The following is a 55332-nucleotide window of genomic DNA, read 5'->3' on the forward strand; positions in this document are numbered from 1 at the left end:
CGGTACGACGCCATGGAGGCCGCGCTCGACCGGACAGGACCCGCCGGCCGGGCGATGATGTGCGACTCGGCGTCGGTGCAGATCTGCCTGGACGCGGGCCTTGAGGAGCCGGGGCCGCTCGGCTACCACCGGCGCTGGCAGCTCGCCCATCTCCTCGGTGCGGTGCTCGTGGCGGCCTTCGCCAACTCCCCGGTGCACGAGGGCCGTCGCACCGGCTGGCGCTCGACGCGGCAGGCCCTGTGGACGGACCTCGACCCCCGCCGGACCCTCGCCCCCCTGCCGGACGGGGAGCCGCGCGCCGAGTACGCGGCCCACGTCCTGGACACCCCGGTGCTGTGCGTACGGGCCGACGAGGGGCCCTGGACCGTGCCGGAGGGGATGACCTTCCGCGACTGGCTGCGCTCGGGACAGCCCCGGCCGGCCGACGCCGACGACCTGCGGTACCACATGACGACGCTCTTCCCGCCGGTGAGGCCGCGCGGCCATCTGGAACTGCGGATGGTCGACGCGCAGCCGGGCCCGGACGGGTGGATGGTGCCGGTGGCCGTGACGACGGCGGTGTTCGAGGACCCGGAGGCGGCGGAGACCGTCTACCGCGCGGTGAAGCCCCTCGCGGAACGGGCCGGCTCCGCCCCCGCCCCGCGCAACCCGCTCTGGCTGGCGGCGGCCCGTGACGGCCTGGCCGACCCCGAGCTGCACGCCACCGCCCTCACCGTGTTCGCCGCCGCCCTTGAGGCGCTGCCCCGGATCGGGGCGAGCGAGGAGGTGCGGCGGGCCGTCGCCGCCTTCCACGAGCGGTACGTGATCCCCGGGAGCTGCCCGGCCGACGACCTGGAGGTGCTGACGTCATGACGGAGACCCGGACCGAGCTGGGCCCCGAGGCCCTGCGCCGGCACGCCCTGGACGCCCTGACCGCGGCGCGGGCCCGTACCGCGCTGCTCACCTCCTGCGTCGAGGACGGGGAACTCACCGCCCAGCACTCCCCCTTGATGTCTCCGCTGGTCTGGGACCTGGCGCACATCGGCAACCAGGAGGAGCTGTGGCTGTGGCGGGCCGTCGGCGGGCAGGAGGCGCTGCGGCCCGAGATCGACTCGCTCTACGACGCCTTCGAGCACCCGCGGTCCGCCCGCCCCTCGCTTCCGCTGCTCGCGCCGGGCGAGGCCCGGACCTACGCGGCGGACGTACGGCTGCGAGTACTGGACGTACTGGAGCGCGCCGAGTTCAACGAGCGGCCGCTGCTCCGCGCCGCGTTCGCCTTCGGTCTCGTCGCCCAGCACGAACAGCAGCACGACGAGACGATGCTGATCACCCATCAGCTGCGGAAGGGGCCCGCGGCGCTGACCGCTCCCCCGCCGCCACCCCTGCGGAGCGGCCCGCTTCCCGCCGAAGTCCTCGTCCCCGGTGGCCCGTTCACCATGGGCACCTCGGAGGAGCCGTGGGCGCTGGACAACGAGCGGCCGTCGCACGTGCGGGTCGTACCCGCCTTCCACATCGACACCGTGCCGGTCACCAACGGCGCCTATCTGGCCTTCATGGCCGACGGCGGCTACTCGGACCAGCGCTGGTGGCGGCCCGAGGGCTGGGCGCAGATCAGGGAGCACGGCATCGCGGCCCCGCTGTTCTGGCGCCGGGACGGAGCCCAGTGGCTGCGCCGCCGGTTCGGGGTGACCGAGCCGGTGCCGGAGGACGAGCCGGTCCTGCACGTGAGCTGGTACGAGGCGGACGCGTACGCGCGCTGGGCGGGCCGGCGGCTGCCGACCGAGGCCGAGTGGGAGAAGGCCGCCCGGTACGACCCGGAGACCGGGCGCTCGCGCCGCTATCCGTGGGGTGACGCCGACCCGGGCCCCGAGCACGCCAACCTCGGCCAGCGGCATCTGCGTCCGGCGGCCGCGGGCAGCTACCCGGAGGGCGCGTCGCCGCTCGGCGTACGGCAGTTGATCGGTGACGTGTGGGAGTGGACGGCGAGCGACTTCCTGCCGTACCCGGGCTTCACCGTGTTCCCGTACAAGGAGTACTCGGAGGTGTTCTTCGGCCCCGACCACAAGGTGCTGCGCGGCGGTTCCTTCGCCGTCGACCCGGTCGCCTGCCGGGGCACCTTCCGCAACTGGGACCTGCCGGTGCGCCGCCAGATCTTCTCCGGCTTCCGTACGGCCCGCAGCGCGGAGCTCGACTGATGTGCCGTCATATCGCCTTCGTGGGCGAACCGGTGGCGCTGGGCGAGCTGCTCGTCCGGCCCGGGCACGCCCTGCTGCGCCAGTCCTGGGAGCCCCGTGCGCAGACCAGCGGCGTGGTGAACGCCGACGGGTTCGGGGTGGGCTGGTACGCCGAGGGTGATCCGGTGCCGGCCCGGTACCGGCGCTCCGGCCCCATCTGGGGCGACCTCTCCTTCGCGGACCTGGCCCGGGTGGTGCGCTCCCGGGCGCTGCTCGCCGCGGTGCGTGGGGCGACCCTGCCGGGCGCCGACGGGGAGGCCGCCGCGGCGCCGTTCGCCGCCGGGCCCTGGTTGTTCAGCCACAACGGCGCCGTCAGGGGCTGGCCGGGCTCGCTCGCGCCGCTCGCCGCGACCCTCCCGGCCGGCGAACTGCTCGGGCTGGAGGCCCGGACCGACTCGGCGCTGCTCTGGGCACTCGTCCTGCACCGGCTGCGGTCCGGCGACGCGCCGGGCCCCGCCCTGGCCGACACGGTGCGGGAGGTCGCCGAGGCGGCCCCCGGCTCCGGTCTCACCCTGCTGCTCACCGACGGCTCGCTGATCGCCGCGACCGCCTGGGAGAACAGCCTCTGGTACCTGACAGGTCCCGACCGGGTGGTCGTGGCCTCCGAACCCTACGACGACGATCCGCGCTGGCGGGAGGTCCCCGGGCACACGCTCGTGACCGCCACCCGTGCCGACGTCACCCTCACCCCGCTCAAGGAGCCGTCCGCGTGAGCCCGTTCCAGCTGACCCGTACCCTCGCCCCGGACGCCGCCGGCGCCGATCTGCGCGCCGACGTCCTCCACGGGCTCAACCGCTCCCCGAAGGAGCTGCCGCCGAAGTGGTTCTACGACGCCCGGGGCAGCGAGCTCTTCGAGGAGATCACCCGGCTGCCCGAGTACTACCCGACCCGGGCCGAGCGGGAGATCCTGAAGGCGCGGGCGCCGGAGATCGCCGCCGCCACCGGGGCAAGGACCCTGGTGGAGCTGGGCTCCGGATCCTCGGAGAAGACCCGGTTCCTGATCGACGCGCTGCTGCCCGGCCTGGACAGCTATGTACCGGTGGACGTGAGCGAGTCCGCGCTGACCGGGGCCGCGGAATCCCTGCTCGCCGAGCGCCCGGGGCTGCACGTGCACGCGCTCGTCGCCGACTTCACCCGGGGGCTCGCGCTGCCCGGGACGCCGGGGCCGCGGCTGGTGGCCTTCCTCGGCGGCACCATCGGCAATCTGCTGCCCGGCGAGCGGCGGACCTTCCTCCGCTCCGTACGGGCGATGCTCACGCCGGGCGACGCGCTGCTGCTCGGTACGGACCTGGTGAAGGACGAGTCGACGCTGGTCGCCGCGTACGACGACTCGGCCGGCGTGACGGCCGCCTTCAACAAGAACGTGCTCGCGGTGATCGACCGGGAGCTGGGCGCGGACTTCGACCCCGACGCCTTCGACCACGTGGCGGTGTGGGACCGCGAGCGGGAGTGGATCGAGATGCGGCTGCGGGCCCGCCGCGCGCTGACCGTGAAGATCCCGGAGCTGGATCTCGTGGTGCCGTTCGCGGCGGGCGAGGAGATGCGGACGGAGGTGTCCGCGAAGTTCCGTCAGGCGGGCGTCCGGACCGAGCTCGCGGAGGCGGACCTCGACCTCGAACGCTGGTGGACCGACAGCGAGGGCAGGTTCGCGCTGTCACTGGCCACCGCGCGCTGAGCGGCGGCCGCCAGGGCGCGGCGGTCCGGGTACAGGGCTCCGGGGAGGGGCTCCCGGAGCCGGACGACGGCGGTGAGCCGGCGGGTGGTGACGACCCGCCACAGTGAGGAGCCGAGCGGGTCGGCCCCGACGTACGCGGCGGCGTCCGTGGGCCGGTAGTCGATCCGTACCGGCTGCACGGCGCAGCCGGCGTCGAGGGCGGCCTGGAACGCGGCCGGGCGGAACCGGCCGCGTTCCCGTCCGCACCAGGTCGAGCCCTCGGGGAAGACGACCACACGGCCGCCGCCCGCGAGCACCCCGGCCATGGTCCGTACGGTGCCGGGCAGGGCCATGATCCCTTCCCGGTCGATGAAGAGGGTGCCGCCGAGCGCGGCGAGCGTGCCGAGGACGGGCCAGCGGCGCACCTCCGACTTGGCGACCGTGCGGCCGGGCAGGACGGCGGCGATCAGCGGTACGTCGAGCCAGGAGACGTGGTTGGCGACGACGAGGAGCGGGCCGTCGGCCGGGGCGGCCGCTCCCTCGTACCGGACGTGGACGCCGAAGGCGCGGACCACCGCCCGCGTCCAGTACCGGACGAGGGTGAGCCGGGTGGCGGCCGGGAGGAGGCCGGCCGGCAGTGCGAGGAGGAGGCCGAGGAGGACGGTGCCGAGTCCGGCGATCAGCCGGACCACGGCCCGGACGGCCCCGGCCCGGTCCGCCTCGGCGCCGCGCCGGCGGTGGGCGGACCCGGGATGGGCGGCGCAGTGGCCCGGCGTGCAGGGCGCCGTGGGGAGCCACGGCGAGAGGGCCGTGGTCCCGTTCACCGTGCCGGGGCGAGCGAGAGGAAGTGGTTGAGGTAGCGCGGGTTGGTCCGGCGCAGCGAGAGCAGGACGTAGAGGTCGGCGACGCCGAAGTCGGGGTCGTGCGCGGGGGCGCCACAGACCCAGGCGCCGAGCCGGAGGTAGCCGCGGAGCAGCGGCGGCAGCTCGGTGCGGCCCTCGGGGCGGGTGATGCCTTCGGGGCTCCAGAGCTTGTGCGGGGTGACCCAGTACTCCTCGGGGGCGAGGTGCTTGGCCTTGACGGTGTCCCAGGTGGCCGCGGCGAGGGTGCCGCCGTCGGCGAGCGGGAGCGAGCAGCAGCCGGCGAGCCAGTTGTGGCCGGTGTTCGTCATGTAGCGGGCGAGTCCGGCCCAGATGAGGGCGATGACGGCGCCGTTGCGGTGGGCGGGGTGGACGCAGGAGCGCCCAACCTCGACCAGGTCGTGCCGGATCGGGGCGAGCCGGGTGAGGTCGAACTCGCTCTCGGAGTAGAGGCGCCCGGCGACGGCGGCCCGGTCGGGCGGCAGGATGCGGTAGGTGCCGACGATCTCGCCGGTGGTCTCCTCCCGTACGAGGAGGTGGTCGCAGTACGCGTCGAAGGCGTCGATGTCGAGGCCGGGCTCCGGGCCGTCGAGCTGGGCGCCGAGTTCGCCGGCGAAGACCTGGTGGCGCAGCCGCTGGGCGGCGCGGACGTCCTCCTGGTCGCGGGCGAGCCCGACGAGGTAGCGGGGGGTGGGCTCCTCGGCCGGGGTCTGCGGCCCCGCCTGCTCGGCGAGGGCCCTGGGCGCGGGCTGCTCGACGAGAAGCTGGGGCTGGGCGGGTACGGCGAGCGGCTGAGCGGGGACGGCGAGCGTGGGGGTCGGTGCGGCCATGTCGGGTTCCTCCGGCGTACGGAAGGGGAAGGGGCGGCGCCGGACCGTGTGAGCGGTGGCCCGGCTCCTTACTTCTTCCGTGACCGGCTGGATTCGACATGACCGTCCGGGGACCCGCGGGTGTGGAGGCGCTGAATGCTATTCGGCGAGGGTGTCCGTGATCTCGGCCGAGGCCAGCCTGGCGGCCTTCAGCGGGTCCTCGCCCTGGAGGACGGCCGTCATGTAGGGCTTGATGGGGTTGTCGGCCTCGACGTCGGCCCACTGCGGGGAGTTGGGGGTGGCGCGGCCGCGCGCGGCGCCCCTGGCCATGGCGGCGGTGGCCTCCTGGCCGGCGACGACGGAGGCGAGGCCCTTCTTGTTGGGCACGTATCCCATGGTGCGGGCGAGGTCGGTCTGCCACTTCTCGCCGGCGAGCGCCTTGACGACGTCGAGGGCGGCGCCGCGCTGGGGTGCGTTCTCCGGGATGATGAGGTCGGAGCCGCCGGTGAAGACGGCGCAGGGCTGGCCCGCCTTGGCGCCGGGTATCGGGAAGTAGCCGAGCTTGTCCTTGAGGGCCGGGTTGGCCTTGATGATCGCGGCGACGGCGCTGGGCGCGGCGATGAGCTGGGCCACGTCGCCCTTGGCGAAGACGTCGGCCTGCGGCGGGTTCTGCTCGTCGGCGTCCTTGGGGCCGGAGCCGAGGGACTGGAGTTCCTTGTAGTAGGCCATGCCGCGCCGGGCCGCCGGGCTCTCCAGCGCACCGGTCCATTCGCCGCCCTTGTCGGTGGCGAGTTCGCCGCCCTCGTCCCAGATGAAGCCGGCGAGGGTGTACCAGTCCTGGCCGGCGAGGTAGATGCCCTGAGAGCCCTTGCTGTTGAGCTTCTCGGTGTCGGCGAGCCACTGGGCGCGGGTGGCCGGTGGCTTGTCGATGCCGGCGTCGGCGAACAGGTCCTTGTTGTAGATGACGATGCGGTTCGCCGCGTACCAGGGGATGCCGTACTGGGATCCGCCGATGCTGCCGGGCTCGGCGAGGCCGGGCAGCCAGTCCTCGCTGCCGAGGTCGCGGACCGACTCCAGGGTGAGGTCGAAGAGCTTCTCGGTGTCGGCGTACTGGGCGACCTGGGTGTTGCCGACCTCGATGACGTCGGGTCCGCCGGTGCCCTGGATGGCCTCGGTGACCTTCTTTCCGATGCCGGTCCACTCCTGGATGGTGACCTGGAGTTCGACGCCGTCGTGCTCCTCCTCGTACGCCTCGGTGAAGCGGTTGAGGAAGTCCTCGCTGACGCTGTCCCGCATGAGCCAGATGTTGACGGTCTTCGTCCCACCGCCGCCCGGGAGCATCCCGCAGCCGGCGAGGGCGAGCGCTGTGGCGGCTGCCAGGGGGCAGGCCAGATGGCGGTTCTTCACGTAGGTCACCTTCTGCGGGTTCAGCACAGGGTCGTGCGTGCATGGGGGGGCTGACCCGACATGGGGGGACCGAACGGGGTGTTCGCGCGGGTATGTGGCCTGGATTCTGGTCTGGACCAACGGGATGGTCAAGTCCTTGACCATCCCGTTCCGCACCGCGAGCGCACCATGCGTTCCGTTACCTCAGGTAACTCCCCATCGGTGACCTTTGATCCGCTGTGTGCGTCCGAGAGGAAGCACGACAAAGCCCCCGAACGACGCCTGAGGCATCGTCGGGAGCTTCGGACGAAGGGCGGGCCCTAGGTGGGCTCCTCCAGGCGGAAGCCGACCTTCATGCCCACCTGGAAATGGGCGACCTGCCCGTCCTCGACGTGACCGCGGATCTCGGTGACCTCGAACCAGTCGACCGAGCGCAGCGTTTCGCAGGCGCGGGTGATCCCGTTCCGGATGGCGGTGTCGACGCCTTCCGAGGACGACCCGACGATCTCCGAGACGCGGTAGACGTGATCTCCCATGGCGGCCTCTCCTTCGCGTTCCGACTCCATCCACACTGCACGGAACCGGAGACCGCCGCGAGTCGAGCTGGACCGCGCTCCCGCGTCGCAACGGGGTCGCATGGCGTCACATCGGCCGGGAATGCAGTCGGACCGGCCCCTCGGGCCACCGGCTTCCCGTCCGGAGCGGGAACCACATCGTGCGCAGGGGCATCGTCGCCGGGCCGTCGGGCTGCTCCACCTCCACCTCGCCCTCCACACCGTTCCAGCCGAGCCGCGCGTAGAGGCCGGAAACCTCCGGGCGGCAGAACAGCAGCGCGAACTCGGGCCCCAGCGTTCGCGCATGCGCGAGGGCACCGCGCACCACCCGCGCGGCAAGCCCGCGGCCCCGCTGGTCCGAGGCGACGGCGACCCCTCCGAGACCCACCACGTCCATCCGGATCCCACCGACCGACAGGGGGAGCACGAGGAGCCCCGCGTGGGCGAGGAGCCGCCCGTCCGCCCTGATCCCGAAGTGGTGCTCCTTGGGCAGCCAGACCAGACCCCACGCGTCCACCCCGAACGGGTCGGCGGCATCCCCGAAGATCTCCGAACGGTCGTAGGCCGCCAGCCGCACCACCGCCGGTGCCCCGGCGGACCGCTCCGCGCCCATCAGGTCCGGCCCTCCTTCTCCTGGGCGTCCCTCAGCTCCTCGGAGGGGGCCGCCCACCGGGCGCGTACGACGGGGAAGCCGGCCTCCTCGGCCGCGTCGCAGACCAGCATGTCGTCGTCGACGAGCATCCTGATCGCGCGGTCGGCGCCCAGCCGCCGCAGGATCTCCACCTTGGTCACCCGGGCCGGGCGGAAGTCCCGGTCGCGTCGCATGTGGACCGGCCCCTCCGGGAGCCCCTGCGCGGCCAGCCAGGCCAGGGTGTCCTTGCGGCAGCGCTCCGGGCGTCCGGTCAGATAGACGACATCACACGCCTCGGCCGCCTCCCGGCACAGCGCGATCCCCTCGTCCAGCGGGGGATCGTCGGGCGCCGCCGCGAAGAAGGCGTCCCAGTCCTTGGGGCGCCGCTCCAGGAAGTGCTGGCGGTGGGCGGTCGCGGCGAGCGTGTTGTCGAGGTCGAAGACGGCCAGGGGCCGGTGCTTGTCGGCTGTCACCCGGCCCAGCCTAGGGGGGTGGACGCAGGCGGCACCCCGACGGTGTGGATCAAGAGCGTGCTACGGGAATCCCTCCCCGTCCCGAACGTTGAACCCCTTGTGAGCATCTTTCCCGGCGACATCCGTTTCTCCGTCCTCGATCGCTCCCGCACCCGGGAGGGCGAGGAGGCCCCCCAGGCGCTGCGCGACACCGTGCGCCTCGCCCAGGAGGTGGAGGCCCTCGGCTACCACCGCTTCTGGGTGTCGGAGCACCACAGCGTGCCCGGGGTCGCCGGTTCCGCGCCGACGGTCCTCGCGGCCGCCGTGGCCGCCGCCACGACGGACATCAGGGTCGGTACCGGCGGGGTGATGCTCCCCAACCACCAGCCCCTGGTCGTGGCCGAGCAGTTCGGCGTCCTGGAGTCCCTCTTCCCCGGCCGGATCGACATGGGCGTCGGCCGCTCGGTCGGCTTCACCGACGGCATCCGCCGAGCGCTCGGGCGGGACAAGGACGACGCCGACCGCTTCGGGGAACAGCTCGACGAGCTGCTCGGCTGGTTCACCGGCGAGCAGACCGCCCACCCGCAGGTGCACGCCCGGCCCGCCGAGGGGCTGCGGGTCCCGCCCTTCGTCCTGGCGACCGGCGAGGGCGCGTCGATCGCCGCGGCGGCCGGGCTGCCGCTGGTCATCGGCGACCTCCGCGGCCGGGACCGGCTGCTCACCGCCGTCGAGACGTACCGCTCCGCGTTCCGCCCCTCCTCGTGGTCCGCCGAGCCGTACGTGGTGATCGCCGGGACGGTCGCGGTGGCCGGGACCGAGGCGGAGGCCGGGCGGCTGCTGATGCCGGAGGCCTGGTCGCTCGCCCACTCCCGGACGCGGGGTGTCTTCCCTCCGCTCGTCGCGCCCGAGGCGATCGAGGGGCTCACCATGACGGAGAAGCAGCGCGGCTTCTACGAGTCGGGGCTGAGCGGCCATGTGTACGGCACGGAGGAGCAGGTGGCCGAGGCGCTGGAGCGGGCGGTGAAGGAGACCGGGGCGCAGGAGGTCCTGGTCACCACGAGCACGTACGACAGGGCGGCGCTGAGCGAGTCGTACCGGAGGCTCGCGAAGGCGGTCGGCCTCGCGCCGGGGACGCGGCGGTCGCTGCCCGCCTGACGCCACGGCCGCCCTGACCAGGCCGGAAGCGGCGTCAGGGATAAAATCACGTTATGCCCGAAAGCCACCATGATCCGTACGTCCGTGTCCGCGGCGCCCGTGAGCACAACCTCGCCGGGGTGGACGTCGACATCCCCCGCGACGCGCTCGTCGTCTTCACCGGGGTCTCCGGATCCGGCAAGTCCTCCCTGGCCTTCGGCACGATCTACGCGGAAGCCCAACGGCGCTACTTCGAGTCGGTGGCGCCGTACGCGCGGCGGCTGATCCATCAGGTGGGGGCGCCCGCGGTCGGTGAGATCACCGGGCTTCCGCCGGCGGTCTCCCTGGAGCAGCGCCGGTCCTCCCCGAACGCCCGCTCCTCGGTCGGTACGGTCACCACCCTCTCCAACTCCCTCCGCATGCTGTTCTCCCGGGCGGGTCGCTATCCGGAGGGCGCGGAGCGGCTCGACTCCGACGCCTTCTCCCCCAACACGGCGGCGGGCGCCTGCCCTTCGTGTCACGGTCTCGGCCGTGTCCACGACACGAGCGAGGAACTCCTCGTACCTGACCCTGATCTGTCGATCCGTCAGGGCGCCATCGCCGCCTGGCCCGGCGCCTGGCAGGGGAAGAACCTGCGGGACGTCCTCGACACGCTCGGGTACGACGTCGACCGGCCGTGGCGCGAGCTCGACCCGAAGGACCGGGAGTGGATCCTGTTCACGGACGAGCAGCCGGTCGTCACGGTCCATCCGGTACGGGACGCCGACCGCATCCAACGCCCCTACCAGGGCACGTACATGAGTGCCCGGCGCTATGTCCTGCGGACCTTCTCCGACTCGAAGAGCCCGACGCTGCGGGCGAAGGCCGAGCGCTTCCTCAGCAGCGCGCCCTGCCCGGTCTGCGGCGGCGGGCGGCTGCGGCCGGAGGCGCTCGCGGTGACGTTCGCCGGCCGGAGCATCGCCGACCTCGCGTCGCTGCCGCTGACGGCCCTGGCCGGACTCCTCTCCACCACGGCGGCGGAGGACGGGGAGACCGCGCGTGTCCTGACCGAGGACCTCGTCGGCCGGATCGCGACCGTGACCGAGCTCGGCCTCGGCTATCTCAGTCTGGACCGGGCCACCCCCACCCTCTCCAACGGCGAGCTGCAGCGGCTGCGGCTCGCCACCCAGCTGCGCTCGGGGCTCTTCGGCGTGGTGTACGTCCTGGACGAGCCCTCCGCCGGTCTGCACCCGGCCGACACGGAGGCGCTGCTCGTGGTGCTCGACCGGCTCAAGGCCGCCGGGAACTCCGTCTTCGTCGTCGAGCACCACCTCGACGTGATCCGGCACGCCGACTGGCTCGTGGACGTCGGGCCGCTCGCCGGGGTGCACGGCGGGCGGGTCCTGCACAGCGGGCCGCCGGGCGGACTCGCGGACGTCGAGGCGTCCGCGACCCGCCGCTTCCTCTTCGACCGGGAGCCCGGGCCCGCGCGGGAGGTGCGCGTACCGGCCGGGTGGCTGCGGACGGGGCCGGTGACCCGGCACAACCTGCGGTCGGTCGACGCGGCCTTCCCCGTCGGGGTGCTGACGGCGGTCACCGGCGTCTCGGGCTCGGGGAAGTCCACGCTCGTGGGCGCACTCACCGAGGAACTCTCCGGGGTGGGCCGTCTGGTGACGGTGGACCAGCGGCCGATCGGGCGCACCCCGCGCTCCAACCTGGCCACGTACACGGGCCTGTTCGACGTGGTGCGCAAGCTGTTCACGGAGACCGAGGAGGCGCGGGCACGCGGCTACAAGGCGGGCCGCTTCTCCTTCAACGTTCCCGGCGGCCGGTGCGAGACCTGCCAGGGCGAGGGGTTCGTCTCCGTCGAGCTGCTCTTCCTGCCCAGTACGTACGCGCCCTGCCCCGACTGCCACGGTGCCCGCTACAACCCCGAGACCCTTCAGGTGCGGCTGCGGGGCCTCACCATCGCCGAGGTCCTCGATCTCACCGTCGAGTCCGCCGCCGCGTTCTTCGAGGACACGCCCGCCGCCGCCCGGAGCCTGCGCGCCCTGCTCGACGTGGGCCTCGGCTATCTGCGGCTCGGGCAGCCCGCGACGGAGCTGTCCGGGGGCGAGGCGCAGCGCATCAAGCTCGCGTCCGAGCTCCAGCGGCCGCACCGCTCCCCCACGCTGTACGTCCTGGACGAGCCGACCACGGGCCTGCACCCGGCCGACGTCGAGGTCCTGATGCGGCAGCTCCACGGTCTCGTGGACGCCGGTCACTCGGTGATCGTCGTCGAGCACGACATGGACGTCGTCGCCACCGCGGACTGGGTGGTCGACCTCGGCCCGGGCGGTGGCGACGAGGGCGGCCGGATCGTGGCCGCGGGGCCCCCGGACCGGGTGGCGCGGACGGCGGAGAGCCGCACCGCGCCGTATCTCCTCCGTGCCCTGGGCCCCGCCGGCCGGAACTGAGGTCCGCCCGGCGGGATCAGGACGACGGAGCCGAGGGCCGGTCCTGCGGGGGCGGACCCACGGAGCCGAGGTCCGATCCGGCGGGATCAGGACGACGGAGCCGAGGTCCGCCCGGCCGGATCAGGCCGCCGTGTCGAAGGTGTAGTGGCGGGTGTGGTCCAGCATGTCCGCCGGAGTCACGTCGTTCCACGGGCGCATGGTGTCGCCGAGGTCGACGACGTTCGCGGTGCCCTTGGCCGGCAGGTACGGGGAGCGGGGGTGGCGGGCCTGCCAGTCGGCCCACAGCTTGTCGATGAAGGCGTGGTGCAGCCAGAACACGGGGTCGTTCGGGGAGACCCCGGTGCCCATCTGGCCGCCCACCCAGACGTGGACGCGGTTGTGGAGGTTCACACCGCGCCACCCTTCGAGGTGGTTGCGGAAGCCGTCCGACGAGCTGTTCCAGGGAGCCATGTCATAGGTCTCCATGGCGAGGACGGAGTCCACCTCGGCGCGGGTGGGGAGCTGGCGGCCGCCCGCGCCGAGATCGCGCCGCAGGTAGTCGCGGCCGTCGACGCGGACGGTGATCGTCCAGCGGTTGCCGCTGCGGGCGAACGGGCCGTCGAGCACCTGGCCGTCGCGGGCGCGCCCGGTGCCGCCGAGGAAGTCGGGCGCCCAGAGCGAGGAGCGGGAGGTGCGGTCGGCCGTCCAGTCCCAGTAGGGGAGGTTGACGGTCGGGTCGACGGACTGCAGCGCCCGCTCGAACTCGATGAGGAAGCGCCGGTGCCAGGGCAGGAACGACGGCGATCGGTGGCCGACGCGGTCGCCGTTGTCGGTGTCGCTCATGATGAAGGCGTTGTGCGTGGTGACGAAGGTGTCGTACCGCCCGGAGCGCTTGAGCTCCAGGAGGGCGTCGACGAAGCGCCGCTTCTCGTCGGCGGTGAGGGAGGCCTGGTTCTTGCGTACGGTCATGGTGGGTGCCGTTCCTGGATCGATCAGCCGAGGGTGAGGGGTACGAGCGGGGCGCCCTGGAGTTCGCGGACGGCCGCGCGGGCCAGCGACTTGGGCGTGGCGACGGGCTCGTAGTGGTTGATCACGCTGATCCAGGTGCCGTCGGCGTTCTGCATGACGTGCAGTTCCTCGCCGTCGATCGTCACGGAGTAGCCGCCTCCGTGGTGCCCCCCATGGTGACCTCCGCCGTGCGAGGGACCGCCCTGGATGCGGCGGCCCTGGTAGACCTCGTCGAAGGACGCCGGGGCCGGGCCTGCCGCGGGAGCGGCGGCTCGGGGAGCGTCGGCGAGGGCGGAACCGGCCAGGGCGAGGCCCGCGGCGGCCCCTGCGGCCCCTGCCGCGACGCCGAGAGCCCGGCGGCGGGTGATGCTGGACATGAAACCCCCAAATGGTCTGTGCGACCGGGGGTTTGGTCATATGCCCCCGGCAGTGCTCATCAGTACCCGGGGGTGCGGGCGGGGCGGAAATCGCCGGAGGCCGGTTGGCTGCGAAGTGGACAACATGCCACAAAATGTACAGAGTTGAACGGAGTTGATCTTGCTGTCCCAGCGGTCGACAGCGGCCCGACGCGAAGATCTTACGGAGAAAGTGATCGTTTCGTGAATGATCTTTCGATACGGGGTGCGCCGTGTGGCGGAGCCCACGCCCAGAGACTGTCCTGATCCGGACGCCGCCGCCCGGTACGCTCTCTCGCACACGAGGCTGGGGGACGGGGACGACGTGGCATTACGGGACAACGACCCGCGCCGGATCGGTGGGTACGACCTCCACGACCGGCTGGGAGCGGGCGGGATGGGAACCGTCTTCCTGGCGCGGGCCGACTCGGGGCGGCCCGTCGCGCTGAAGATCGTGCACGAACAGTTCGCCGCCGACCCGGAGTTCCGCACCCGGTTCCGCCAGGAGATTCGGGCGGCACGCCGCGTCAGTGGCGCGTTCACCGCGCCGGTCGTTGACGCGGACCCCGACGCCGCACGGCCGTGGATGGCGACGACATACGTCCCCGGGCGGACGCTCCGCTCCCTGATCGAGGCCGAAGGCCCACTGTCCGGGCCTGAGTTGCGCCTCCTCGCGGTGGGCCTGGTCGAGGCGCTCCGGGACATGCACCGGGTGAGGGTGATCCACCGAGACCTCAAGCCCGACAACGTCCTGCTCACGGAGGACGGCCCCCGCGTCATCGACTTCGGCATCTCTCGCGCAGCCGACCACCAGACGCTCACGGTCACCGGTCGCATTCTCGGTACGCCTCCCTTCATGTCCCCGGAACAACTGTCGACCCCGCACCGGGTGACCCCTGCGTCGGACGTCTTCTCGTTGGGCGCCGTCCTCGTCTACGCGACGACCGGCCGGGGCCCGTTCGACGCGGGTAGCCCGTACATGACGGCGTACAACGTGGTCCACGAGCCGCCGTCGGTGGCGGAACTCTCCGGGACCGTCCGGGAGATCGTCCAGTGGTGCCTGGCAAAGGAGCCGGGCGAACGCCCGGGGCCGGAGGACCTGCTGACGGCGTTCCGGGAGGCGCCGGACGAGGAGTGGGGCGCGCGGCCGGCCGCACCGGTGATCCCCTCGCCGCGTGGCGTCGCCGGCACCACGCCCGTCGCCCGGTCGCGGCGGCGCCGCCGGCCCGCCCTGGTGGCCTTGGCGACGGCGCTCGCCCTCCTGTCGGGGACGGGCGCGTACGTGTGGTGGCAGGACGGGTCCCCCTCGGGGACTCCGGACGCCGGCGGTCCGTCGGCCACGGCTTCGACGTCCCGCTCGCCCCAGGCGGGGAGGGTGCCGGACGCCTCCGTACTGGCGGCGGAGACGGCGTACACCCCGGTGTACGGGGGTGATCCCGGCACCACGCACGCCTACGCCGACTCCCCCGGGCGTCGGGCCGCGGGCTGGCGGGCATGGGCCGGGGGCGCCGGCACGGGGGCCTGCGTGTTCGTCGACGCGTCCCTGGTGTGCGTCGCACCGGACGACGCGGATGCCAAGGAGCGGCTCGTCCGGGTCGACGCGGCCACGGGGCGCACGATCTGGTCGGTCCCCACCGCCGTTGAGGACGGCGAGGCGCCGGTGGTCGTCGGCGAGACGGTGGTCATGTCGTCCACGGGCGGACTTCGCGCCTTCGCGCTCGCCGACGGCCGTGCGTCGTGGACCCGTTCGGAGGGGGACACGATCGGCCGCGTGACCGCGGCCGGGGGGAACGTCTACGGGACGACGTTCGACGGCACCGTGGTCTCGGTGGTCGCCTCCACGGGGAAGCCGCGGTGGGAAAGGCCGCACCTGGTCCAGGGGATCGCGTACCCCCGGGTCCGGGTCTCGGGGGGCCGCGTCCACGTGCTCACGGCCCTGGCGGGGGACACGGAGGCGCGGCGCGTCGTGAGCCTGCGGGCTGCGGACGGGTCGACCGCCGTGACGACGACCCTCGAACGGCCCTGCTCGCCGTGGGACCTGACGGTCCTTCCGGCACGCGGAACGAACAGCGACTTCTTCGTCTTCTGCCGGGGGTCCCGGGACGACGGCCGTCTTCTCCAGAGGTCCGGCGCGAAGCGCGCCGATCTTGACCTGGCGAACCGGGGGATCGCCACGGTCACCGTCGCCGACCGGGGCATGTACGGCGTGGTCACGGCGGGTCGCCCGGACCACTCGTTCGCCCAGCTGAGCGACACCGCCCCGGGCGGCCCGCTCTGGCAGCTGCCGCTGGGACTGGCCTGTGGACCCACGGACCCGCCGCCGGTCGTGACCGGCCAGCGGGCCTACGTCATCTGCGGTGCCGCAGGCGTCGTCGTCGACCTCACCCGGCACACCTTGGCCGCCCGTTTCGTACTGCCGGCGGGGGTCCGTACGGCGGGCACCGGAGACGCGGGGGTCCTCGTGGCCGGCGGGATCCTCTACGTCCAGACCGAGAACGGCTGGGCGTCCCTCGACCCCTACGCCACGCCCCTGTGATCCCGGCCCTACCCCTTCACCTTCCGCCGCGCCCGCAGCCATTCCTTGTTCATGGCGGAGATCGACGGCAGCGGGATCCCCTTCGGGCAGGCCGTCGCGCACTCGCCCGTCAGGGTGCAGCCGCCGAAGCCCTCCGCGTCCATCTGGGCCACCATGTCGAGGACCCGGGTCTCGCGTTCCGGGGAGCCCTGGGGCAGCACGTTCAGGTGGTTGACCTTGGCGGAGGTGAAGAGCATCGCCGAGCCGTTGGGGCAGGCCGCCACGCACGCGCCGCAGCCGATGCACTCGGCGTGCTCGAAGGCGGAGTCCGCGTCCGCCTTGGGGACGGGGGTCGCGTGGGCCTCGGGGGCCGAGCCCGTGGGGGCGGAGATGTAGCCGCCTGCCTGGATGACGCGGTCGAAGGCGGAGCGGTCGACGACCAGGTCCTTGACGACGGGGAAGGCGGAGGCCCGCCAGGGCTCGACGTCGATCGTGTCGCCGTCGCGGAACGACCGCATGTGGAGCTGGCAGGTCGTGGTCCGCTCCGGGCCGTGCGCGTCGCCGTTGATGACGAGGCTGCACGCGCCGCAGATCCCCTCGCGGCAGTCGTGGTCGAAGGCAACGGGGTCCTCGCCGCGCAGGATGAGGTCCTCGTTGAGGGTGTCGAGCATCTCCAGGAACGACATGTCGGCGGAGATTCCGTCCACGTCGTAGGTGGACATCGCGCCGGGGGTGTCGGCGTTCCGCTGGCGCCAGACGCGCAGGGTGAGCCTCATGCGTAGCTCCGCTGGGTGGGGTGGACGTACTCGAAGGTGAGGTCCTCCTTGTGGAGGACGGGGGCCGTGCCGGTGCCGCCGAACTCCCAGGCCGCCGCGTACGCGAACTCCTCGTCGCGGCGGGCGGCTTCGCCGTCCGGCGTCTGGAACTCCTCGCGGAAGTGGCCGCCGCAGGACTCGGCGCGGTGGAGCGCGTCGAGGCACATGAGCTCGGCGAGTTCGAGGTAGTCGACGATGCGGTTGGCCTTCTCCAGCGACTGGTTGAACTCCTGTCCCGTTCCGGGGACCTTGATCCGCCTCCAGAACTCCTCGCGGATCTCCGGGATGCGGGCCAGCGCGGTCCGCAGGCCGGCTTCCGTGCGGGCCATCCCGCAGTACTCCCACATGAGTTCGCCGAGTTCGCGGTGGAAGGAGTCGGGGGTTCGGTCGCCGTCGACGGCGAGGAGCAGGTTCAGCCGGTCCTCGGTCTCGGCGAGCACCTCCTTCACGGCAGGGTGGTCGTCGGTGACGGGTTCGGCGTGGGGGTGGCGGGCCAGGTAGTCGTTGATGGTGGCGGGGAGGACGAAGTAGCCGTCGGCGAGGCCCTGCATGAGGGCGGAGGCCCCGAGCCGGTTGGCTCCGTGGTCGGAGAAGTTGGCCTCGCCGATGGCGAAGAGCCCGGGGACGGTGGTCTGGAGGTCGTAGTCGACCCAGAGTCCGCCCATCGTGTAGTGGACAGCGGGGTAGATCCGCATGGGGACCTCGTACGGGTTCTCGGCGGTGATCCGCGCGTACATGTCGAAGAGGTTCCCGTACTTCTCCTCGACGGCGGCCCGGCCCATGCGGCGGATCGCGTCGGCGAAGTCGAGGTACACGCCCTCCCGTCGCCCGCCACCGCCCTCGGCCGCGGAGCCTTCGGCTCCGTCCTTCCGGCCTTGCCCGCCGGGGCCGACGCCTCGGCCCTCGTCGCAGACGTTCTTCGCGGCGCGGGAGGCGATGTCACGCGGGACGAGGTTGCCGAAGGAGGGGTAGATCCGCTCCAGGTAGTAGTCGCGCTCGTCCTCGGGGATGTCGGCCGCGGCGCGGGTGTCACCCTTGGCCTTGGGGACCCAGATGCGGCCGTCGTTGCGGAGCGACTCGCTCATCAGGGTCAGCTTGGACTGGTGGTCGCCGGTGCGCGGGACGCAGGTGGGGTGGATCTGGGTGAAGCAGGGGTTGGCGAAGTACGCGCCGCGCCGGTGGGCCCGCCAGACGGCGGTGGCGTTGGAGTTCATGGCGTTCGTCGACAGGTAGAAGACGTTGCCGTAGCCGCCGCTGGCGAGGACCACCGCGTCCGCGTAGTGGGTGGAGATCTCACCGGTGATCAGGTCGCGGGCGACGATGCCGCGGGCCCGCCCGTCGACGACGACCAGGTCGAGCATCTCCGTACGGGCGTGCATCTCGACGTTTCCGGCGGCGATCTGCCGGGACAGCGCCTGGTAGGCGCCGAGCAGGAGCTGCTGGCCGGTCTGGCCTCGGGCGTAGAAGGTGCGGGAGACCTGGACGCCGCCGAAGGAGCGGGTGTCGAGGAGTCCGCCGTACTCGCGGGCGAAGGGCACGCCCTGGGCGACGCACTGGTCGATGATCTCGACGGAGATCTGGGCGAGCCGGTGGACGTTGGACTCGCGGGCGCGGAAGTCGCCGCCCTTGACGGTGTCGTAGAAGAGGCGGTGGATCGAGTCGCCGTCGTTGCGGTAGTTCTTGGCGGCGTTGATACCGCCCTGGGCGGCGATGGAGTGGGCCCGGCGCGGGGAGTCCTGGAAGCAGAACTGGACGACCTGGTAGCCCTGTTCGGCGAGGGTGGCGCCGGCCGAGCCGCCGGCCAGGCCGGTGCCGACCACGATGACGCGGTGCTTGCGGCGGTTGGCGGGGTTGACCAGCTTGGCCTGGAAGCGGCGGGTGTCCCAGCGTTCGGCGACGGGTCCGCTGGGGGCCTTGTCGTCGGCGACCGGGGCTCCGGTCGTGAAGTCGAGGAAGCTCATGTCAGCTCACCACTCCGGTCATGACGGCGACGGGGACGGAGATGAAGCCCGCGGTCAGGACGAGCGCGAGGGCGTTGGCGAGGCCTCGCAGGAGGCGCTCGCGGCGGGCACTGCCGACGCCGAGGGTCTGCGCGGCGCTCCAGAAGCCGTGCCGGACGTGGAGGCCGACGGCGAGCATGGCGACGATGTAGATGACGTTGCCGTACCAGGTGGAGAAGGTGTCGACGACGTTCTGGTAGGGCTTGCCCTCCTCGAAGCCGCCGGGGTGGACAGTGCCGGTGGTCAGGTCGAGGACGTGCCAGACGATGAAGAGGGCGAGGATGATCCCGCCCCAGCGCATGGTGCGGGTGGCGTACGAGGAGCGCTTGCGGCGGTGGACGTACGTGGTGGGGCGGGCCCGCACGTCGCGGCGGCTGAGCTGGTACGCGGAGACGGCGTGGGCCACGACGGCGGCGAGGAGCACGATCCGGACGAGCCAGAGGGACCACTCGTGGTGCAGGACGGGGGCGCCCATGACCCGCAGCCAGTGGCCGTAGGCGTTGAACTCCTCGGGGCCGAAGAAGACCTTCAGATTGCCGGCGACATGGGCGACGAGATAGCCGAGCATGAGCAGCCCGCTGACTGCCATGACCGTCTTCTTGCCGAGGGTCGATGACAGGAATCCGCGTGACGGTGTGGGGGACGGCGGGCGGCCCGTCGTCCGGTCCCTCGTGGGTGCCAGAGCCATGCTCATGACGCTAGGGCCGAAGGGCCCGAGAGGTCCAAGACATGGTCCGGCTGATCTCGATAGGCCCACCCTATGAATGTCGCCTACCCTGGTGACCATGCAGTTCCAGCAGCTCCTCTACTTCGTCGCCGTGGCCGAGACCCGTCACTTCACCCGGGCCGCCGAGCGCGTCCATGTCTCGCAGCCCTCGCTCTCCCAGCAGATCAAGGCCCTGGAACAGGAGTTGGGCGCCGAGCTGTTCAGCCGGGCCCGGGGGAACATCACCCTCACCGACGCGGGCGAGGCCCTGCTGCCCCTCGCGCGCCGGATCCTCGCCGACACGGAGACGGCCCGGATCGAGGTGCAGGAGCTGGCCCAGCTGAAGCGGGGCCGGGTGCGGCTCGGCGCGACCCCGAGCCTGTGCACGGGGCTGCTGCCGGACGTGCTGCGCGCCTTCCACGACCTGCACCCGGGGATCGAGCTCCTCATCGAGGAGGGCGGCTCGCACGATCTCGTACGGGAGCTGGCCCGCGGGGCCCTCGACCTGGCGCTGGTGGTGCTGCCGCTGCCGAGCCCGTCACCGGCCCTGACGACGGTGGAGCTGCTCCGGGAGGACCTGGTGGTCGTCTCCTCGGCCTCGGCTCCGGCACCACGCCGCCCGGTGCGGATCACCGACCTGCGGGAGCAGCCGCTCGTGATGTTCCGGCACGGCTACGACCTGCGGGAACTGACCGTGGCGGCCTGCCGGGCGGAGGGCTTCGAGCCGACGTTCACGGTCGAGGGCGGCGAGCTGGACGCGGTCCTCGGGTTCGTACGGGCGGGACTCGGGCTCGCGGTCGTCCCCGCGATGGTGGCGGCGCGGGCGGGCCGGGACCTCCGCGTGACCGCCCTGGCCCGGCCGGGCCTGCGCCGGACCATCGCCCTGGCGCACCGGAGTGACGTCGCACCGCCGAGGGCGGCACGGGAGCTCCAGCGCATGCTGCTGGCCTCGCGGCGGGGCGGACCGGACCGGGCGGCGAGCCCCGCCTGAGGGGGCCGTCGGCCGACCCCGTCGCCCGTCCCGCCCCCCGACTCCTCCGGCCGACGCCCACGGCCCGCTCGCCCCGTCGCCGCTCCCACGCCCCGCAAATCCGCGTGCGACGGACCGGCTGCGGCTGCGAGCATGCCCCCATGGTCCACGCTCTCGAACACCTGGTCGTCCGGCACACCCACCGTCTCCCCTCGCCCACCGGTCCGGCCGGGGACGGGGCCGCCGCCACGCGCAGGTTCGACGCGGCCCTGATGACCGCCGGGTTCAAACTGTCGGGCGAACTGGTCGAGCGCCTGTCGGGACTGGCCGGTCCGACGGTCGTCGAGACCGCCGTCCGCACCCTCGCGACCGTCCGCGAACTCGTCGGCGACCACGTCCGGCACAACGTCTACTTCGTCGACTTCCCGGACAACGTGCCGGACACGCTCGACTTCTGGCGGGCGTGCGTGGCCGACGCGCTCGCCGACGGCGCCACCCGCGCCCGTACCGTCGAGCAGCTGAGCGCCGGCGTCCTCGACCTCCTGACCCTCCCCTCGTACGGCCGCTACCCGCACACCTACGAGGAGATGCTCGCCGTCCACGACGAGCTGATCGCGGCGGCCGGCGACCGGCTGACGGTGCTGCACCTCGGCGCGGACGCGGACACCGAGGTCACCGCGCTCTATCTGGCTCTGGCAGGCGGCACCACCCCGCTCGGCGAGGAGCATCTGCGCGATCTGGCGGTGCTCGCCGAGCACTGCGCGGACGGCCCCCAGCCCGAGACGATCACGGTCCGGGAGAACCGCGCCGTCGTCAACCACGCCCGGCTGCGGGTGGGCGCCACGCCGCTGCTCGACACCGTGACCGACGTCCTGCGTCTCGCCTGCGCCCTCGCGGACGGCGATGTCACCCTGCGCGAGGCCACCCGTTTCCGCGCGCTGTCGCGTCCGCACCGCCGTGCCCTGCTCGCGGGGCTCGACGCGGTGGTGGCCGCGTCCCCGGCGAAGCTGTCGGACGTGTCCGCGCACGGGGAGGCGTGGAAGCGCCTCGGGGAGCGCCTGCATCCCCACGAGTACCCGCACTGGCCGGGCGCCGCCGAGGTGTTCGCCGTCGCCCGGGGCGAGCGGAAGGTGCCTTCGCTCGACAGCCATGTGGAGGAGCTGCTGGTAAGGGGGGAGGTCGCGGGCGCGGCGGAGCTGCTGGCCACCGCGGCCCCGGGGCGCCTGTTCCGCGCCCTGGACCGGCTGCTGCGCGACGCGGCGGAGGGCAAGGAGCGGGAGGCGGTCCTCGCGGCCGTCGAGCGGGCCGCGCCGGAGGTGGCGGGCCGGGTGGTCCTCTCGGTGCGCGAGCACCTGCAGAACCGTGGCGGCGGGAGCGGCGGGGAGCGCCGGGTGTTCGTGAACCGGGAAGGCAAGGCCTGGGTCACCGACGACACGCGTCCGCCGCTGGAGGACACCGACCGCGAACGGCTCGTCGCGGTGCTCGACGCCGAGACCCGGCGTCGACTCCCTTCTTCCGGGCGCCTGCTGATCGATCCGGACGTCCTGGACGTGGCCCTGCCGCTGAGCGGCCGGGCGGCCTCGGCCGGGCTCGGTGTGCTGCCGCGCGGCTCGGTCTCGCCGGTCGAGGGAGAGCTGCTGCGCTTCTTCACGTACTGGCGGGAGTCGCGACACACGACCGACCTGGATCTGTCGGCGCTCGTCCTGGACGCGGACTACGCGACCGTGACCTGGCTGTCGTACACGGCCCTGACCGACGTCGAGGGCCGGCACTCGGGTGACATCACCGAAGCCCCGGACGGGGCTTCGGAGTTCATCGATCTGCGGCTCGGCGCGGTACGGGGCACGTTCATCGTGCCGCAGGTGCACGTCTTCTCGGGTGAGGGCTTCGACCAGGTGGCGGAGGGCTTCTTCGGCTTCATGCTGCGCGAGTCCGAACAGCGCGGCCGGCCGTTCGAGCCCCGTACGGTGCGTATGAAGTCGGATCTGCGCGGCCCCGGCCGGGTGGCCCTGCCGCTCGCCTTCCGGCGGGACGACGACGGACGGTGGCACGCCCATTGGCTCCACCTCTATCTGCGGGGCTTCGCGTCGGCGAACCAGGTCGAGGGACACCGGGTGTCGATCGCGGTCCTGCTGCGCGGCCTGATGGGGCGGAGGTCCCTGACGGTCAGTCATCTCGTGGCGCTGATGGAGGAGTCGGGGGCGCGGACGACCCTGTGGGACGGCCGGACGGTGCCGGACGCCCCGGTCACGTACATCGGTCTGGAGCGGCCGGACGGCCTCGCCCCCGGCTCCCGCGTGTTCACCCCGGAAAATCTGCGCGACCTGCTGCCCGCCTGAGTGCTACGGTCGTTCCGGGGCGAGGCCATGGAGAGGCTTCCTTCTCATACTCCAATGAAATAGCCTCTCCGCTTTCCTCCCCCGTCTCTCTTCCCGGCCTCCCCGCTGCGCGCGGGGAGGCCGGTTTCGTGGGTCCGGGTCTCAGACCGCGTCCGCCAGGAGCAGCGAGTGGATGCGGTCCGGGGCGCCGGGGCGGGCGTAGTACCAGCCCTGGGCCGTGTCGCAGCCGAGGTCGCGGAGCTGGCGGGCCTGGGCCCCGGTCTCCACGCCCTCGACGGTGACGGCGAGTTCCAGGCTGTGCGCCAGGGAGACGATCCCCTCGACGATCTTGAGGTCGACCGGGTCCACCGGGTGCTGCTGCATGCCCCGGGTGAAGGAGCGGTCGAGCTTGAGGACGCTCACCGGCAGGCGGCGCAGATTGGCCAGGTTCGAGTAGCCGGTGCCGAAGTCGTCGAGCGCGATGTCCACGCCCATCTCGGCGAGCTGCCGCAGCGGCTTGAGCAGGTCCTCGTCGGCGCCGATGAGCGCCGATTCGGTCACCTCCAGGCAGAGCGCGCCCGGTTCGAGCCCGGACCGTTCCAGGACGTCGACGGTGTCGGCGACCAGGCGCGGGTGGTGGAGCTGCGTCGGGGAGAGGTTGACGTTGATCCGCAGCGGCCCGCCGTCGGCGTGCCGGGCCTGCCAGAAGCGGGCCTGGCGCACGGCCTCCTGGAGCACCCAGCGGCCGAGCGGCACGATGAGCCCGGTGTCCTCGGCGAGCGGGATGAACCGGTCGGGGCCGAGCACTCCGTGCTGCGGGTGGCACCAGCGTACGAGCGCCTCCGCGCCGTGCACGCTGCCGTCGTCGAGGTGGACGAGCGGCTGGTACTCGATGAAGAACTCGCCGCGCTCCAGCGCGGTCGGCAGGGCCGTGGTGAGGCCGTGCCGGGTGATGGCGCGGGCGTCGGCCTCGGGGTCGGCGAGCTCGAAGCGGTTGCCGCCGGCGGATTTGGCCCGGTACATGGTGATGTCGGCGCTGCGCAGCACCTCGGCCGGGGTGCGTTCGCCGGCCGGGCCCTCGACGACGCCGAGGCTGCCGCGGACGGTCAGTTCGCGGCCGTCGATGCGAAGGGGGGTGGCGAGGGCCGCGAGGATGCGGTCGGCGAGTTCGGTGACGTCCTGTTCGCCGACGGCGCCGGTGGTGAGGGCGACGAACTCGTCGCCGCCGAGCCGGGCCACCATCTCGCCGGACCCGGTGACGCAGCTCTGCAGCCGGTCGGCGACCTCGACGAGGAGCCGGTCGCCGGTGGAGTGGCCGAGGCTGTCGTTGATGACCTTGAAGCCGTCGAGGTCCAGGTAGCAGAGGCCGAAGCGGGCGTTGTCGCCGGGTGCGAGGGCCTTCTCCAGGCGCTCGAAGAACAGGGTCCGGTTGGGAAGCCCGGTCAGCGCGTCGTGGGTGGCCTCGTACCGCAGGCGCAGATGGAGCAGGCGCCGCTCGGTGGTGTCCTCCATGAGGGCCAGCTGGTACTGGGGGTTGCCCTCGGCGTCGCGGAGGAGCGAGACGGTGAGGTTGGTCCAGAGAACCGTTCCGTCACCGCGGTAGTACGGCTTCTCGACCCGGTAGTGCTCCCGGTCGCCGCGGACCAGCTCGTCGTACAGCTTCCAGACGTGCGGGCCGTCCTCCGGGTGGACCCACTCGCTGACGTTCCGGCTGCGCAGCGGCCCCTCCATGCCGCCGAACATGCGGGTGAGGGTCTCGTTGACCTCCAGGACGTTGCCGTCGAGGTCGGCGATGCCGATGCCGATCGCGGCCCCGTCGAAGACCGCCCGGAAGCGGCTCTCGGTGGCGTGCAGGGCGATCTCGGCGGCGCTGCGGGCGGAGAGCGCGGAGCGCGCGATGGCCTCCTGCTCGGCCCGGGTCCGCTCGCGCAGGGCCTGGGCGTAGCCGGTGGCCATCGCGTGCTGGAGCCGGGCGCAGCGGGCCCGGAGCTCCTCGGCCGGCAGGTCCGACTCCGTACCGCAGTAGAGCACCAGGTACGAGTCCACGACCCCGAGACTGCGGCCGAGCGCGTCCGGGTCGGTGCAGTGGGCGGCGACGAGCGCCGCGCCGGTGCGCTGGGCCGGGGCCGTGTCGAACGGCCGGGCGTGCAGCGCGTCGTACAGGGTGCGGGCCAGCGGCAGCAGATGGCCCTCGAACTCGGCACGGGTCAGCGAGGTGGCGGTCACCGGGAAGATGGCACGGCTCCAGATGGTGACGAACCGCCTGAGTCTGTCCTCCGGGCCGTCGGCTTCGGCAACACTGCCCGACGGCTGAGACGGGACCTTCACGCCTTGCGCCCCACCCCTGCGAACCCGGCGAAGGCGTAGGGATCCTCCTCCTCGGCCGGACTGTCGGGACGCCAGTGGGGCATCGGGACGAGGCCGGGCTCGATCAGTTCGGTGCCCTCGAAGAAGCGGGTGATCTCGGCGCCGGTACGCATCACCAGCGGGTTGCGGATGTTCCGGTAGACCCCGACGGTGCCGCCGGCCTGCTCCTCGGAGAGCGGGATGCCCTCGTACGAGGCGTGGGTGAGCACCAGGAGGCTGCCGGGCGCGAGGGCGTCGAGCAGTTCGGTGACGGCCTCGTGCGGCCGGTCCTCGTCCTCCAGGAAGTGCAGGACGGCGACGAGGAGCAGCGCCACCGGCCGCTCCAGGTCGATGAGTCGGGACACCTCGGGGCTGTAGAGGATGTCGGCCGGCTTGCGCAGGTCCGCGGCGACGACCGCGGCGCCCTCGTCGCCCTCCAGGACGGCGCGGCTGTGGGCCACGGCGACCGGGTCGTGGTCGACGTAGACGACGCGGGCCGCGGGGTCGGCGGCCCGGGCGACCTCGTGCACGTTGCCGAAGGTGGGTATGCCGGAGCCGATGTCCAGGAACTGGGTGACGTCGTTGTCAACGGCGTGGCGGACGGCGCGCCGCATGAAGGCACGGTTCGCCTGCATGATCTTGGGCAGGCCAGGCATGAACTCCATGGCCTTGCGCGCCGCTTCCCGGTCCACTTCGAAATTGTGCGAGCCGCCCAGATAGAAGTCGTACATACGGGACACGCTCGGCACCGAAATGTCGATACCAGGCGGAGCCCAGGCGGGACGCTCCATCAATGTCTCCAACAAGTCGCCATGGGGGATGCGGCCATGTGTTCGCGGCCGGTGTTCGAGGTGAGGCTACTGATCGCCCGCCGAGAGAGCGAGTAGAAACGGAAATTCGCGGTCCGTTCTTGGTCACACGCCATTGGCACGTGCTCCCGGGAACGAAGAGTTCACGCCTTCAGGCTGTGCAAATTCACGTGCATATGAGTGTGCGTCGGCTCCTCGGCCGCGTGCGGCTCCCCGCGCCGGACGCCCAGGTCCCGCCCGTACCTCGGTTGTTGCCGTCGGAGGGGTCTGGTCGCCGGTGCAGGATGCCCCCTTCTCCTTCCCGTCCGACAGGGCGACAACCGGACAGTTATCGATCCGAGGCCGGAACGGACCCGGTCCGCCGTCTTCCGGAATCCATCCGCCCGGCGATACACGGGCATTGAGCCCCCGCCGAGTCGCCCCGGCCGGCTTCGGGAGAGGCGAAACGTCAAACCGGTACGGCCGGAGATCCGCTCCATCCGGCGAATCCCGCTCGAATCCGCCCCGGCGCACCCCGCCTGTGATCAAGCTCGACGGCGTGTCTCTGTACGGATCGATCCTCGCGCGGCCACTGGCGGCCCTCGCACTGGTGTGGCTTCTCACCGCCCCCGTGCCCGCCGCCGCGGACGCCTGCGCCTACGCCTCGACCGGCCCGGGCGGTTCCCACGTCGCGGTGGCCGTCGCCGGCGACAGCCACGGCGACGGCAGCTCAGGGAAGGGCAAGGGAAAGGGGCACGGCCATCACCACCACCACCCGAAGCCCTGCCCCACCCAGCCGCCCCCGCCGTGCCCGTCCCCCACGCCCACACCCACACCCACACCCACACCCACGCCGACACCCACACCGACGCCGACTCCCACGCCTACGCCGACGCCCGAACCGCCGTCCCCCTCCCCGACGCCCACGCCGTCACCGAAGCCGCCACCGCCTCCCACCCCTCCTGCGCCCCGGCCCGCGCCGAAACCACCGGCCACCAGGCCCGCACCCCGCCCGGAGCCGCCGCCGCCCGCACCTCCGACCACGAGGCCGCCGGAGCCCGCGCCCGCGCCCCCGCCTCCGCCGAGCCCGAGCCCGACGCCCCCGCCCACCGTGCGCCCCCGGTCTCCGGCGCCCGGCCCTGTCGCGCTGCCCCGTTACCAGCGTGTCTCGCGTCCCCAGCCGAAGGGCGGCACCTCCGTCGTCACCGCGACCCTCATGATCACCGCGCCCGCGGTGCTCGCGACGGCGATCCTTCGCCCCCGGTCCAAGTGACCCGCCGCCCCGACGCCCCCTCTGCCCCTCTGAATCCCACAAGAGGAATCCATGTCTGAATGGCTTGTTCTCACCCTTGCGATGGCGGCGGCGTGCGCCGTCGTCCTCACGATCGTGGTCATCAACAACCGCCGGATCCCCGAGGACGACGACCCGAGCGAGACCCCGGACGTCATCGAGTACATGACGATGATGATCGGCGTGATCTACGCGATCGTCCTCGGCCTCGCCATCGCCGGCGTCTGGGAGGCCCGCGGCGCCGCCCAGGAGACCGTGCGGCAGGAGGCGCAGGCGATGCACGAGATCTCGGCCCGCGTCGAGGTCTACCCGCAGGCCGTCCGTGAGCGCGTCCGCGCCGATGTCGAGGCGTACGTCGGCTACGTCGTCGACGACGAGTGGACGTACATGGCGGAGCACGGCGAGCTGAGCGAGGAAGGCACCGCCCTCCTGGAGAAGGTGCGGCGCAGCGTCACCGACTACCAGCCCGCCAACGACTTCGAGGGGCAGGCGTACCAGCCGCTGGTCGACCAGGTGGCGGTGGCCGACGACGCCCGCGGCGCCCGGGGGCAGAACGCGGGGGCGACCATGCCGGGGGTGGTGTGGTTCGGCCTGATCATCGGCGCCCTGGTGACGGTCGGCCTGATCTTCACCCTGCAGATCCGCAGAACCGGGCGCGAACTGCTGCTCGCCGGACTCTTCAGCGTGCTGATCGCCTTCCTGCTGTTCCTCATCTGGGACTTCGACGCGCCGTTCGGCCGGGGCATCTCGGCCACCGCCGCGCCGTTCACCGATCTGTTCCCGCAGCTCACACCGTGACGCGACACGCCGGGTGAGCCACTCGGGGGACTTGCGTGCCCCATTCGCACGTCTGGGATCGCGGCTGTGATAGTGCGCTCCTAGCCTGGCGGACATCGAGGTGTACGCACGGTCTTTCGCGGAAACCCCCTTTCCGCGGCTGCCCCTCGGGACCCGGAGGATTCACCATGCGCGCGATACGTGCCGCGTCCACTGCCCTGCTGGGGGCGGCCGCCCTCGCCCTGGCCGCCCCCACCGCCGTCGCGGCGGACGGTGCTCCCGCACCGAACCCGCGAGCGGCACGGGCCAAGGCACCGGGCGATTTCGTCGTGTCGCCCTCGGTCGTCGCCCCGGGCGGCCGGGTGACGCTGAGCGCCCCCGGCTGCGCCAGTACGGCGACGGCCTCGGCCGGCATCTTCGACACCGTCACCATCGCACCGGGCTCGGCGGCCATCGCCACCGTGGACGCGGACGCCCGGCGAGGCGCCGTGTACACGGTGTCGTTCAACTGCACCGGCGGGATCGCGGACACGGTGACCCTGACCATCAGCGGCACGCCCACCGCCACCCCGACCATCAGCTCCACCATCCTCACTCCCCCGCGTGGCGTGCAGGGCGGTCTGGGCGGTTCGGTGGGCGGCTTCGAGCCGCTCGAACTGGCCGCCGGAGGCGCGCTCGTGCTCGCCGCGACCGTCGGTGGCGTGTACGTGGTGCGTCGCCGCTCCGGCTCGGCCCGTCGTCACTGAGCGACCGCGGTGGTCGGTCCGGTGCCGGCGACCCGGCGCGCGGCGTCCGCGGACGCCCGTCGCCCCCGGGTCCCTGCCGGGACTCGGGGGCGACGGGCGGGGCGGGCGGACCGGGAGGTTCGACCGGTCAGACCCCCGCACCGGTCATACGGCGACGACGGACGATGAAGAGCCCGCCGCCGAGCGCGGCGGCGGCGACCAGGCTGCCGCCGACGGCCATCTCCGTGGAGCTGGGAGCCAGCGAGCCGCCGAGGCCGCCCTGGGCGCCGCGGCCCGGGAGGACGCGGAACGGCTCCGTGACCACGTTGGAGCCGCCGTTGCACCGGACAGCCAGGTTGTAGTTGCCGGGAGTGGCGTTGTTGTAGACGCGGGCGACGGCGGTGGAGACGCCGTTGCCGCCCGAGAGGGTGGCGTCCGGGAAGGCGTTGGACGTGACCGTGCCGCCGCGGTTGCAGCCCCTGGCGGTGATCGTGAGCGTCGAACCGGGGTGGACCTCGAAGGGGCTGACGGTGACGTTGGTCGGGCTGTTGTTCGAGCCACCGCTGAGGACGTTGCCCGGACCGTAGGTGGCGGCGGCGAGGGGGGCCGCGAGGCCGACCGCCGCGATCGCGGTGGCGGTCACCGCCAGAGTGCGTGCAGCACGCATGGTTGAACCTCCAGTGGAAGACGCCCCAAAGCGGTGCTCCGGGAGTGTCGACGAGTACGCCTTCCATGACGAACCATCACAAGCCGGAGCGAGCCGCGCATTTCGGCACTGGTCCACCCCGGTGAGGCGACACGCCCGGAATCGGGCCCTCGGAGGAGGAAGAACCACAGGTCAGAGCGGATCGGGCTGCTTATCTGACGATTACTCGGATGGGTCAGCACCGTGTCACCCACCTGTCGGCCGCCCGTCGCCCGGGGTGCGCTCCACACCACCCCCGGGCGCGCGGGACAGGAGGGACGTCGGCCCACACCCCGTACCCGCGCTCCGGCACTCGTCCGGCGGCGGCCCCCACCCGTTCGCTCCGTCCGGCGCGACGGTCCGTCAGGTCGCCTTTACCGTTCTGACGACGCCACGAAGGGAGAACCATGCCCCCGAAGGACTTCCGCGTCTTCCAGCGCAGGAGACGCCGCCCCTGGGGCGTCCTGACCCTCGCCATGCTGTCCGGGATCGCGATGATGCGCAACGGAGTGGACATCGCGGGCGGGCCTCCGCAGCCCGCCGCGGCGGCCCGCCCGGTGGCGCGCCCGGTCACCCCGCCGGACGGGGCGACCGAGGGTCTGGAACCGCTGCCCTTCGCTCCCGCCTCCCGGATCAAGATCCCCGCGATCCAGGTCGCGGCCCCGATCATGGACGTGGGCCTGGACCCGGACGGCTGGGTGGCGGCCCCGCCGCCCCAGGACGCCAACCTCGCCGGCTGGTACCAGAACGGCATCTCCCCCGGCCAGCGCGGCACCGCGGTGGTCGTCGGCCATGTCGACAACGCTCAGGGACCCGCGGTCTTCTACGGCCTGGGCTCCCTGGAGAAGGGCCAGCACATCGAGGTCGAGCGGTACGACGGCCGGATCGCGGTCTTCGAGATCTACGGGCTCGAGGTGTACGCGAAGGACAACTTCCCGGGTGTGCAGGTGTACGCGGACACGGGCGAGCCCGAGCTGCGGGTCATCACCTGCGGCGGCGGGTACACGCGCGCGCGTGGCTACGACGGGAACGTCGTCGTGTACGCGCGGATGGTCGGCTCCCGCTAGCGGGACACGGCGAAGGGCCCCGGCACCTGGTGGTGCCGGGGCCTTCTCCCGTACCGGAGCTCTTTCCTGAGCCCGGACCCGAGCCCGGACCGCGCTCGTGCCGCCCGTACCGGAGCGGTCAGCGCCGGGGGACGGTGATGTGGTAGCCCGCGTCGAGGAGTTCGGGCAGATAGCGGCGGAGCGCGCTCACGCTCTGCGTGCGGTCGCCGCCGGCGTCGTGGGAGAGGACGACGGCGCCGGGCGCGGCGCCGTCGAGGACCCGGCGGACGATGGTGTCCGCTCCGGGCTCCTTCCAGTCCAGGGTGTCGACCGTCCAGGCGAGCGGCTCCATGCCGAGCTCGGCCCCGATCTCGAAGGAGTGCCGGTTCCAGGCGCCGTAGGGCGCGCGGTACCAGAGCGGGGCCGTCCCCAGGGTCCGTTCGACGACCTCACTGGTGGAGCCGAGCTCGTCGCGGATGCGGGAGGGCCGCAGCTTGGGGATGAGGGGATGCGACCAGGAGTGGTTGCCGACGACGTGCCCGTCTGCGGCCATCTCCCGCAGCAGGTCGGGGTTCTCGACCGCCATCTCGCCGCAGACGAAGAACATGGCCCGGCAGTCGTAGCGGCGCAGGGTCTCCAGGATGCCCGGGGTGTAGCGGGGGTCCGGGCCGTCGTCGAAGCTGAGCACCATCGAGCGGCCGACCCCGGACATGCTGAGGAAGGGCCGCTGCCGGACCGGCGGCACCGCCCGCCGGAACGCCGGGGGCGCGTACGCGGTCATCGGCTGGAGGCGGTACGAGGAGGGGCGCAGCCGGGCGGCCTGCGCCTGGGGTCCGGCGGCGGGGCCCGCTCCCCCGCCCGGTGGAGCCGGAGGCGCGGCGGTCCCGCCGGCCCGTTCGGGCGCCGCGAGCCGGTCCGCCGCGATGACTCCGACGGTGGCGGTGGCCCCGAGGGCGGCGGCGAGCCGCAGCACCGCACGGCGCCCGCTGGGCATCTGATCCTTTTTCATGACCAATGGTTCATACGGATGAGGGTGTGCGCGGCTCATCGACACCGACCGCCCCGTCGAAAGCACCCGATGAGCCGATAACCTCGAAGAGTGAGCGAACAACAGCCCGGTCGGTTCGAACGCGGTACCGACGGCCCGAAAGTGATCATGGCGGGGATCGACGGCTCCGACTCCTCGCTGCGCGCGGCGGCGTACGCGGCCGGGCTCGCTCGGCGGCAGAACGCCCTGCTCGCGCTCGTCTACGTGCAGCCGGTGATCGCCGCGGGGGCCGCGATGGGCGCGCCGACGGCGGGGACCACCGAGGAGATCGCCCAGGACCTGGTCGCGGAGATCCGTACCTCGGCGGAGCGGGTGAAGGACCTCTGGCGGATGCGGTGGGAGTTCCACACCTTCCGGGGCGACGCCTACGCGGGCCTGGTCCAGGCGGCGGAGGAGCTGACGGCGGACGCCGTGGTGGTGGGCGCCTCCGAGTCGGCCGGCCACCGGTTCGTGGGCTCGGTGGCCGTCCGGCTCGTGAAGGCGGGCCGCTGGCCGGTCACCGTCGTACCGTGACCGGCCCTGCCGGTGCGACCAGGTGGCGGGCTACCGGCCCATCACCAGGCCGTCCGCGGCCGCGCCGCGGCTGAGCACCACCTGCCGGATGGCGTCCCGGATCTCGCTGTGGCGCGGGTCGGAGCCGTCGGCGGCGCCGAGATCGACCACCCGGCCGCGCCCGGTGTCGAACCACTGGGGGACGAACTCGGCCTTGGTGACCTCCCAGCGCCCGCCGGGTGTCCTGGGCGGGCCGAAGGTGAAGCGGCCGATGCTGCCCTCGTTGCCGCGGGGGTCGTGGGCGCCCTCGTGGTTGATCATGTCCCCGGCGATCTGGTCGCCCATCCCGTAGATGATCCAGGTGCCGTTGACCTTCTCGTACGCCTGCGGGACGTGCGCGTGCGTTCCGATGATCAGGTCGATGTCGGGGCGGCCGCCGCTCCGCGACGCGGTGAGGGCCCGGCCGAGCGTGAGCTGCCGCTCGTCGGGTTCGGTCTGCCACTCGCTGCCCCAGTGGACGCTGACCACGACCACGTCGGCGCCGGCCGCGCGGGCGGCACGGGCGTCGGCGATCACCTTCCGCTCGTCGAGCATCCGCACCGCCCACGGCTGGCCCTCGGGCAACGGATAGCCGTTGGTGCCGTACGTGTAGGCGAGGTGGGCCACGGTGGCGCCGCCCGCCGTGAGCAGCGTGGGCTTCGCCGCCTCCTCGGCCGTACGGGCCGAGCCGGCGTGGCGGACACCGGCCCGGTCCAGGGCGTCGAGGGTGCGGCCGAGACCCGCGGCTCCGTCGTCGAGGGTGTGGTTGGAGGCGGTGGAGCAGGAGTCGTAGCCGGTGGCCTTGAGCGCGGCCGCGACCTCGGGCGGTGACGTGAAGGCGGGGTAGCCGGTGTAGGGCCCGCCGTCCCGTCCGTACACGGTCTCCATGTGGCAGATGGCCAGGTCGGCCCGGGAGACGACGGACTTCACCCCGGAGAGCATCGGCGTGAAGTCGTAGCCGTCCCCGCCCGCGTCCTGGGCCGCGCGGCGGATGATCGAGTCGTGCGGAAGGATGTCCCCGGAGGCGACGAGGGTGAATCCGGCGGGTGCGGAGGCCCCGCCGGGCGCGGCGGGCCGCGCGGATCCGGGTCGCCCGCTCGTGGCCTCGGGGCTGGGGGTTCCGCCGGCCGGACCGCTCCCGTCGGTGCAGCCGGTCGCCGCCACGAGGAGGACGGCGGCCAGCGCCACCACGTCCGCGGGTCTGGTGCGTGAGGTCATGTCGGCACTCCGCCCGATTCATAGGATGAACATCTGTTCAGACGAATTCATCCCGAGTGAAAGCCGCAGTCAAGGGTCGAGGCCGCGGGGCGTCAGGAACCCCGCTGAAACGGACGCAGCGACTCCGTTCGGCCTCCTCGTGACCGCTCGCCGTACCATTCGCCGCTCGGTGCGACCGTTCGTCGCAGACCGATGTCCGTTCCCTGTCCCTCGCCGTCCGAATGGGTTGCGATACGCCCCGGACGACGAGCCGCGGGAGAGGCGGGGAGCATGACAACGGCGACCACCGACGAACGGACCCTCGAGGAGCTGCAGCGGGACCACGGCCCCGCGCTCCTCTCCTTCCTGCTCGGCCTCACCTACGGGGACCGCCAGCGGGCCGAGGACCTCGTGCAGGAGACCCTGGTACGGGCCTGGCTCCACCCCGAGGCCTTCGACGGCCCCTACGAGTCGATGCGCCCCTGGCTCTTCACCGTGGCCCGCCGCCTCGCCATCGACGCCCGGCGCTCACGCCTCGCCCGGCCCGCCGAGATCGGGGACGGCGTCCTCGCGGTCACCCCCGACCCCGACGACGCCACCGCCTCCGCCGAGGCCGCGCTCGACGTACGGGCGGCCGTCCGCGAGCTGAGCCCCGAGCACCGCGCGGTCCTCGTCCGGATCTACTTCCACGGCCTGACCGTCAACGAGGCGGCCGTCGACCTCGGCATCCCGGCCGGCACCGTCAAGTCCCGCTCCCACTACGCCCTGCGGCAGCTGGGCCGGTCCCTGCCCGGCTACCGACCGCACCGCGCGGCCGTTGCCCGGCCCCGCGTCACGGCCCCACAATGACGCCGTGACGCTGACACTCGCCGCCGCCGAAAAGATCCTCGCCGACAACTTCGCGCCCTGGGTGCTCGATCTCGGGCTCACCGTCGCATCGGTCGACGGCCAGGAGGCCGTGCTCCGGCTCCCGTGGTCGGAGCGACTCGCCCGGGAGGGCGGGGGCCTGTCCGGGCAGGCCCTGATGGCCGCCGCCGACACGGCGACCGTGATCGCGGTCGCCGCTGCCCGGGGCGGTTTCGTGCCCATGACCACCGTCCAGCAGTCGATCAGCTTCCAGCGGGCGGTCGTCGGCGCCGACGTCCTGGTGCGGGCCCGGCTCACCAAGGCGGGAAAGCGGATGGCCTTCGCCGACATCACCATGACGGCCGAGGGCACGGAGGAGACCGCGGCCCACGCGACCGCGGTGTACGCGCTCCTCGGCTGAGCCGCCACGCCCGGCCGCCACCCCGGCGGCCGGCGGAGCCCGCCGCTGCCGCTGCCGCCGGAGACGCCTCCCCCGCCCCGTACACCTCCCGGGACATCAGTAATCCCACCGGCACCGATCCGGTCGGGAAACGTATCCGAAACCACACGGGCGAGTTGAGCAAAGCGGGACACGCGGGCGCCCTCCACGGAGGAAGCTCTCCCCGGGTCCCACACGTCCGGGTCCCCGATGTCCGGGAGAAGGTGGGAGCGTTGCGCCCCGAGAGCACGAACGGCGCCGGCGGCACGAGTGGCGGCGAACTCGCCGTCCCGATGGCCTGGCTGTGCGCCGAGTACCTGGCCGACGAAGTGCTGCGGGCCGCCGCCCTCGTGGCGCCCGGCTCACTGGAGTACCGGGCGGGCCTCCAGGCGCTCGCCCTGACCGTCCACCTCTCGGAGGAGCCGGACGGACCGGTGGGCGGCCGTCCCGCGGGCCGCGTCGACGAATGGCTGCGGCACACGGCGTACGACCGGCCCTGGCCGCCCTGGGTCGAGGAGCGGCTCGCGGCGCGCCGCACGGCCGGCGGCGACGGCCCCGACCTGGCGCTCGCGGAGACCGCGTGGCGGCGCCTGCGCGACACCTGGGTCCGCGCCGCCGACCTCGACGGCCGGACGGACGACGCGTCCGGCTGCACGGTCGACGAGGAGGAGCAGATCTGGCTGCCCGCCTGGAAGCTGGGCCTGCCGCTCGCCCATCTGTCGCTGCACCTGCGCTGACCCGGCCCGCCCGGGCCGTACCCGGTCAGGGCGGCGAACGGTGCACGCCCGGGCGGTACTTGGGGATGCGTACCGTCACCTTCATCCCCGCGCCGACCCCCGTCTCGATGACGAGGCCGTTCTCCGCCCCGTACACCTGGCGCAGCCGCTCGTCCACGTTGGAGAGGCCGATGCCGGAGCCGGCGGGGTGCTCTCCGCGCAGGACCGCGCGCAGCAGCTCCGGGTCCATGCCGATGCCGTCGTCCTCGACGGTCACCACGGCCTCCGCGCCCGCGTCGCGGGCGGCGATCGTGACCCGGCAGCCCCGCTCCCGGTCCTCCAGGCCGTGTTTCACGGCGTTCTCCACGAGGGGCTGGAGGCACAGGAAGGGCAGCGTGACCGGCAGCACCTCGGGGGCGATCTGCAGCGTCACCTTCAGCCGGTCCCCGAAGCGCGCCCCGGCGAGCGCCAAGTACTGCTCGATGGACCGCAGTTCGTCGGCGAGCTGGGCGAACTCGCCGTGCCTGCGGAAGGAGTAGCGGGTGAAGTCGGCGAATTCGAGGAGGAGTTCACGGGCCTGCTCCGGGTCGGTGCGGACGAACGAGGCGATGGCGGCGAGGGAGTTGAAGATGAAGTGCGGGGAGATCTGCGCGCGAAGCGCACGGATCTCGGCCTCCACGACGCGGGTGCGCGAGCGGTCGAGTTCGGCGAGCTCCAGCTGTACGGAGGCCCAGCGGGCCACCTCGGTCGCGGCCCGCACCAGGACGGCGGACTCCCGCGAGCCGTAGGCGACGAGCGCGCCGAGGACACCGTCCTCCCCGGTGAGCGGCGCGATCACCGCCCAGCGCAGCGGGCAGGCGGGGTCGGCGCAGTCCGTGTGCGCGGACCGGCTGCGACCGGTCTCCAGGGTCTCGGCGGCCTGGTCCGGGACGTGCGCCCGGTGATGGTCCTCGCCCGGTCCGTCCCAGGCGAGGACCGCGCCCCGGTCGGTGAGACAGAGCGCCTCGGTGCCGAGCAGCGAGCGGAGGGTGCCGGCCGCCCGGCGCGCGGTCTCCTCGGTGAGCCCGGCGCGGAGCGGCGGCGCGGCGAGGGAGGCGGTGTGCAGGGTGTGGAAGGTGGCGCGTTCCACGGGTGTGCCGAGGTCGGGATCGGCGGTGCGGCCGCCGCGCCGGGCGGCGAACCGGCCGAGGACGAAGCCCGCGGCGAGCAGCACGGCGCCCGCGGCTGCACCGGCGGCGAGGACGATGCCGCTCATCGGCGGACCTCCTGGGCGGGGGCGGGGACGATGCCGGTGATCTCCTCCGGCAGATGGAGGCGGGCGAGGAGCGCCGGGGTGCCGGGCGGGACGCGGCTGGGTGTGGCCAGCGAGACGAGGACCATGGTGAGGAAGCCGAGCGGCACCGACCAGACCGCCGGCCAGGCCATCAGGGTGTGCGGCCAGCCCTCGGGGGCGAGCCCCGCCCGGGTCGCCATCACGGCCGCGAGCGCGGAGCCGCCGCCCAGCAGCAGCCCGGCCGTCGCGCCGGGCGGGGTGAGGCGCCGCCACCAGATGCCGAGGACGAGCAGCGGGCAGAAGGAGGAGGCGGAGACGGCGAACGCGAGGCCGACGGCGTCGGCGACCGGCACCTTCGACGCGAACACCCCGACGGTCAGCGGTACGGCGGTGGCGAGCAGGGTCGCGAGCCGGAAGTGCCGTACGCCCCGGGACGGCAGGACGTCCTGGGTGAGGACTCCGGCGACGGACATGGTGAGCCCCGACGCGGTGGAGAGGAAGGCGGCGAAGGCGCCGCCCGCGAGGAGCGCGCCCAGGAGGTCGCCGAGCAGCCCGCCCAGGACGCGGTCGGGCAGCACGAGCACGGCGGCGTCGGCGGAGCCGGTGAGGGCGAGCTCGGGGGCGTAGATCCGGCCGAGGGCGCCGTAGAGCGGCGGCAACAGGTAGAAGGCGCCGACGAGTCCGAGCACGACGAGGGTGGTGCGGCGGGCCGCCCGGCCGTGCGGGCTGGTGTAGAAGCGGACGGCGACGTGCGGCAGGCCCATGGTGCCGAGGAAGGTCGCGAGGATCAGCCCGTACGTGGCGTACAGCTGGTGTCCGTCGCGCCCGCCCGCCAGCGGCTGCGACCAGCCGAGGGGATCCGAGCCGCTGGCGACCCTCTCGGGCAGTGCCGCTCCCGGCGCGAACGCGAGGGTCGTGCCGCCGAGGACCTGATGGGTGCCGGGGGCGAGAGTCACGGTCCGCTTCTCGTACGGGACCGAGTCGACGCGGCCGGTGACCGTGACGGTGAGCGCGTCGTCGAGCCCGATCCGTACCGTTTCGGCCACCTTGACGACGGTGTGTCCGCGCAGCACGGCGGGGGCGTCGAAGCGGGCCCGGGGTGCCCCGTCGCCGTACCAGGCGGCGAGCAGGAAGAGGACGGGGACGAGCAGGGCGGTCAGCTTCAGCCAGTACTGGAAGGCCTGTACGAAGGTGATGCTGCGCATGCCGCCCGCGGCGACCGTGCCGGTGACGACGAGGGCGACGAGCAGCCCGCCGACCCAGTCGGGGGCGCCGGTGAGGATCTCCAGGGTGAGCCCGGCGCCCTGGAGCTGGGGCAGCAGATAGAGCCAGCCGATGCCGACGACGAAGAGGCTGGCCAGCCGGCGCACCTGCGGGGATTCGAGACGGGCCTCGGCGAAGTCGGAGAGGGTGTACGCCCCGGAGCGGCGCAGCGGGGCGGCGACGAGGACCAGCAGCACGAGGTAGCCGGCGGTGTAGCCGACCGGGTACCAGAGCATCGCGGGGCCCTGGACGAGGACGAGCCCGGCGATGCCGAGGAAGGAGGCCGCGGAGAGGTACTCGCCGCTGATGGCGGCGGCGTTGAGGCCGGGCCGGACGGTGCGCGAGGCCACGTAGAAGTCGGAGGTCGTCCGGGAGATCCGCAGGCCGAGGGCGCCGATGAGGACGGTGGCGAGGACGACGGCGGTGACGGCCGCGACGGCGTAGGTCTGGTTCACGCGGCGCGTCAGCGTTCGACGAGGCCGGTGAAGTCGCGCTCGTTGCGTTCGGCGCGCCGTACGTACCAGTGGGCTGTCCCCCAGACGACGGGGTACACCCCGGCACCGAGGACGAGCCAGACGAAGGCCTCGGGGGCGGGCAGCGCGAGGAGCAGCGGCAGCGAGCCGACGAGCAGCGCGAGGGCGCCCAGGGCGGTGAGGGCGGCGCGCAGCTGGCTGCGCATCAGCGAGCGGACGTAGGTGTGGCCGAGGGTGGTCTGCTCGTCGATCTCGGAGCGCGCCGGCGGGTGGGCGGGGTGGCGCCGGGCGGGGCCCGGCACGGTCGTCCCTGCGCCGTGGGCGGAGGCATACGTGACGGTCTCGCGGCGCGGTCGGCGCTGGGGGTCCCCCCGCCCGAAGGCCGGGGGAGGCTGCTGCTCGGACATCGTCGTCCGCCTCCGTCGGAAGGAGCGGCCCTCGGGGCCCGGGTCGCGTGGAGTCTACGCAGGTGGGAGCACCCGCGGTAGGGGCGGGCGCAGGTCGGGCTCAGCCGCCGGCGCGGCGCATCAGCAGGTCTCGCAGGGGGCGGGCGTGCCGCCGGCTGACCGCCAGGTCGGTGTCGCCGACCCGTACGGAGGTGGCGCCGCCGTCGAGGCGGAGCTCGTCGATCCGGGCGAGCGCCACGAGATGGCTGCGGTGGATGCGGACGAAGCCCCGGGCCGCCCACCGCTCCTCGAGGGTGGAGAGCGGGATGCGGACGAGGTGGCTGCCGTGGTCGGTGTGGAGGCGGGCGTAGTCGCCGTGGGCCTCGACGTACACGATGTCGTCGACGGAGACGAACCGGGTGATCCCGCCGAGCTCGACGGGGATCTGCTCGGGCACGGCGGGTGTGGTGGGCCCCGCCGGGGCCGGGGCGGCGGTGGCGTGCACGAGGTCGTGGACGCGGCGGACGGCCTCGGCGAGGCGCTCGCGGCGCACGGGCTTCAGGACGTAGTCGACCGCCTTCAGGTCGAAGGCCTGGAGCGCGAAGCCCTCGTGGGCGGTGACGAAGACGACGAGCGGCGGGCGGGCGAAGCCGGCGAGCAGGCGGGCCACGTCGAGTCCGGTGAGGCCGGGCATGTGGATGTCGAGGAAGACGACGTCGACGGCGTCGTCGCCGTCCGGCCCGGTCTCCAGGGCACGCCCGATCCTGCGGAGGGCGGCGGTGGCGTCGCCCGCGCCCTCGGCGGAGCGCACACGGTGGTCGGCGCGCAACAGGTAGAGCAGCTCCCCGAGGGCGGGTTCCTCGTCGTCGACGGCCAGTACGCGCAGCATGCGGCGGAGTGTAACGGGCGGTCGCGGGCGTCTCCGCGGCGTCGGGCTACTTGAGGAGCCTGGACAGGCGCCGGTCGGCGAGCGGCTTGCCGCCGGTCTGGCAGGTGGGGCAGTACTGGAGGGAGGAGTCGCTGAAGGAGACCTCGCGGATGGTGTCCCCGCACACGGGGCAGGGTTCGCCGGTGCGGCCGTGGACGCGCAGGCCTGTCTTCTTCTCGGCCTTGAGCTTGCCGGCGGCGAGGCCGTGGGAGCGTTCGACGGCCTCGTGGAGGGTGGTCCGCATCGCCGTGTAGAGGGCCGCGGTCTCGTCCGGGGTCAGGTTCTGGGTGGGCTTGAAGGGGGACATCTTCGCGGCGTGGAGGATCTCGTCGCTGTACGCGTTGCCGATGCCGGCGATGAGGCTCTGGTCGCGCAGGGCGCCCTTGATCTGGCGCCGTTCGCCGGAGAGCAGCGCGGCGAACTCCTCGGGGCCGAAGTCCTCGGCGAGCGGGTCGGGTCCGAGCCGCGCGACGCCCGGCACCTCCTGCGGGTCGCGCACCACGTACACGGCGAGGCGTTTGGTGGTGCCCGCCTCGGTGAGGTCGAATCCGTCGCCGCCGGTGAGCGCGGTCCGCAGCGCCAGCGGGCCCTTGCCCGGCTTGGGCGGTCCCGAGGGCAGCGGGTCCTGCCAGCGGAGCCAGCCCGCGCGGGCGAGGTGGAACAGCAGGTGCAGTTCGCCGGCGGGGCCCGTGGCGGTGAGGTCGAGGAACTTCCCGTGCCGTCCGACCGCGGTGACCTCGGCGCCCTCGACGGCGCTCAGGGGCGGGTCGTACGTCTTGAGGACGCTGATCGCGACGGGCAGCACGCGGGCGATCTCCTTGCCCACCAGGTGCGTGTCGAGGAACGCGCGGAGCGCTTCCACCTCGGGGAGTTCGGGCATGGTTCCACCCTGCCGCACGGCCGGCGGGGCCGCGCGGCGGACAGGCCCCTACGGCGTGTCCGGCGGGTCCAGGAGGTCGAGTTCGGCCGTGAGGGCGTCGGCCAGCGCGTCGAGGTCGGGGACGGCCTCGCCGTCGGCGACGAGGCCGATGTGGACCTGGCCGCCGTACGGGGACATGGCGACGGCGAGGGACTGGCCGCGGGCCAGCGGGGCCATGGGGAAGAGCGCGCGCAGCGGCGCCCCGCCGAGGGAGAGCGCCGAGCGGGGCAGCGGCACCTGGGTGACCAGGAGGTCGAAGAGGAGCCGGGCGGCGCCGGAGGCGAACGGAGCGCCGAAGCGGTGGGCGAGCGGCGGCAGTTGGTCGGCGAGGAGGGCGACGGCCCCGGCGCCCCTGAGGGGGCCCGCGGCCTTGTTGCGGTCCATGGCGCTCCGGACCGAGGCCAGCCGGGCCGCCGGGTCGGCCTCGGTGACGGGCAGGTCGAGGAGGTAGCCGGAGAGGCTGTTGCCGGGGCCGGGCGGGGTGCCGGGCCGGCGCCGGGAGACGGGGACGAGGGCCCGGAGGTCGGCTCCGGGGAGGGCCGGCCCGCGCCCGTCGAACCAGCGGCGGAGCGCCCCGGCGACGAGGGCGAGGAGGACGTCGTTGGCGGTGCCGCCGGTGGTGCGGCGGATCCGGTGGACCCGCTCCAGGGGCAGCGAGGCGGTGGCGATCCGGCGGGTGCCGCTGGACTCGGCGGCGAGTGCGGCGGTGGGCCGTCCGTCGAGGCGGCTGGCGCGGACGACGGAGGCACCGACCTCGACGGCCCGGCCGAGGTCGCCGAGCCGCTCGCGGGCCATGCCGAGGAGCCGTCCGGGCCCGGGGAGCCAGGAGCGTGGGGGTACCGGGCGGGCGCGGCCGGCGGTGCGGCGGCCCGCGGCGATCTCGTCGAAGATCCCGGCGCCGATGGCGACCGCGCGCATGCCGTCGGCGAGGGCGTGGTGGAGCTTCACGAGGACGGCGAAGGAACCGTCGGGCGCGCCGCTGAGCAGGTACATCTCCCAGGGCGGCAGGCCGCGGGCGACGGGCCGTTCCATGAGTTCGGCGGCGAGGCGGGCGGCCTCGGCGGGGAAGTCGGTGCCGGGGAGGGAGATCTCGTGGACGTGCCGGCGGACGTCGAAGTCGGGGTCGGCGCTCCAGGCGGCGCCGCCGACGGGGATCAGGACGTCGCGGACGCGCATCCGGAGCCGGGGGACGGCGGCGGCGCGGTGGGCGAGGAGCCCGAGCACGTCGGGCGGCTCCTGGGCGCCGGCCGTGGGGGTGGGGCCGAAGTGGGCGAGCGCGCCGAGGTGCAAGGGGTGCGCGGTGGATTCCAGGTGCCAGAAGGCCAGGTCTAGCGGTGCCAGTAGCTCGCTGCTCACGGGTGTCCTCACGTACGTCCTGCGCGGAGAGCCGGGAGCACGAAGTCAATCGCGCACCGACAGTTACGGTCAAGGACGATCAATGTACGCTCTGTTAACAGTCGCGCTCTTCTGTTAACAGTCGCACCTCTCCGTGACGGAGTCAGTCCTGCACGGTGAACTCGCACCACACGCACTTGCCGCTCCCCCGCGACTCCACTCCCCAGACGTCGGAGATCTGGTCGACGAGCAGCAGTCCGCGCCCGGAGACGCCCGCCTCCCCCGCCTCGCGGCGCCGGGGCAGCGCGCTGGAGCGGTCCTCGACCTCCACCCGGAGTCGCCGTTCGGGCCCGCCGAGGATCCGCAGGGTCACGATGGCCCCGCCGTCGGTGTGCATCAGCGCGTTGGTCATCAGCTCGTCGGCGACCAGTTCGATCTCGTCGGCCCGTTCCTCGGCGCCCCAGGCCCGGACGGCGGCCCTGATCATGTGCCGGGCCGAGCTCAGCGCCTCGGGGTCGTTCTGGGCCACGTGCTGCTGGAACCGGCCGGCTCCGTGGCCGGCGGTCGCGGCCTCGCGGCGCAGGAGCAGGATCGCGACATCGTCCTCGCCGCCCCGGTCGGCGACCACGTCGCACAGGTGGTCGGCGAGTTCCTGGAGGTCGGCGGGCCCGCGCCGGACGAGGGCGGAGAGCCACTGGAGGCCTTCGTCGAGGTCGGAACCGGGCTTCTCGACCAGACCGTCGGTGTAGAGCATCAGCGTCTGCCCGGGGTCCAGTTCCAGCGTCGTCACCGGGTAGTCGAGCCGGCCGAACTCGGCGGAGAGCCCGAGCGGCAGTCCGCCCTCCACGGGGATCCTGCGGCAGCGCCCGTCCAGCTCCCGGATCAGCGGGTCGACATGGCCGGCGCGCACCACCTGGACGACTCCGGTGCCGAGGTCGACCTCCGCGTACGTGCAGGTGGCGAAGCGTTCGGTGTCGAGCTCGTGCAGGAAGACGGAGGCGCGGGCCATCACCGTGGCCGGGGTGTGCCCCTCGGCCGCGTACGCGCGCAGCACGATCCGCAGCTGGCCCATGACGGCCGCCGCGTGGGTGTCATGGCCCTGTACGTCCCCGATGACGGCGCCGACCCGCCCACCGGGGAGCGCGATGATGTCGTACCAGTCGCCGCCGATGTCCCGGCCGAGACGGGCCGAACGGTAACGGACGGCGGTCTGGGCGCCCGGCACGTCGGGGATCCGGCGGGGCAGCATCGCCTGCTGGAGCCCCTCGGCGAGGTCGTGCTCCTGCTCGTACAGCATGGCCCGCTGGAGGCTCTGGGCGATGCTGCTGCCGAGGGCGACGAGCAGGGTCCGCTCGTCCTCGCTGAAGCCGGTCTTGTCGCTGTAGAGGAGCCCGAGGGCGCCGATGGGCCGGGCCTGGGCGATGAGCGGCAGATAGACGGCGGCGGTGATGCCGAGTCCGCTGATGTGCGGCCAGAGCACCGGGAAGGATTCGGCGAAGTCCCGGGGCGACTCGATGAACCGGGGCCGCAGGGTGCGGATCACCTCGCTCATCGGGTACGGCTCGTCCACCCGGGTGAACCGGGTGCCCGGCACGAACGCGCCGTCGGGGCCCTCGGCGACCAGATGGATGCGGCCGGCGTCGAGGAGGCCCATGACGAGGCTCGCGGCGCCGAAGTGTTCCAGGGCGTGGGAGTCGTTGAGCAGGTCGATGACGTCCTGCACGGTCCGCGCGTAGGCGAGGGCGGCCGTGGTGCCCTCGACGACCCCGGCACGCCGGCGCCGCCCCTCGTCGAGGCCGAGCCGCGCGGCGGACTCGGTGAGTTCATGGGTGGCGTCCCGGATGACGCCGACGATACGGACCGGGCGGCCGGTGTCGTCGCGGTGGACGATCCCCTGGGTGTGGGTCCACTGCTGCACGCCGTCCCGGCGGCGGATGCGGAAGTACGCGCCGTACTCGGCGCTGCCGTCCTTGAGCGCCTGCGCGACCAGGGTGTCGAGGCGGCGGGCCTCGTCCGGCAGGACCCGCGAGCCGAGCGACTCGGGGCGGTCGTCGTAGTCCGCGCGGTCCAGGTCGAAGACGTCGAGGGCGGCATCGTCCATGATCATGGTGCCGTTGACGAGATCCCAGTCGAAACCGCCCATCCGGAAGGCCGTACCGAACTCGGCGAGGATCCGCGCCGTCCCGGCGCCCCTGCCCTCCAGGACGCGGCTGAGCCGCTCGACCGCATCCCCGCCCCCGTTGCCCGCGTTCATGGGGCCACGCTAGGCGCAGCCCCGCCCGTGCGCACCATGAAGATCCGTTTCATCCCTCGAAGGTCTCGGGCTGATCCGGGACCGGTTCGGCGGGGAAGAACTCCTCCGGCGGCAACTCGCCGTCCGGGACGGTCTGCTCGCCCGGGGGCACCGCGAAGGGGTCGGCGGGGTCCGTGTCGGGGTGCTGGTACGGATCCGCGTCGGGCACGGGGTACGGACCGGGGTCGACCGGGCCCGGGTCGGTGCCGGTGCCGCCGGTCCCGTCGGGCAGCGGGCTCTCCGGGGCCGGGGGGACCGGGGCGGACGGGACGGGCCGGGAGGGGCTGTCCGGGGAGGCGGGGTCGGACGGCGGACGGCGGCCCGGGGCGCTCGGATCGGGTGTGGCGCCGTCGGGCGTCGCGTCGACCAGGGCGCACGCGTCCGGGTCGCAGTCGGGTTCCACGGCGGGCTTGCGGTCCTCGGCCCCGTCGCTGCCGGTGGCCCGCTCGATCCAGCTGCGGTCGGCGTTGTTGACGATGACCAGGCTGGTGACCACGGTGGTGGTCGGCCGGACGACGATCACACGGTCGGGGTCGAAGCCGTCCCAGGGTTCGCCCTGGTGGATGCCGTCCCGGACCGCGGCCGGGGTGCGGAGCGGGTTGCCGCAGGCGCAGCGGACGCGCGGGGAGCCGTACTGGTCGACGAGGACCGCCGTACCGGTCTGGAGGACGGCCTGGAAGGCGTTGGCCCGGCCCTCGCGGTAGCCGTGGTTGGTGACCCGGGTGTCCGAGCGCAGGACGACCGGGGTCAGCCCGCGCAGCCAGTCGGCGAGGTTGGTCTCGGGGATTCCGGCGGCCTCGGCGAAGGCGCGGGTCCTGTCCTGGTCGGCGGAGAGGAACGTGACCTGCTGCTCGACGTCGCAGCTGCCCTCCGCGCGCGTGCCGCCGTAGAGGCCGGGGGTGGAGCCGGTGACCTCGCGGACCCGCGCGCCCTCGGCCTCCGGGCCCGGGGCCGGGGAGGACGCCCGCGCGGTGGCCCGCGCCGACGACTCGGTGAAGGGGTCGGGGCCCTGGTCGGCGAGCGACTGGAGGAGGACGTCCTGCGTCGAACCGGCCGCGGCGGGCTGGGCGCCGCCCCGGGCCCCCTCCCAGACGGAGGCGCACCCCGCGAGGAGGAGCGACGCCGCGAGCGCCGCGAGCGCGGAACGGGCGGCGGCTGCGCGGGGGGTCGCGCGGCGGGCGGGCCGGTCGAGAGGGGTCGGGTGGGTCGCGCCGGGAGCGGTGGGGGTTCGCCGCGTCCGGCAGAGGGGTGAGCGCACCTGGTTCTCCCGCTTTCTCTCCCCGGGCCACGGCGCCCGGTTCCGGCCAGTCCTTCATGTCTGTCGCAGGGCGCGGGGCCCCGCAAGCGGAGGGCCGCCGACCGTGTCGGCGGACTCACTTGAACGCGTTCAAGAAAGGCTCTACGCTCGGACCTGCCAGTTGAACACGTTCAAGTGGGGGATGCGCGATGACCGCACTGTCGGTCCTGGTGGGCACGGTCGTCACGATCGGCATGTTCTGGGTGGTCCCGACGGGGCTCGCGCTCCTCGACGGCCCCCGGCCACCGGGATGGGACCCGATCCGGCGCGCCTGGCCGCTGTTCGCCGCCCCCGGCGCGCTCGCCCTGTGGCTGCCCCGCTCCGGGCTCTCGACCGCGCTCGCCGCCGTCTACGCCCTCGCCACCCTGGCCCTCGCGCTCCAGGCACCGGCCCGGCTGATCCTGACCCGTTCCCTCGGGCCGGGCGAGGTCGCGGTCCTCACCGCCCTGGTCGCGCCCTCCGTCGCCGGCCTCGCACTGGTCGCGGAACGGGCCTCGTACCCGCTCTTCGGCTTCGACCTGGACATCCTGGCGCTGACCGTCCCCCACTTCCACTTCGCGGGCTTCGCCGCCGCCCTCGTCGCCGGCCTCCTCTGCCGCGTCTCCGACGGCCTCACCGCGCGTTTCGCCGCGCTCAGCGTCCCCGCGGGCACCCTGCTCGTCCTGCTCGGCTACTTCGTCGACGACTGGGCCGAGCTGCTCGGCGCCGTCGTCCTGACGGCCGGCATGACGGCGGTCGCGGTCCTGACCCTGCGCGAGCGCCGCACCCTGGCGGCCGACCGCCTCACCCGGGGTCTGCTCGCCGTCTCGGCCCTGGTCCTCTTCGTCACCATGCTGCTCGCGCTGAGCTGGGCACTGGGCGAGGCGACCGGACTTCCGCACCTCGGTCTGACCTGGACGGCCGCGACCCACGGCCTGGGCAACGCCCTGGGCTTCGCGGTCTGCGCGCTGCTCGCCCACCGCCGCCTCCGCCCGGACGACCCGACGCCGGCTCCCCTCGCCGGCCCCACCGTCCCCACCTCTCCCCCGGCCCACCCGAGAACGGAGCTTCCGGCATGACCCGCCTCATGAGCAGCCTGTCCCGGCCCGACCGTCCCCGCCCGACCCTCAGCTATCGCGAGGTCGCCGCCACCCGCACCCCGGACGCCCTCCCCGAGGGCTACCACCACCTGCGGCACAGCGCGGTCGTCGGCCACGGCCGGGCCGCCTTCGAGGCCGCCGGAGCCGCCGTGACCACCTGGCGGATGCACCGCGCCACCGGGGCGCGCCTCCTCGCCGACTCCGACCGGGCCGCGCCCGGCGTGACCGTCGGAATATCGGCGGGCCTCGGCCCGCTCCGGCTCGGCGCCCCCTGCTCGGTGGTCTGGACGGCGTACGAGGAGCGGCGCGTCGGCTTCGCCTACGGAACCCTCACCGGGCATCCGGAGTGCGGCGAGGAGTCCTTCGTGGTCCACCTGGAGCCGGACGGCACGGTCCGGTTCGCGGTCACCGCGTTCAGCCGCCCCGCCGCCTGGTACACCCGGCTCGGCGGCCCCCTGATCCCCCTCCTCCAGCGGGCGTACGCGCGTCAGCTGGGCCGGACGCTGCGACGCCTCGTCAGGACGTGATCCCGGGCCGATACTGGAAGCGATGGAGTGGTTCACCGCACCCGACCACTGGCTGAGCCGGATCGCCTTCCAGCGGGGCCTCGCCGGGCTGTACTGCGTGGCGTTCCTGTCGGCTGCCCTGCAGTTCCGGGCGCTGATCGGGGAGCGCGGCATGCTCCCCGTACCGGCGTACGTGCGCGGGACCCGGCCCCGCTCCACCCCGTCGCTCTTCCACTGGCGCTACTCCGACCGCCTCTTCGCCGCCGTCGCGTGGTCCGGCGCCGCGCTCGCCCTCGCACTGCTCGCGGGCGCCGGGGACGCGGTGCCGCTGCCGGTGTCGATGCTGCTGTGGCTGGTCCTCTGGGCGCTGTACCTGTCGATCGTGAACGTGGGCCAGACCTGGTACGCCTTCGGCTGGGAGTCGCTGCTCCTGGAGACCGGGTTCCTGGCGGTCTTCCTCGGCAACGACGACACGGGGCCGCCCGTCCTCGTGCTCTTCCTGCTGCGCTGGCTGCTCTTCCGCGTCGAGTTCGGCGCCGGGCTGATCAAGATCCGCGGCGACCCGTGCTGGCGCAACCTGACCTGCCTCTACCACCACCACGAGACCCAGCCCATGCCCGGCCCGCTGAGCTGGTTCTTCCACCACCTCCCGCGCCCGCTGCACCGGGTGGAGGTGGCGGCCAACCACGTCGTCCAGCTCTTCGTGCCGTTCCTGCTGTTCACCCCGCAGCCGGTGGCCAGGGTCGCGGCCGGTCTGATGATCGCGACCCAGCTGTGGCTGGTGCTCTCCGGCAACTTCGCCTGGCTGAACTGGATCACCATCGTGCTCGCCCTCTCCGTCGTGGACGCCTCCCCCGTCACCGGCGAGCACCCCCGGCCCGATCCGCCGCTCTGGTACGTGGTCCTGGTCGTCGCGGTCACCGCGTTCGTCCTCGTACGGAGCTACCGCCCGGTGCGCAACCTGCTCTCCCGGAACCAGGCGATGAACCGCTCGTACGACCCGTACCACCTGGTCAACACGTACGGGGCGTTCGGCACGGTCGGGCGGATCAGGGACGAGATCGTCGTCGAGGGCACCGATGACCCGGTGCCGCGCCCGGGCACGGTGTGGCGGGAGTACGGCTTCAAGGGCAAGCCCGGTGATCCGCGCCGGCTGCCCCGGCAGTTCGCCCCGTACCATCTGCGGCTCGACTGGCTGATGTGGTTCGCCGCGCTCAGCCCGGGGTACGCGCGCGACTGGTTCGGCCCGTTCGTCGAGCGGCTGCTCGACGACGACCGGGACACCCTGCGGCTGCTCGCCCACAACCCGTTCCCCGACGCGCCACCGACCTTCGTCCGGGCCCGGCTCTACCGGTACCGGTACACGACCTGGCGCGAACTCCGGGCGACCGGCGCCTGGTGGCACCGGACGCTCGTACGCGAGTACCTGCCGCCGACCAGGCTCCGCGAACCGGCGCGCGGGCCCCGCTGAACGCACCGGTGCCCCCGGGCCGCGAACGGCCGGGGGGCACCGGGGTGAAGCGGGGGATCAGTCGATGCTGGGCAGGATGTGGGGCTCGGCGAGGTCGTCCTCGTAGCCTGCGAGCCGGATCGGGGCCGCATGGGCCCAGACGTCGAGGCTCCCCAGCTCGCCGTTCCGGCGCGTCCGGTCCTTGGATTCGGCCGGGAGCGGGTCCTGCTTCGTCAGTTCTGGTGTCACCGCGCACTCCTCTGTGTCGCGTACCTGTGGGACAAGTGCCGGTCGGTCGCGGTGGCGCCGTTGTCGGGCGGGACCGCGGCCTTGGTGGCAGGCCTGTCCCTGGAAGGCCGTGAGGACGGTGTGTCTCCTCGGTGGCCGACCGTGGACATCACAGTAACCAAATGAGCACGCCTGCGCTCTACCGGGCTCCGAAGTGTGACGCAATCGGGTGAACCAAGCCGAAAGAGCGCCCCACCTGGCCGGTGAGGCGCTCTTGCCGAAACAGCGGGAACCGCGTGGCGGCCGGTCGCGGACGGTTTCTACCAGTTCGCGGGGGCGTAGTCCTTCAGGAAGCAGCCGTAGAGGTCCACGCCGTCCTCGCCGCGCACGATCGGGTCGTAGACCCGGGCCGCACCGTCGACCAGGTCGAGCGGGGCGTGGAAGCCGGCCTCGGCGAGGCGCAGCTTGTCGAAGTGCGGACGCTCGTCGGTGATCCAGCCCGTGTCGACCGAGGTCATGAGGATGCCGTCGGTCTTGAACATCTCCTCGCCGCTGGTCCGCGTCACCATGTTCATCGCGGCCTTGGCGGCGTTGGTGTTCGGGTGGCCCGCGCCCTTGTAGCCGCGGCTGAAGACGCCCTCCATGGCGGAGACGTTCACGACGTACGAACGGCCGCTGGCGGCCTTCCTCGCCGCCTCGGCCATCACCGGGCGCAGCTTGCTGATGAGGATGAACGGCGCCGTGTAGTTGCACAGCTGGGTCTCGAGGAGCTCCACCGGGGAGATCTGCTCGATGCTCTGCACCCAGGTGTTGGAGTCGACGACGTCCGGCACCAGGCCGCCCGCGTCGATGGCGGTGCCGTCGAGGTGCTTGGCGATGGTGGCGTTGCCCGCGACGAGCGCGAGGTCGGCGACCTGCTGGGCCTCCAGGTCGCGCACCCCGGCGGGAAGCTCGGACGATCCGACGAGCTCGCCGACCGCGCCGGAGTTGAAGGCGCCGATGACGTGGTGGGCGGGCAGCTCGCCGGCCGGCAGCGCGGCGCTCTCGCCCTCCACCAGGGCGGCGTACGCGGACGGCAGCCGGCGCACGGTCTGCGTCGCGTTGTTGATGAGGATGTCCAGCGGCCCGGCCTCGGTCATCTGGTCGGCGAGCGCCACGGCCTGGGCCGGGTCGCGCAGGTCGATGCCGACGACCTCGAGACGGTGCATCCAGTCCGCCGAGTCCTCCATCGCCTTGAAGCGGCGGATGGCGTCCTTGGGGAAGCGGGTGGTGATGGTGGTGTGGGCGCCGTCGCGCAGCAGCCGCAGCGCGATGTACATGCCGATCTTCGCCCGGCCGCCGGTGAGCAGGGCGCGCTTGCCGGTGAGGTCGGCGCGGGCCTCACGCTTGGCCCGGTTCTCGGCGGCGCACTTCTGGCAGAGCTGGTGGTAGAAGTAGTCGACCTCGACGAACCGCGTCTTGCAGACGTAGCAGGAGCGCGGACGCTGGAGTATCCCCGCGATCCGGCCTTCCTCGGTGACGGAGGACGGCAGGATGCCCTCGGTCTCGTCGTCGATGCGCTGCGCGGAGCCGGTGGCCGTGGCCTCGGTGACCGCCTTGTCGTTGGCGGTCTTGAACGCCCGGCGCTCCTGGCGGCGGCGCTGCTTCACGGTCCGGTAGATCCCGGCGGTCGCGCGCCGGACGCGGATGGCGTCCGGGTGGTCGACGTCCAGCTTGTCGAGCTCGTCGAGGACGCCGAGGCAGACGGCCAGGCGATCGGGGTCGATACCCGGCCCGTAGTCCTGGTTTTCTTCGGTCACCGTCATGGCCTTCGGGTTCCTCGTTCGCTCGTACGTCACCGTTCGTGGACTGTCACCGTCCGTGGGCTCGAAGGACGGCAACCCCGGCAACTTTACGGAGCGGGGGGCCGCCCCTCCAAACCCGTTCGGGGGGCGTGGTCGAAGACACAGTCGCCGCACAGTCCCGCGCCGGGACAGCGGTAGTAGAGACAGCAGCTGGCGCGGCGCAGCCGGGGGCCGCGGACCGTACCGGCGAGGTCGGGGTGGTCGAGGAGTCCGGAGACCAGGCCGGCGGCCCGTGCGGCGGCCTCCGGGCGGCCGTGGGCGTGCGCCCAGCGGGTCAGCTCGCGCAGGGCGCCGGCCAGGGCGGAGCCCGCGTTGCCCCAGAGCAGGCGCGGGGAGACGCGCCCGTCGCGGCGGAGTGCCGCGTGGAGCGGCACGAGGTGGGCCTCCTGGACGGCCGCGCGGATCTCGTCGACGGTCGCGGGGCGGGTGTCGGAGCCGGCCCACCACAGGTCGTCGGGGGAGGTGAGGGCCCCGTCCCAGTAGAGCTCGGCGGGGTCGAGGGCGGGGAAGCGGCCGTGCAGGGCGGCGGGCCCGAGGGCGGTCGACCAGAGCCGGGCGGCGAGCCCCAGGTGGGCGACGGACGCCCCGACGCGCCGCTCGGGGGCGCCGAGCCGGCCGGCGACCCGGTCCACGCGCGCGTGGAGGGGCCCGTCGTCGCCCGCGTACAGGCGCGCGAGCGGGCGGTGCGCTCCGCCGGTCTCCGGCGCACTGGTGCGCAGGGCGAAGAAACCGCCCACCGACCCGCTCTCGACGAGATCCACTCCGAGCTCCCCCTGGTTCTGTCGGCCGGTCCGTCCCGCGGGTCCGGATCCGGAGATTTCCGACCACCGTAGCGCCTCCCCGCGAGCACCCCGGGCGGCTCGAAAAAGCCGCTTTGCACCCGTTCTGACCTGCACGGGTGTACATCTCCAGGCGTACGTGGGGCCCGTGTACTGCGACAGGTGTACCCACGAAGACGTCCCCTGGTACGACGACGCGATCGGCCGGGAAGAGAGATCGTGGAAGGTATGAGTCCCCTCCTGCTGTCCGTCCTCCTGGCCCTGGTCTCGGCGGTCGCCTACGCGGCCGCGGCGATCGTGCAGGAGCGGGTCGCGGCCTCCGCCGCAGGTCCGCGCTACGCGCCGCTGCGCAGCCCGGCCTGGTGGGGCTCCGTCCTGCTCAACGGCGTCGGCGCGGCCCTGCACGTCGCGGCCCTCGCGTACGGACCGCTCAGCCTGGTCCAGCCGCTGGGTGCGCTGACGATCGTGTTCGCGCTGCCCATGGCGGCGCTGTTCGTCGGCCGCAGGGCCGGATCGCGGGCCTGGCGCGGCGCCGTGATGGCCACGGCGGGTCTGGCCGGCCTGCTCAGCCTGACGAGCGGTGCCGAGGCGCGGTCGCTGACCGACGGCGACCGGTGGCTGCTCGCGTGCTGCACCTTCGGGGTGGTGGCCGCGCTGTTCGCGGCCGCGCACCTGGTGGGCAGGTCGGTGCTGCGCAGCGTCGTCCTGGCCGCCGCCGCGGGTGTCTCCTTCGGCATCGCCTCGGTCTTCACGAAGTCGGTGGCGGAGGAGTGGACGCCCGGCGCGCCGCTCGCCCAGTGGACCGCGCTCCTCGTGCTCTCGGCGCTCGCCGTGACCGGGCTGCTCCTGTCCCAGGCCTCGTACCGGGGCGCGGGGCTCGCGGCCCCGCTGGCCACCGTCACGGTGGTCAACCCGGTGGTGGCCGCGGCCGTGGGCCTGACCCTGTTCGGCGAGAGCTTCCGCTACGGCACGGCGGGCACCGTCGCCGCGCTGATCAGCGGCGCGGTGGCCGCGGGCGGCCTGATCCAGCTCACGCTGGACCGGATGACGGTGCCGGCCGAGTCACTGCCGGCGTCGGGTCAGGGGCGTGCGCCGGACTCCGGACCAGCGGCGGGGTCAGAGGGAGACCCCGCGCGCCCTGAGATAGGCCAGGGGGTCGATGTCGGAGCCGTACCCGGGACCCGTCCGTACCTCGAAGTGCAGGTGCGGTCCCGAGCTGTTGCCGGTCGATCCTGAGCGGCCGATGCGCTGGCCGGCGGTGACCCGCTGGCCCTCGCGGACGGCGAGCGCCGAGAGATGGGCGTACTGGCTGTAGCGGCCGTCGTCGTGGCGGAGCACGATCTGGTAGCCGTACGCGCCTCCCCATCCGGCGGAGACGATCCGTCCGCCCGCCACGGCCTTGACGGAGGTGCCGGTGGGCACGGGGAAGTCGACGCCGGTGTGGTAGCCGCTGGACCAGGAGGAACCGGGCTTGCCGTAGCGGGTGCCGATGTCGGCGGAGACGGGCGCGGAGTAGCGCTCCTCCGCGGCGGCGGGCGGACGCGGCTTGGACGCGGGCCGGGGAACGGGCTTCGTCCTGGGCCTGGGCGCGGGCTTCGCGGCGGGCTTGGACGTCTGCTTCGCCGCGGGTTTGGTGGCGGGCTTGGACACCTGCTTCACGGCCGGCTTGGTGGCGGGCTTCGTGACGGGCTTGGTCACCGGCCTCGCCACGGGCTGCTGGGCGACCGGCTTCGTGGTCGGCGGTGTGGCGGGCCGGGCCCGGGGCACGGTGCCCGGCCCCGAGAGCTTCGGCGGGGGCGTCGCGACCGAGGGGGCCTTCGTCGGGGCCTTGGCCGGCGCCTTCGTCGGAGGCTTCTTCGGGGCGGCGATGCGCAGGGTCAGGCGCTGGCCGGGGTGGATGAGGTCGGGGTCGTCGCCGACGACGGGCCGGTTCGCGTCGTACAGGCGCTTCCAGCCGCCCTGGACCCGCTCGTCGCGGGCGATCTTCGACAGGGAGTCGCCGGGCGTCACCGTGTACATCTCACGGACGGTGGGAACGGCGGTCGGACCGACGTTCCTGGCCGGCCGCTCGGATAAGGCGCGCTGACCGGGCAGGGAGGCGGTGCTGGGCGCGTTCCCGCCCCGGGACGCCTTCGTGGTCGCCGTACCGGGGTTGATGTCCGGGCCGTCTCCGCCCCGGGCGAGGCCCGCGCCGGGGCCGCAGGACGGCCAGGCGCCGGGCCCCTGGCCCTTCAGGACCCGCTCGGCGATCGCGATCTGCTGGTCCTTGGAGGCGAGGTCGGCGCGCGGCGCGTAGTGCGTGCCGCCGTAGGCCTCCCAGGTGGACTGGCTGAACTGCAGACCGCCGAAGTAGCCGTTGCCGGTGTTGATGTGCCAGTGGGAGGTCGACTCGCAGGACGCGACCTTCTCCCAGACGTCGAGCGAGGCGGCCTGTACGGTGCCCGCGCCGATGAAGGGCAGCGCCATTCCGGCGCCTCCCGCGGTGACGGTGAGCGAGGCACGGTTGATCCGGCTCGGCTGGTGGCGGCGGTGACGTCCGCGTACGGCCATGGGCCCCCCTTGAACACAGCAGCAGCCGTCCAAGTTAGGGGTGGCGCACGCTCCGTGACAAGGGATACGCCGAAGCCCAAGGCCCGTATGTCACCTTCCCGTTGACGACGGACGGCGGCCGGCGGGGCCCGGCTGGGGTTGAGGCTCGGGTTCCGGTACGGGTCCGCCGGGCTGCGGCGCCGGGCTCGGGTCGGGGTCCGGAGGGGCCGGGACCGGGTTCGGCGGGGGGACCGGCGGCGGTGTGGGGACCGGCGGCGGAATGGGCGAGGGGGGCAGCGGATCGGGGTACGGGTGGGTCATCACGGACCTCTCGGTCGACGGGTTCCTCCCTCCCCAGGGTGGCCCGGCGGGCGCCGCGGCGCCCGCCGGATCCCGTCCTTCGGGTCAGTCGCCTGCCGCGCCGCGCGGACCGGACACCGTCGCGGCCGCGGCCGCGAGCCCGAGGCGTGGACTCGCCAGGACCGGGCGGGATCCGGTCATCCGGTCGACGGCGTCGGCCATGGACGCCTGGGCGAGGACGACGACGGCGCCCTCCGCCGGGGGCGCGCCGTCCACGGCCGCCGCGACGGCGTCGAGGTAGCCGTCCCGGTCCCCCGCCTCGAACCGTTCCCAGGCTCCCTCCACCACGACGGTGCTGATGAGCGAGGTCTCCGGTCCCGACTCCTCGGCGATGAGGGCGACGGTGGGTTCGAGGGTGGAGCGCAGCGCGGCCACGACGACGATGCGGCGGTACCGGGCGGCCTCGGCCGCCATCGGCCGGTCCACCCGGAGCACGGGCACGCCGAGGACGTCCGCCTGCCGCTCGGCGATCCCGCCGATCGTGGAGCAGGTGCAGAGCACGGCGTCGGCGCCGTCCGCGACGGCCGCCGCGAGCGCGGCCGCCACCGCCCCGGCGACCGCCTCGGGCCCCGCCTCCCGGGCGCGTACCAGCAGCTCCTCGTCGACGAGGTGGCGCAGGACGAGCCCGGGGTGGTGCCGGTCGCGGAGCCCGTCGAAGACGGGGACATGGACCGGTGAGGTGTGCAGCAGGGCCAGGGTCCCGGTCGAGGTCACCACAGGCTCGGGGTGGCCTTCAGCTGGAGCTTCGCCGCACGGACCACCTCGGACGGGGCGGCCGGCGCCTCGTCCGGGTGACGCTCGGCCCAGGCGGCGGCGTACGGGCAGAGCGGCACGACGGGGACGCCCTCACGCGCGGCGATCGCGTAGAACTCGCGCACGAGTGCCCCGGCGACGCCCTTGCCCTCGTGGCCGTCCTCGACGACGGTGTGCACGGCGACGAGGGCGTGCGGCTCGGCGGTGAGCACGAAGTAGACGACGACACCGACGGAGGTGCCGTCCTCGAAGGCCTCCAGGCGTCCGTTCGCCCGGTCGTCACGGATCTCCGGCTCGGCCATGCGGCGACGCCTCCCTCGGCGTGGATCGGTCAGACGCGCGCGGCGGCGGGCACGGCGTGCGGGCCG

General features: G+C 73.4%; 51 protein-coding genes (2 of these 51 cut by a window edge). 20 read left to right on the forward strand and 31 right to left on the reverse strand.

Going from position 1 to position 55332, the window contains the following annotated elements:
- The 4 genes in view from egtA to egtD are tightly spaced (each overlapping or abutting the next) and all read left to right on the forward strand, a layout consistent with a single transcriptional unit that may run on beyond the window.
- On the forward strand, positions 1 to 852 hold the 3' portion of the coding sequence (gene egtA, locus ACIP8Z_RS09680; protein WP_402080987.1) for an ergothioneine biosynthesis glutamate--cysteine ligase EgtA. It extends 408 nt beyond the left edge of the window; 852 of the gene's 1260 nt are visible here — the last part of the coding sequence; the start codon falls outside the window, past its left edge; the stop codon is at positions 850 to 852.
- Positions 849 to 2174 carry an ergothioneine biosynthesis protein EgtB gene (egtB, locus tag ACIP8Z_RS09685; protein WP_402080990.1) on the forward strand — a complete coding sequence of 442 codons (1326 nt, stop codon included), beginning with the start codon at positions 849 to 851 and terminating at the stop codon, positions 2172 to 2174. The genes egtA and egtB overlap by 4 nt, the downstream gene beginning before the upstream one ends.
- A complete protein-coding gene (gene egtC, locus ACIP8Z_RS09690) occupies positions 2174 to 2926 on the forward strand; it encodes an ergothioneine biosynthesis protein EgtC (protein WP_402080993.1) in 753 nt (250 codons plus the stop codon). The genes egtB and egtC overlap by 1 nt, the downstream gene beginning before the upstream one ends.
- Positions 2923 to 3888, forward strand: a complete 966-nt coding sequence (egtD, locus tag ACIP8Z_RS09695; RefSeq protein WP_402080996.1) for an L-histidine N(alpha)-methyltransferase — start codon at positions 2923 to 2925, stop codon at positions 3886 to 3888. Before egtC ends, egtD begins: the two co-directional genes overlap by 4 nt.
- Here egtD and ACIP8Z_RS09700 read toward each other — a convergent pair.
- From ACIP8Z_RS09700 to ACIP8Z_RS09725, 6 genes are all read right to left on the reverse strand, one after another.
- Positions 3783 to 4691, reverse strand: coding sequence for a lysophospholipid acyltransferase family protein (locus tag ACIP8Z_RS09700; protein WP_402080998.1), 909 nt, complete (start codon positions 4689 to 4691; stop codon positions 3783 to 3785). The genes egtD and ACIP8Z_RS09700 overlap by 106 nt on opposite strands.
- Positions 4688 to 5557 (reverse strand): GNAT family N-acetyltransferase, encoded by an 870-nt coding sequence (locus ACIP8Z_RS09705; RefSeq protein WP_402081000.1) that lies wholly within the window; start codon positions 5555 to 5557, stop codon positions 4688 to 4690. Before ACIP8Z_RS09705 ends, ACIP8Z_RS09700 begins: the two co-directional genes overlap by 4 nt.
- A 138-nt stretch (positions 5558 to 5695) precedes the next feature.
- Positions 5696 to 6943: an extracellular solute-binding protein gene (locus ACIP8Z_RS09710; protein WP_402082323.1), complete on the reverse strand. Its 1248-nt coding sequence runs from the start codon at positions 6941 to 6943 to the stop codon at positions 5696 to 5698.
- Positions 6944 to 7242: 299 nt separating this feature from the next.
- Positions 7243 to 7458 carry a dodecin gene (locus ACIP8Z_RS09715; RefSeq protein ID WP_402081002.1) on the reverse strand — a complete coding sequence of 72 codons (216 nt, stop codon included), beginning with the start codon at positions 7456 to 7458 and terminating at the stop codon, positions 7243 to 7245.
- Positions 7459 to 7564: 106 nt separating this feature from the next.
- A complete protein-coding gene (locus ACIP8Z_RS09720; RefSeq protein WP_402081005.1) occupies positions 7565 to 8089 on the reverse strand; it encodes a GNAT family N-acetyltransferase in 525 nt (174 codons plus the stop codon).
- Positions 8089 to 8580 carry a hypothetical protein gene (locus tag ACIP8Z_RS09725; protein ID WP_402081008.1) on the reverse strand — a complete coding sequence of 164 codons (492 nt, stop codon included), beginning with the start codon at positions 8578 to 8580 and terminating at the stop codon, positions 8089 to 8091. The genes ACIP8Z_RS09720 and ACIP8Z_RS09725 overlap by 1 nt, the downstream gene beginning before the upstream one ends.
- Before the next feature lie 99 nt (positions 8581 to 8679).
- On the opposite strand from ACIP8Z_RS09725, the gene ACIP8Z_RS09730 reads away from it, so the two are divergent.
- Complete coding sequence (locus tag ACIP8Z_RS09730) at positions 8680 to 9714, forward strand: LLM class flavin-dependent oxidoreductase (protein ID WP_402081010.1); 1035 nt, start codon at positions 8680 to 8682, stop codon at positions 9712 to 9714.
- 53 nt (positions 9715 to 9767) lie between these two features.
- On the forward strand, positions 9768 to 12128 hold the full coding sequence (locus ACIP8Z_RS09735) for an ATP-binding cassette domain-containing protein (protein WP_402081013.1): 2361 nt from the start codon (positions 9768 to 9770) through the stop codon (positions 12126 to 12128).
- Between the two features lie 120 nt (positions 12129 to 12248).
- Here the strand turns inward: ACIP8Z_RS09735 and ACIP8Z_RS09740 are convergent, their stop codons facing one another.
- Positions 12249 to 13076 (reverse strand): tyrosinase family protein, encoded by an 828-nt coding sequence (locus ACIP8Z_RS09740; protein ID WP_402081016.1) that lies wholly within the window; start codon positions 13074 to 13076, stop codon positions 12249 to 12251.
- A 23-nt stretch (positions 13077 to 13099) separates the two neighbouring features.
- Positions 13100 to 13492: a tyrosinase cofactor gene (locus ACIP8Z_RS09745; protein ID WP_402081017.1), complete on the reverse strand. Its 393-nt coding sequence runs from the start codon at positions 13490 to 13492 to the stop codon at positions 13100 to 13102.
- 343 nt (positions 13493 to 13835) lie between these two features.
- On the opposite strand from ACIP8Z_RS09745, the gene ACIP8Z_RS09750 reads away from it, so the two are divergent.
- Positions 13836 to 16046, forward strand: coding sequence for a protein kinase (locus tag ACIP8Z_RS09750; protein ID WP_402081020.1), 2211 nt, complete (start codon positions 13836 to 13838; stop codon positions 16044 to 16046).
- Positions 16047 to 16054: 8 nt separating this feature from the next.
- Here the strand turns inward: ACIP8Z_RS09750 and ACIP8Z_RS09755 are convergent, their stop codons facing one another.
- Genes ACIP8Z_RS09755 through ACIP8Z_RS09765 form a run of 3 tightly spaced genes read right to left on the reverse strand, consistent with a single transcriptional unit; the run spans position 16055 to position 19528 of the window.
- Entirely contained in the window at positions 16055 to 16801 is a 747-nt protein-coding gene (locus tag ACIP8Z_RS09755; RefSeq protein WP_319314077.1) for a succinate dehydrogenase/fumarate reductase iron-sulfur subunit, read from the reverse strand.
- Positions 16798 to 18801, reverse strand: a complete 2004-nt coding sequence (locus tag ACIP8Z_RS09760) for a fumarate reductase/succinate dehydrogenase flavoprotein subunit (protein ID WP_402081023.1) — start codon at positions 18799 to 18801, stop codon at positions 16798 to 16800. Before ACIP8Z_RS09760 ends, ACIP8Z_RS09755 begins: the two co-directional genes overlap by 4 nt.
- A 1-nt stretch (position 18802) precedes the next feature.
- Positions 18803 to 19528 carry a succinate dehydrogenase gene (locus ACIP8Z_RS09765; RefSeq protein ID WP_402081026.1) on the reverse strand — a complete coding sequence of 242 codons (726 nt, stop codon included), beginning with the start codon at positions 19526 to 19528 and terminating at the stop codon, positions 18803 to 18805.
- 97 nt (positions 19529 to 19625) lie between these two features.
- On the opposite strand from ACIP8Z_RS09765, the gene ACIP8Z_RS09770 reads away from it, so the two are divergent.
- Positions 19626 to 20537, forward strand: coding sequence for a LysR family transcriptional regulator (locus tag ACIP8Z_RS09770; RefSeq protein WP_402081028.1), 912 nt, complete (start codon positions 19626 to 19628; stop codon positions 20535 to 20537).
- A gap of 140 nt (positions 20538 to 20677) precedes the next feature.
- Entirely contained in the window at positions 20678 to 22855 is a 2178-nt protein-coding gene (locus ACIP8Z_RS09775; protein ID WP_402081031.1) for a hypothetical protein, read from the forward strand.
- 141 nt (positions 22856 to 22996) lie between these two features.
- On the opposite strand, the gene ACIP8Z_RS09780 is transcribed toward ACIP8Z_RS09775, so the two are convergent.
- Together ACIP8Z_RS09780 and ACIP8Z_RS09785 are read right to left on the reverse strand one after the other, a co-directional pair.
- Positions 22997 to 25162, reverse strand: coding sequence for a putative bifunctional diguanylate cyclase/phosphodiesterase (locus tag ACIP8Z_RS09780; protein WP_402081034.1), 2166 nt, complete (start codon positions 25160 to 25162; stop codon positions 22997 to 22999).
- Positions 25159 to 25971, reverse strand: coding sequence for an SAM-dependent methyltransferase (locus tag ACIP8Z_RS09785; protein WP_402081036.1), 813 nt, complete (start codon positions 25969 to 25971; stop codon positions 25159 to 25161). Before ACIP8Z_RS09785 ends, ACIP8Z_RS09780 begins: the two co-directional genes overlap by 4 nt.
- Positions 25972 to 27292: 1321 nt before the next feature.
- On the opposite strand from ACIP8Z_RS09785, the gene ACIP8Z_RS09790 reads away from it, so the two are divergent.
- Entirely contained in the window at positions 27293 to 28057 is a 765-nt protein-coding gene (locus ACIP8Z_RS09790; RefSeq protein WP_402081039.1) for a hypothetical protein, read from the forward strand.
- 167 nt (positions 28058 to 28224) lie between these two features.
- Complete coding sequence (locus tag ACIP8Z_RS09795) at positions 28225 to 28782, forward strand: hypothetical protein (RefSeq protein WP_402081042.1); 558 nt, start codon at positions 28225 to 28227, stop codon at positions 28780 to 28782.
- A 127-nt stretch (positions 28783 to 28909) separates the two neighbouring features.
- On the opposite strand, the gene ACIP8Z_RS09800 is transcribed toward ACIP8Z_RS09795, so the two are convergent.
- Entirely contained in the window at positions 28910 to 29428 is a 519-nt protein-coding gene (locus ACIP8Z_RS09800) for a hypothetical protein (protein WP_402081044.1), read from the reverse strand.
- 425 nt (positions 29429 to 29853) lie between these two features.
- Between ACIP8Z_RS09800 and ACIP8Z_RS09805 the strand changes: the two genes are divergently transcribed.
- Positions 29854 to 30513 carry a class F sortase gene (locus ACIP8Z_RS09805; RefSeq protein ID WP_402081047.1) on the forward strand — a complete coding sequence of 220 codons (660 nt, stop codon included), beginning with the start codon at positions 29854 to 29856 and terminating at the stop codon, positions 30511 to 30513.
- Positions 30514 to 30631: 118 nt separating this feature from the next.
- On the opposite strand, the gene ACIP8Z_RS09810 is transcribed toward ACIP8Z_RS09805, so the two are convergent.
- Complete coding sequence (locus tag ACIP8Z_RS09810; RefSeq protein WP_402081049.1) at positions 30632 to 31501, reverse strand: polysaccharide deacetylase family protein; 870 nt, start codon at positions 31499 to 31501, stop codon at positions 30632 to 30634.
- A 90-nt stretch (positions 31502 to 31591) separates the two neighbouring features.
- Here ACIP8Z_RS09810 and ACIP8Z_RS09815 point away from each other — a divergent pair, with 90 nt between their 5' ends.
- Positions 31592 to 32053: a universal stress protein gene (locus ACIP8Z_RS09815; RefSeq protein ID WP_402081051.1), complete on the forward strand. Its 462-nt coding sequence runs from the start codon at positions 31592 to 31594 to the stop codon at positions 32051 to 32053.
- Positions 32054 to 32083: 30 nt separating this feature from the next.
- On the opposite strand, the gene ACIP8Z_RS09820 is transcribed toward ACIP8Z_RS09815, so the two are convergent.
- Positions 32084 to 33289 (reverse strand): CapA family protein, encoded by a 1206-nt coding sequence (locus ACIP8Z_RS09820; protein ID WP_402081053.1) that lies wholly within the window; start codon positions 33287 to 33289, stop codon positions 32084 to 32086.
- A gap of 270 nt (positions 33290 to 33559) precedes the next feature.
- On the opposite strand from ACIP8Z_RS09820, the gene ACIP8Z_RS09825 reads away from it, so the two are divergent.
- From ACIP8Z_RS09825 to ACIP8Z_RS09835, 3 genes are all read left to right on the forward strand, one after another.
- On the forward strand, positions 33560 to 34117 hold the full coding sequence (locus ACIP8Z_RS09825) for a sigma-70 family RNA polymerase sigma factor (RefSeq protein WP_402081054.1): 558 nt from the start codon (positions 33560 to 33562) through the stop codon (positions 34115 to 34117).
- A 4-nt stretch (positions 34118 to 34121) separates the two neighbouring features.
- On the forward strand, positions 34122 to 34535 hold the full coding sequence (locus ACIP8Z_RS09830; RefSeq protein WP_319314047.1) for a PaaI family thioesterase: 414 nt from the start codon (positions 34122 to 34124) through the stop codon (positions 34533 to 34535).
- A gap of 251 nt (positions 34536 to 34786) precedes the next feature.
- Positions 34787 to 35290 carry a hypothetical protein gene (locus ACIP8Z_RS09835; protein ID WP_402081056.1) on the forward strand — a complete coding sequence of 168 codons (504 nt, stop codon included), beginning with the start codon at positions 34787 to 34789 and terminating at the stop codon, positions 35288 to 35290.
- A 25-nt stretch (positions 35291 to 35315) separates the two neighbouring features.
- Here ACIP8Z_RS09835 and ACIP8Z_RS09840 read toward each other — a convergent pair whose 3' ends face one another.
- From ACIP8Z_RS09840 to ACIP8Z_RS09875, 8 genes are all read right to left on the reverse strand, one after another.
- A complete protein-coding gene (locus tag ACIP8Z_RS09840; protein WP_402081058.1) occupies positions 35316 to 36524 on the reverse strand; it encodes a histidine kinase in 1209 nt (402 codons plus the stop codon).
- The gene (locus ACIP8Z_RS09845) at positions 36521 to 38260 is read right to left on the reverse strand and encodes a cation acetate symporter (protein ID WP_402081060.1); all 1740 of its coding nucleotides are present in this window, start codon (positions 38258 to 38260) and stop codon (positions 36521 to 36523) included. The genes ACIP8Z_RS09840 and ACIP8Z_RS09845 overlap by 4 nt, the downstream gene beginning before the upstream one ends.
- Before the next feature lie 8 nt (positions 38261 to 38268).
- Positions 38269 to 38685 carry a hypothetical protein gene (locus tag ACIP8Z_RS09850; RefSeq protein WP_402081063.1) on the reverse strand — a complete coding sequence of 139 codons (417 nt, stop codon included), beginning with the start codon at positions 38683 to 38685 and terminating at the stop codon, positions 38269 to 38271.
- 100 nt (positions 38686 to 38785) lie between these two features.
- Positions 38786 to 39553: a LytR/AlgR family response regulator transcription factor gene (locus ACIP8Z_RS09855; RefSeq protein WP_402081065.1), complete on the reverse strand. Its 768-nt coding sequence runs from the start codon at positions 39551 to 39553 to the stop codon at positions 38786 to 38788.
- A 46-nt stretch (positions 39554 to 39599) separates the two neighbouring features.
- Complete coding sequence (locus tag ACIP8Z_RS09860; RefSeq protein WP_402081067.1) at positions 39600 to 40472, reverse strand: Fpg/Nei family DNA glycosylase; 873 nt, start codon at positions 40470 to 40472, stop codon at positions 39600 to 39602.
- Positions 40473 to 40520: 48 nt separating this feature from the next.
- Positions 40521 to 41867: a wax ester/triacylglycerol synthase family O-acyltransferase gene (locus ACIP8Z_RS09865; RefSeq protein ID WP_402081070.1), complete on the reverse strand. Its 1347-nt coding sequence runs from the start codon at positions 41865 to 41867 to the stop codon at positions 40521 to 40523.
- Between the two features lie 142 nt (positions 41868 to 42009).
- Positions 42010 to 43989, reverse strand: coding sequence for a SpoIIE family protein phosphatase (locus tag ACIP8Z_RS09870; RefSeq protein WP_402082326.1), 1980 nt, complete (start codon positions 43987 to 43989; stop codon positions 42010 to 42012).
- Positions 43990 to 44149: 160 nt separating this feature from the next.
- On the reverse strand, positions 44150 to 45397 hold the full coding sequence (locus tag ACIP8Z_RS09875; protein WP_402081073.1) for a DUF6777 domain-containing protein: 1248 nt from the start codon (positions 45395 to 45397) through the stop codon (positions 44150 to 44152).
- Positions 45398 to 45594: 197 nt separating this feature from the next.
- Here ACIP8Z_RS09875 and ACIP8Z_RS09880 point away from each other — a divergent pair, with 197 nt between their 5' ends.
- The 3 genes from ACIP8Z_RS09880 to ACIP8Z_RS09890 are packed head-to-tail and all read left to right on the forward strand — an operon-like array spanning position 45595 to position 48492.
- Positions 45595 to 46494 (forward strand): YndJ family protein, encoded by a 900-nt coding sequence (locus ACIP8Z_RS09880; RefSeq protein ID WP_402082328.1) that lies wholly within the window; start codon positions 45595 to 45597, stop codon positions 46492 to 46494.
- Positions 46491 to 47042 (forward strand): DUF1990 family protein, encoded by a 552-nt coding sequence (locus tag ACIP8Z_RS09885; protein ID WP_402081075.1) that lies wholly within the window; start codon positions 46491 to 46493, stop codon positions 47040 to 47042. Before ACIP8Z_RS09880 ends, ACIP8Z_RS09885 begins: the two co-directional genes overlap by 4 nt.
- Positions 47043 to 47064: 22 nt before the next feature.
- A complete protein-coding gene (locus ACIP8Z_RS09890) occupies positions 47065 to 48492 on the forward strand; it encodes a lipase maturation factor family protein (RefSeq protein ID WP_402081077.1) in 1428 nt (475 codons plus the stop codon).
- A gap of 57 nt (positions 48493 to 48549) precedes the next feature.
- Here ACIP8Z_RS09890 and ACIP8Z_RS09895 read toward each other — a convergent pair whose 3' ends face one another.
- The 3 genes from ACIP8Z_RS09895 to ACIP8Z_RS09905 all read right to left on the reverse strand — a co-directional run bounded on the left by ACIP8Z_RS09895 (position 48550) and on the right by ACIP8Z_RS09905 (position 51304).
- Complete coding sequence (locus ACIP8Z_RS09895) at positions 48550 to 48720, reverse strand: hypothetical protein (RefSeq protein WP_319314024.1); 171 nt, start codon at positions 48718 to 48720, stop codon at positions 48550 to 48552.
- 299 nt (positions 48721 to 49019) lie between these two features.
- On the reverse strand, positions 49020 to 50504 hold the full coding sequence (locus ACIP8Z_RS09900) for an SDR family NAD(P)-dependent oxidoreductase (protein WP_402081081.1): 1485 nt from the start codon (positions 50502 to 50504) through the stop codon (positions 49020 to 49022).
- Positions 50505 to 50590: 86 nt separating this feature from the next.
- The gene (locus tag ACIP8Z_RS09905) at positions 50591 to 51304 is read right to left on the reverse strand and encodes a (2Fe-2S)-binding protein (protein ID WP_402081084.1); all 714 of its coding nucleotides are present in this window, start codon (positions 51302 to 51304) and stop codon (positions 50591 to 50593) included.
- A gap of 246 nt (positions 51305 to 51550) precedes the next feature.
- Here ACIP8Z_RS09905 and ACIP8Z_RS09910 point away from each other — a divergent pair, with 246 nt between their 5' ends.
- Complete coding sequence (locus tag ACIP8Z_RS09910) at positions 51551 to 52558, forward strand: DMT family transporter (protein ID WP_402081086.1); 1008 nt, start codon at positions 51551 to 51553, stop codon at positions 52556 to 52558.
- Here the strand turns inward: ACIP8Z_RS09910 and ACIP8Z_RS09915 are convergent.
- From ACIP8Z_RS09915 to panD, 4 genes are all read right to left on the reverse strand, one after another.
- Positions 52439 to 53872, reverse strand: a complete 1434-nt coding sequence (locus ACIP8Z_RS09915; RefSeq protein ID WP_402081088.1) for a transglycosylase family protein — start codon at positions 53870 to 53872, stop codon at positions 52439 to 52441. The two genes, ACIP8Z_RS09910 and ACIP8Z_RS09915, sit on opposite strands and share 120 nt — an antisense overlap.
- Positions 53873 to 54256: 384 nt before the next feature.
- Positions 54257 to 54928: an arylsulfatase gene (locus ACIP8Z_RS09920; protein ID WP_402081091.1), complete on the reverse strand. Its 672-nt coding sequence runs from the start codon at positions 54926 to 54928 to the stop codon at positions 54257 to 54259.
- Positions 54922 to 55266, reverse strand: a complete 345-nt coding sequence (locus ACIP8Z_RS09925) for a GNAT family N-acetyltransferase (protein ID WP_402081093.1) — start codon at positions 55264 to 55266, stop codon at positions 54922 to 54924. Before ACIP8Z_RS09925 ends, ACIP8Z_RS09920 begins: the two co-directional genes overlap by 7 nt.
- Positions 55267 to 55295: 29 nt before the next feature.
- Positions 55296 to 55332, reverse strand: partial view of an aspartate 1-decarboxylase gene (gene panD, locus ACIP8Z_RS09930; RefSeq protein WP_402081096.1) — the end only. 395 nt of this gene lie beyond the right edge of the window; 37 of the gene's 432 nt are visible here — the last part of the coding sequence; its start codon lies off the right edge, out of view; the stop codon is at positions 55296 to 55298.

The organism is Streptomyces sp. NPDC088553, assembly GCF_044752965.1.
GTDB lineage: Bacteria > Actinomycetota > Actinomycetes > Streptomycetales > Streptomycetaceae > Streptomyces.

What these genes read in the sequence shown, in the direction of transcription:
- egtB (WP_402080990.1), top strand. Translation starts at nt 849, where the DNA reads ATGACGGAGACCCGGACCGAGCTGGGCCCCGAGGCCCTGCGCCGGCAC.
- egtC (WP_402080993.1), top strand. Translation starts at nt 2,174, where the DNA reads ATGTGCCGTCATATCGCCTTCGTGGGCGAACCGGTGGCGCTGGGCGAG.
- ACIP8Z_RS09705 (WP_402081000.1), bottom strand. Translation starts at nt 5,557, where the DNA reads ATGGCCGCACCGACCCCCACGCTCGCCGTCCCCGCTCAGCCGCTCGCC.
- ACIP8Z_RS09715 (WP_402081002.1), bottom strand. Translation starts at nt 7,458, where the DNA reads ATGGGAGATCACGTCTACCGCGTCTCGGAGATCGTCGGGTCGTCCTCG.
- ACIP8Z_RS09720 (WP_402081005.1), bottom strand. Translation starts at nt 8,089, where the DNA reads ATGGGCGCGGAGCGGTCCGCCGGGGCACCGGCGGTGGTGCGGCTGGCG.
- ACIP8Z_RS09735 (WP_402081013.1), top strand. Translation starts at nt 9,768, where the DNA reads ATGCCCGAAAGCCACCATGATCCGTACGTCCGTGTCCGCGGCGCCCGT.
- ACIP8Z_RS09740 (WP_402081016.1), bottom strand. Translation starts at nt 13,076, where the DNA reads ATGACCGTACGCAAGAACCAGGCCTCCCTCACCGCCGACGAGAAGCGG.
- ACIP8Z_RS09745 (WP_402081017.1), bottom strand. Translation starts at nt 13,492, where the DNA reads ATGTCCAGCATCACCCGCCGCCGGGCTCTCGGCGTCGCGGCAGGGGCC.
- ACIP8Z_RS09755 (WP_319314077.1), bottom strand. Translation starts at nt 16,801, where the DNA reads ATGAGGCTCACCCTGCGCGTCTGGCGCCAGCGGAACGCCGACACCCCC.
- ACIP8Z_RS09760 (WP_402081023.1), bottom strand. Translation starts at nt 18,801, where the DNA reads ATGAGCTTCCTCGACTTCACGACCGGAGCCCCGGTCGCCGACGACAAG.
- ACIP8Z_RS09765 (WP_402081026.1), bottom strand. Translation starts at nt 19,528, where the DNA reads ATGGCTCTGGCACCCACGAGGGACCGGACGACGGGCCGCCCGCCGTCC.
- ACIP8Z_RS09770 (WP_402081028.1), top strand. Translation starts at nt 19,626, where the DNA reads ATGCAGTTCCAGCAGCTCCTCTACTTCGTCGCCGTGGCCGAGACCCGT.
- ACIP8Z_RS09775 (WP_402081031.1), top strand. Translation starts at nt 20,678, where the DNA reads ATGGTCCACGCTCTCGAACACCTGGTCGTCCGGCACACCCACCGTCTC.
- ACIP8Z_RS09785 (WP_402081036.1), bottom strand. Translation starts at nt 25,971, where the DNA reads ATGGAGCGTCCCGCCTGGGCTCCGCCTGGTATCGACATTTCGGTGCCG.
- ACIP8Z_RS09790 (WP_402081039.1), top strand. Translation starts at nt 27,293, where the DNA reads ATGTCTGAATGGCTTGTTCTCACCCTTGCGATGGCGGCGGCGTGCGCC.
- ACIP8Z_RS09795 (WP_402081042.1), top strand. Translation starts at nt 28,225, where the DNA reads ATGCGCGCGATACGTGCCGCGTCCACTGCCCTGCTGGGGGCGGCCGCC.
- ACIP8Z_RS09800 (WP_402081044.1), bottom strand. Translation starts at nt 29,428, where the DNA reads ATGCGTGCTGCACGCACTCTGGCGGTGACCGCCACCGCGATCGCGGCG.
- ACIP8Z_RS09805 (WP_402081047.1), top strand. Translation starts at nt 29,854, where the DNA reads ATGCCCCCGAAGGACTTCCGCGTCTTCCAGCGCAGGAGACGCCGCCCC.
- ACIP8Z_RS09810 (WP_402081049.1), bottom strand. Translation starts at nt 31,501, where the DNA reads ATGAAAAAGGATCAGATGCCCAGCGGGCGCCGTGCGGTGCTGCGGCTC.
- ACIP8Z_RS09820 (WP_402081053.1), bottom strand. Translation starts at nt 33,289, where the DNA reads ATGACCTCACGCACCAGACCCGCGGACGTGGTGGCGCTGGCCGCCGTC.
- ACIP8Z_RS09825 (WP_402081054.1), top strand. Translation starts at nt 33,560, where the DNA reads ATGACAACGGCGACCACCGACGAACGGACCCTCGAGGAGCTGCAGCGG.
- ACIP8Z_RS09840 (WP_402081058.1), bottom strand. Translation starts at nt 36,524, where the DNA reads ATGAGCGGCATCGTCCTCGCCGCCGGTGCAGCCGCGGGCGCCGTGCTG.
- ACIP8Z_RS09850 (WP_402081063.1), bottom strand. Translation starts at nt 38,685, where the DNA reads ATGTCCGAGCAGCAGCCTCCCCCGGCCTTCGGGCGGGGGGACCCCCAG.
- ACIP8Z_RS09855 (WP_402081065.1), bottom strand. Translation starts at nt 39,553, where the DNA reads ATGCTGCGCGTACTGGCCGTCGACGACGAGGAACCCGCCCTCGGGGAG.
- ACIP8Z_RS09860 (WP_402081067.1), bottom strand. Translation starts at nt 40,472, where the DNA reads ATGCCCGAACTCCCCGAGGTGGAAGCGCTCCGCGCGTTCCTCGACACG.
- ACIP8Z_RS09870 (WP_402082326.1), bottom strand. Translation starts at nt 43,989, where the DNA reads ATGGGCGGTTTCGACTGGGATCTCGTCAACGGCACCATGATCATGGAC.
- ACIP8Z_RS09885 (WP_402081075.1), top strand. Translation starts at nt 46,491, where the DNA reads ATGACCCGCCTCATGAGCAGCCTGTCCCGGCCCGACCGTCCCCGCCCG.
- ACIP8Z_RS09890 (WP_402081077.1), top strand. Translation starts at nt 47,065, where the DNA reads ATGGAGTGGTTCACCGCACCCGACCACTGGCTGAGCCGGATCGCCTTC.
- ACIP8Z_RS09900 (WP_402081081.1), bottom strand. Translation starts at nt 50,504, where the DNA reads ATGACGGTGACCGAAGAAAACCAGGACTACGGGCCGGGTATCGACCCC.
- ACIP8Z_RS09910 (WP_402081086.1), top strand. Translation starts at nt 51,551, where the DNA reads ATGAGTCCCCTCCTGCTGTCCGTCCTCCTGGCCCTGGTCTCGGCGGTC.
- ACIP8Z_RS09915 (WP_402081088.1), bottom strand. Translation starts at nt 53,872, where the DNA reads ATGGCCGTACGCGGACGTCACCGCCGCCACCAGCCGAGCCGGATCAAC.
- ACIP8Z_RS09925 (WP_402081093.1), bottom strand. Translation starts at nt 55,266, where the DNA reads ATGGCCGAGCCGGAGATCCGTGACGACCGGGCGAACGGACGCCTGGAG.